Below are 57,058 nucleotides of genomic sequence, written 5' to 3' on the forward strand. Positions count from 1 at the left end.
GCGCCGGGGGGGGGGTTTTCTCCTACGTTTTGGTCTTGTTTTTTTCTCGGCCGGGGGGGGGGGGGGGGTGTTGGGGGCGGGGGGGGCGCGGGGGCCGCCGCGGCCGCCGTCGTGGTGCTCGCCGGCGCCGGTACGTGGACGGCCGTCGCCTCCGACGACGCGCCTCCGGTGCACCGGAGCGACCGGGTCATGACCATGGCCGACGGAACACGCATCGACACCTCGTACTTCACGGTCGCCGCCGCCGGCCGTCGCCCCGCCGTCCTGCTCGGGCACGGCTTCGGCGGCAGCAAGGACGACGTACGGCAGCAGGCCGAGGACCTCGCCCGCGACGGGTACGCGGTGCTGACCTGGTCCGCGCGCGGCTTCGGCCGCTCCACCGGAAAGATCGGGCTGAACGACCCGAAGCACGAGGCTGCCGACGTCTCCCGGCTCATCGACTGGCTGGCGAAGCGGCCCCAGGTCCGTCTCGACAAGCCGGGCGACCCGCGCGTGGGCGTGGCCGGCGGCTCCTACGGCGGCGCGATCTCCCTGCTCGCCGCCGGACACGACCGCCGCGTCGACGCCATCGCCCCGGCCATCACCTACTGGAACCTGGCCGACGCCCTGTTCCCGAACGGCGTGTTCAAGAAACTGTGGGCCGGCATCTTCTTCAACACCGGGGGCGGCTGCGCCAGGTTCGAGCCGGAGCTGTGCCGGATGTACGACCGGGTCGCCGAGTCCGGCACCCCGGACGCGGCCGCCCGGAGGCTGCTGGAGGAGCGCTCGCCGTCCGCGGTCGCCGACCGCATCAAGGTGCCCACCCTGCTGGTGCAGGGCCAGACCGACTCCCTGTTCACCCTCGCCCAGTCCGACGCCGCCGCGAAGGCCATCCGGGCGAACGGCGCCCCGGTCGACGTCGACTGGATCGCGGGCGGACACGACGGCGGCGACCTGGAGAGCGGCCGGGTGCAGGGGCGGGTGCAGACCTGGTTCGACCGCTACCTCAAGGGCGACACGTCCGCCGGCACAGGCCCGGCCTTCCGGATCACCCGCACGGGAGGCGTCGACTCCACCGACGGCGCCGCCCAGCTGCGCGGCGCGAGCGCCAAGAGCTATCCCGGCCTGCACGACCACCGGCGGGCCATCGCCCTGACCGGCCGCGAGCAGCACTTCGCGAACCCGGCCGGCGCCAGCCCGCCCGGCGTCTCCGCCCTGCCCGGCCTCGGCGGCACCGGCGGCCTCGCCCAGCTCTCCGCGCTCGGCGTCGGCGTCTCCCTCGACTTCCCCGGCCAGTACGCCAGGTTCGACTCGGCACCCGTGACCACCGACCTCAGGATCACCGGCTCGCCGACCGTGACGGCCCACGTAACCTCCACCAGCGAGGACGCCGTCCTGTTCGGCAAGGTCTACGACGTCGGCCCCGACGGCAGGCAGCAGGTGCTGCCCTCCCAGCTCGTCGCTCCCCTGCGGGTGACCGGCGCCAAGACCGGCAAGGACGTCACGATCTCCCTCCCGGCGATCGACCACGAGGTCCAGAAGGGCCACCGGCTGCGCCTGGTCCTCGCCTCCACCGACCTCGGTTACGCCTCACCGGCCGCCCCGGCAACGTACACCGTCGCCCTCCGGGGAGACCTGAGCGTGCCGACGGCCCCCGCCGTCACCACCGCGGCGGCCCCCCTGCCCGCCTGGGTGTGGTGGCTGCCCCTGGCCGGAGCCGCGGGCGCGCTCGCCCTGCTGTTCACCGGGCGCCGCCGTACGACCGCCCCCGCGCCCGACCCGGCACTCGCCGAAGTCCCGCTGCAGATAACGGACCTGAGCAAGCGGTACTCCAGGTCCGCCGACCGGTACGCGGTGCGCGAGCTGTCCTTCCGCGTGGAGAAGGGCCAGGTCCTCGGCCTGCTCGGGCCCAATGGCGCGGGCAAGACCACCAGCCTGCGCATGCTGATGGGCCTGATCAAGCCGGACGGCGGCGAGATCCGCGTCTTCGGCCACGCCATCCGGCCCGGGGCGCCCGTGCTGTCGCGGGTCGGCGCCTTCGTGGAGGGCGCGGGCTTTCTGCCGCACCTGTCCGGCCGGGAGAACCTGGAGCTGTACTGGCGGGCCACCGGCCGTCCGCCCGAGGACGCGCACCTGGACGAGGCCCTGGAGATCGCCGGCCTCGGCGACGCCCTCGCCCGGGCGGTGCGCACCTACTCCCAGGGCATGCGCCAGCGCCTCGCCATCGCCCAGGCCATGCTCGGCCTGCCGGACCTGCTCATCCTGGACGAGCCGACCAACGGCCTCGACCCGCCGCAGATCCGCGAGATGCGGGAGGTGATGATCCGCTACGCGGCCGCGGGCCGCACGGTGATCGTCTCCAGCCATCTCCTCGCCGAGGTCGAGCAGTCCTGCACCCACCTGGTGGTGATGGACCGCGGCCGCCTCGTCCAGGCGGGCCCGGTGGGCGAGATCGTGGGCTCCGGCGACACCCTGCTGGTCGGCACCGGCACGCCCGTGGAGGAGCCGGTCGTGGAGAAGGTGGCCGCGCTGCCCGGCGTCGCCTCCGCCGTGCGCACCGAGGACGGGCTGCTGGTCCGCCTCGAACCCGGCGGCTCGGCCGAGCGCCTCGTCGTGGAGCTGGTGCGCCTGGAGGTGCCCGTCGCCTCGGTCGGCCCGCACCGGCGCCTGGAAGACGCCTTCCTCACCCTGATCGGAGGTTCCGCATGAGCACGCTGGCCGAGCGCACCGAGACGGCCTCCGGCTACCGCGCGGCCCGCACCCTGCCCCTGCGCGTGGAACTGGTCCGCCAGCTCAAGCGGCGCCGCACGCTGATCATGGGCGGGATCCTGGCCGTCCTGCCGTTCGTGCTGCTCATCGCCTTCGCGATCGGCGGCGATCCGGCAGGGCGCAATGGCCAGGTCACGCTGATGGACACGGCCACCGCGTCCGGCGCCAACTTCGCCGCGGTCAACCTGTTCGTCTCGGCGGGCTTCCTGCTGGTGATCCCGGTCGCCCTGTTCTGCGGGGACACGGTCGCCTCCGAGGCGAGCTGGTCCTCGCTGCGCTATCTGCTGGCCGCGCCCGTGCCCCGGGCCCGGCTGCTGTGGTCCAAGCTCGCCGTGGGGCTCGGGCTGAGCCTCGCCGCGATGGTGCTGCTGCCCGTGGTCGCCCTCGCCGTCGGCACGGCCGCCTACGGCTGGGGGCCGCTGCAGATCCCCACCGGCGGCCAACTGGACTCCGGTACGGCCGCGCAGCGGCTCGTGATGGTCGTGGTGTACGTCTTCGTGTCCCAACTGGTCACCGCGGGACTGGCGTTCTGGCTGTCGACCAGGACGGACGCCCCGCTCGGCGCGGTCGGCGGCGCGGTCGGCCTGACCATCGTCGGCAACGTCCTGGACGCGGTCACCGCCCTCGGCCACTGGCGTGACTTCCTGCCCGCGCACTGGCAGTTCGCCTGGGCCGACGCCGTCCAGCCGCACCCCGAGTGGTCCGGCATGATCCAGGGCACCGCGATTTCCATAACGTACGCCCTGGTGCTGTTCGCCCTGGCCTTCCGGGGTTTCGCCCGCAAGGACGTGGTGTCCTAGGTCACCGGAGGATCACCCGCCGGTCTCGACGGGCCCCGGCCGTGGCCGGTTCGAGACGCATCCGCAACACCCTGGGGCGCACGTTCCGGCATCCCGCGCCGTCACAGTCGGCAGAGGTCGCAAGCCGACGTCAACCGACGCAGGGGGAACGCGAGATGGAGCGGAACCGGACACATCGATCACGGCGGATACGTGGCACGCTGCTCGCCCTCACGGCAGCGGGCAGCCTGCTGCTGACGGCCTGCGGGGCGGGCGGCACCGAGGACCACACCAACAGCGCCGACAAGCACGGCCTGCCCGCCCCCGCCCCCGGCCGGAACGACCGGGGCGACGACCGGGGCTTCGAGACGGCCCCGTCCGACGACCAGCTCTCCACCTTCGCCCTCGACGTCGACACCGCCTCCTACACCTACGCCCGCCGCACCCTCGCCGACGGCCGCACACCCGACCCGTCGACCGTCCGCCCCGAGGAGTTCGTCAACAGCTTCCGCCAGGACTACCGCCGCCCCGACGGCAACGGCTTCTCCGTCACCGTCGACGGCGCCCGCACCGCCAGGCCGGACTGGTCCCTGGTCCGCGTCGGCCTCGCCACCCGGGCCGCCGAACCCGCGCGCAAGCGCCCGCCGGCCGCGCTCACCTTCGTCGTCGACGTCTCCGGCTCCATGGACGAACCCGGCCGGCTCGACCTCGCCCGGCAGTCCCTGAACACCATGACGGACCGGCTGCGTGACGACGACTCGGTGGCCGTCGTCACCTTCAGCGAACACGCCGAGACCATCTTGCCGATGACCCGGCTCGGCGGTCACCGCGGCGAGGTCCACGACGCCATCGACGGCCTCGAGGCCCAGTCCTCCACCAACCTCGGCGCGGGCGTCGAGACCGGCTACGCCACCGCCGTCGAGGGCCTGCGCAAGGGCGCCACCAACCGGGTCGTCCTGGTCTCCGACGCCCTCGCCAACGACGGCGAGACCAGCCCCGACGCGATCCTGCGCCGCATCGACTCCGCCCGCCGCGAGCACGGCGTCACCCTCTTCGGCGTCGGCGTCGGCAGCAACTACGGCGACGCCCTCATGGAACGCCTCGCCGACAAGGGCGACGGCCACACCGCCTACGTCTCCGACACCGACGAGGCCCGCAAGGTGTTCTGCGAGCAACTCCCGCAGAACATCGAGCTGACCGCCCGCGACGCCAAGGCCCAGGTCGCCTTCGACCCGCACACCGTCGCCGAGTTCCGCCTCGTCGGCTACGACGACCGCAAGGTCGCCGACGACGACTTCCGCGACGACCGCGTGGACGGCGGCGAGGTCGGCCCCGGCCACACCGTGACCGCCCTGTACGCGGTGCGCACCAGGCCGGGTGCCGACGGCCACCTCGCCACCGCCACCGTCCGCTGGCTCGACCCCACCACCAGGGCCCCGCACGAGGAGACCGGCGCCCTGGAGACCGGCGCCCTCAAGGACTCCGTCTGGGAGGCGAGCCCCCGCTTCCAGGTCACGGCGGTCGCCGCCTACTTCGCCGACGCCCTGCGAGGCGGCGGCACCGACCACGGCCCCGCCCTCCCCGGCGCCCTGAGCCTCACCCGTCTCGCCGCCCGGGCGGCCACGCTGGCCGACGTCACCGAGGACCAGGACGTCCAGGCCCTCGCCGACGCGATCCGGGAGGCGCGCGACACGGACTCCGGGGACTGAGACACCGCACGTCCCATTGACCGTTCCTTACTTCGGAGTAAGTTGCCGTCCCGGCAGGCATGTCAGAGCCGGCACCGGGAGCCGTCATGGGCGTACGCAGGGATCTGAAGCGGGCACGGCAGCGCACCGACCTGGCGGCCCGTGGCTCGGTGGAGATCGTCAGGGACGCGACGGGCGCCGTGCGCGAGGTGCGGGCGGCGCCCCTGGCACCGCCGCTCGCCGCCGGCTCCCTGGCCGACCTCCCGTTCACGCACGCGGCCGAGACACCGGACGCGGTGCTGCTGCGCCGCCGTGCCGAGGGCGACTGGCGCCCGGTCACGGCGGCCGCCTTCGCCGCCGAAGTCACCGCCGTCGCAAAGGGGTTGATCGTCGCCGGACTCGAACCGGGTGGCCGGGTCGCCGTGATGTCCCGCACCCGCTACGAGTGGACCGCCTTGGACTTCGCGATCTGGGCGGCCGGCGGCCAGTCCGTGCCCGTCTACCCGACCTCCTCCGCCGAGCAGGTGGAGTGGATCGTCCGCGACTCCGACGCCCGGTACGTCGTCACCGAGACCGCCGAGAACACCGCCACGGTCACCACCGGCACCGCGGGCCACTCCCGGCCACCGCGCCTGTGGCAGCTGACGCCGACATCAGCCTCCCCCACGCTCGAACCTGGCTCGCGCGGGGGGACCCCCATCGCGGCGGGCGGCGCACTCGCCGACCTCACCGCCCTCGGCAGCGATCTGTCCGACGACGAGGTCGCCAAGCGGCGCGCCGCCCTGACCCCCGACACAATCGCCACCCTCTGCTACACCTCCGGCACCACAGGCCGGCCCAAGGGCTGTGTCCTCACCCACGCCAACCTGCACGCCGAGGCCGCCAACACCCTCGAACTGCTGCACCCGGTCTTCCAGGCCGTCACCGGCCGAACCGCCTCCACCCTGCTCTTCCTGCCGCTCGCCCACATCCTCGGCCGCACCCTGCAACTCGCCTGCTTGATGGGCCGGATCGAGACCGGCCACTTCCCGAGCGTCAAGCCCGACGAACTCCGGCCCGCGCTCAAGGAGTTCCGGCCCACCTTCCTGGTCGGGGTGCCGTACCTCTTCGAGAAGATCCACGACACCGGGCGCGCCACCGCCGAGAAGATCGGCCGCGGTGCCTCCTTCGACCGCGCCGAACGGATCGCCGTGCGCTTCGGCGAGGCCTACCTGAGGAAGTTCCTCGGCACCGGCAAGGGCCCGGGGCCCGGCCTGTACGCGGCCTGGGCCCTGTACGACCTGCTGGTCTACCGGCGCATCCGCAAGGAGCTGGGCGGCCGTATGCGGTACGCCATCAGCGGCGGCTCCCCGCTGGACCGCAACCTCAACCTGTTCTTCCACGCGGCCGGGATCGTCGTCTACGAGGGCTACGGCCTGACCGAGACCAGCGCGGCCGCGACCATCGTGCCCCCGCTCGGCCCCCGCCCCGGCACGGTCGGCCTGCCGATCCCCGGCGTGTCCGTGCGCATCGCCGACGACGGAGAAGTGCTGATCAAGGGCGGGGTGGTCTTCGGGTCGTACTGGAACAACCCGGCGGCCACCGACGCCGTCCTCGCCGACGACTGGTTCGCCACCGGCGACCTCGGCTCCCTGGACGAGGACGGCTACCTCACCATCACCGGCCGCAAGAAGGACATCCTCGTCACCTCCGGCGGCAAGAACGTCTCCCCGGCCGTGCTGGAGGACCGGCTGCGCAGCCGCTCACCGGTCGGCCAGTGCGTGGTCGTCGGGGACAACCGGCCCTTCGTGGCGGCCCTGATCGCCCTCGACCCCGAGGCGGTCGCCCACTGGCTGGCGGTGCGCAGGCTGCCCCCGGACACCCCGCTGTCCGAGCTGGTCCGTGACGAGCGGTTGCGGGCCGAGGTGCAGAAGGCGGTCGACTACGCCAACGAGGCCGTCTCACGCGCCGAGTCGATCCGTGCCTTCGCGCTCGTCGAGGGGGAGTTCACCGAGGACAACGGGCTGCTGACCCCGTCCCTGAAGGTGAAGCGGCACGCCGTGACGGCGGCCTACGCCGAGCGGATCGAGGAGCTGTACCGGAGGTGGCACACGCGAACGGCGGGTCACCGGAGGAACCGGTGACCCGCCGTTCGGGGAGTCTGCTCAGCTGTTGGAGTTGCCGTTCGCCGACAGGGCCGAGATGTCGTCCAGGACGTGCGAGAGCGGCTCGTCGCCCTTGGCCTGGGTCGAGTTCTCCGCGCACTGCTGGTTCTGCGGCGCGGACAGAACCGGGACGTCCTGGACGCCGACGTTCGCGATGAGCGCGGCCACCGACTGGACGTCGACCTTCGCCGGCAGGCCGACGCAGGGCTTGTTCACCGAGCTCTGGACCAGCGACAGCTGCGGGCTCTGGTTGCCGAGCGTGCCGGAGTTGCCGAACGAGGACTGGGCGTCGTTGCCGCTCAGGGCCGTGGTGCCGTGGTCGTTGCCGGTGGCAAGGGCCTGGGGAGCGGCCGCACCCGCGAGACCGGCGACGGAGGCGGCGACGGCCGCGGTTGCCCACAGCTTCTTCATGTTCGTTCCCTTTCGAAAGGCGGACTCCGGGGAGGAGCTGCGTGATCGTCAACGGCCCGGGCCGCGCCGGAGTTGCGGACTTTGCCTCGATCGGAGCAGCGCAGTCCGATGAGGTGATGAGCGCCCTGTCTTTGGTGCATCCGGGTGGGCCGGAACAGGCCGACGGGCCGCCGAGAAGTCGGCGGCCCGTCGGGGAGGGCCCGTGCGGGCCGGGGCGATCTCCGGATCAGCTGTTGCTGGTGCCGTTGGCGGACAGCGCGGAGATGTCGTCCAGGATGTGCGAGAGCGGCTCGTCACCCTTGGCCTGGGTGGAGTTCTCGACACACTGCTGGTTCTGCGGCGCGGACAGGACCGGGATGTCCTGAACGCCGACGTTGGCCAGCGCCAGGATGGACTGGGCGTTGACCTTGGCCGGCAGCCCGACGCAGGGCTTGTTGAACGAGCCCTGGATGAGCGCCAGCTGGGGGCTCAGGTCCCCGCTCGTGCTGGAGTTGCCGAACGACTGAACGGCGTCGTTGCCGCTGAGGGCGGTGGTGCCCGTGTCGTTGCCGGTGGCGAGGGCCGGCGACGCGGCGGTGGCGGAGAAGCCGACGACGGAGGCGGCGACCGCGGCGGAGGCCAGAACCTTCTTGATCACTTGCAATTCCCTTCTGGAGAAACCCCGTCCATCGGAGCGTCCTGGTCAACTGCCCATCAGACGATGGGTTGCTGTCCTTCACTCTGATGGCCTACACAGGGGCCGTGACGCATGCGCAAGGGGCGAACGGCAGGGGAATTCCACCGAATCCACGCAGCCGAACGGTCCGATCGGGTGATGCCCCGCAACCAATCGGTTCGGTCGTGGTTGATGCGGAGCAGGAAGGCGGGTCTTGGCGAGCAGCGAGGAAAGGAAAGCGAAATGCTGAAGAAGGCAATGGCCGCGGCGGCGGTCGCCGCGTCCGTGGTCGGCGTGTCGGCGGCGGTGGCCCCCCAGGCGCTTGCCATCGGCAACGACACGGGCACCACCGCCCTCAGCGGCAACAACGCCGTTCAGTCGTTCGGCAACTCCGCCACGGGTGGGAACATGAGCCCGCAGCTGTCGCTGGTCCAGAGCTCGCTCAACAAGCTGTGTGTCGGCCTGCCGGCGAAGGCCAATGCCCAGTCCATCCTCGCTGCTGTCAACGTCGGCGTGCAGGACATCCCGGTGTTGTCCGCGGCGCAGAACCAGCAGTGCGCCGAGAACTCGACGCAGGCCAAGGGTGACGAGCCGCTGTCGCACCTCGTGGACGACGTCTCCGTCCTGTCCGCCAACGGCACCGGCAACGGCTGACCCGGTCCGGTCCGAAGGCCGCTCGGGTGGCGTGCGGAGTTCCCCGCCGCTGCCCGGGCGGCTTTCGCCGTCTTTCGCGGACCTTCCCGAAGAAGCGTTCCGTCACGGTATACGCCAACGTGTCAATTTTCCGGAGGCGTTCGAGTGAATTCCAGGACGACGCGCGTTCCGTAGTTTCTTCGGCCGTCTATCCCTCGTTTTACAACCTGCCGGTCATGGTGCGAGCCGTTCAAGCTGTGCTCGCTCGGTTTCGGCCGTCATAGGGGCATGACCGCAGAGAAGGGAAAGTTCATGAAGAAGAGCGCTGCCGTCGTTGCCGGCGCCATCCTGGCCCTGGGCGGGGCGGCTCCCGCGTTCGCCGACGCCGGGGCCACCGGTGCGGCGAACAACAGCCCCGGCGTCCTCTCCGGCAACGTGGTGCAGGTCCCGGTCCACGTGCCGGTCAACGTCTGCGGGGACTCGGTCGACGTCATCGGCCTGCTGAACCCGGCGTTCGGCAACACCTGCGCCAACGGCTGACGCACGTAACGCAACGCACCAGCCCACCGGCTGTGTCCTGGCCGGCCTCGGACCGTCGATCCTTCGATCCTTCGTCCCGAGGCCGGCCTTCCCACTTCTTCGAGCAGGAAGACAACGAGATTGCGACAGACCCTCAGCAAGGGCATGGTCGTGGCCGCCGCCGCGACAGGCATGCTGTCCTTGTGCGGCAGCCACGCGTTCGCTGACACCGGCGCGCAGGGCGAAGCCCAGGGCTCGCCCGGCGTGCTGTCCGGCAACACTGTCCAGGTCCCGGTGGACGTCCCGGTCAACGTCTGCGGCAACTCCGTGGACGCGGCCGCCGCGCTGAACCCGGCGTTCGGCAACTCCTGTGCCACCACACACGGTTCGACGAGCGACGGCGGCGACCGGGCCCCGTCTTCGCGCAGCGGCGGCAGCCACACGACTCCGTCTGCGCAGGGCGGTGTCGGCCACACGATTCCGGCTCCGCGTGGCGGTGGCAGCCACACGATTCCGTCTCCGCGCGGCGGTGGCGACCAGTCCCCGGGGCAGCCGCCCAGCCTGCCGCACACCGGTGGTGACGCAGGGGCCATGCTGGCGACCTCGGCCGCCAGTGCCGCGCTGATCGCGGCCGGGATGCTCCTGTACCGACGCGGCCGGACGGCCTCCGGTCGGTAGCGCGCCAGGTGCCGGACCCCAGTGCCCGGCACCCCGCGTCCCGTGCCACACGCAAGCGCCGTCCGCAGTGGCGCCGTACCGCATCCTTCAGTGCCCCACCGCCTCCGGCACCTCGCCACGCCGTGCGGCCGGGAGCCGCCGGCCCGCCGGCCCCGCGCGCAGCCGGCGCCGTACCCCGCGCACCAGCGTGCCCGCCGTGAAGATCGCGCCGTGCACGAAGCGCATCGCCGGGCCGAAGCCCGAGGCCGTGACCAGACCGGCCAGGAACAGGCCGGGGTACGACGACTCGAAGTCCAGCCCCACCTCCGGGGCACCGTCGGACGTCGCCGCCGGCAGGGCGCGCAGTTCGGGGGAGAGCAGCCGCAGCCGGTCGCGGTGGGCCCGGTACCCGGTCGCCGTGATGACGTGCCCGGTCTCCGGCGTCCGCGTCCCGCCCCGCCGGGCCAGCGTCTCCAGGCGCAGCCCGCCCGGCCCCTCACGCGCCGCCGCCACCTCCTGGCCGAGCAGCACCTCCACCGGCTCTCCACCCGCTCCCGCACCCACCAGGCCCCGGCCGGGCCGGGCAGCAGGGCGGCGCGGTCGGATGCCGTGGGCGCGGGGGAGGAGCCGGGTGTGGCGGGGGCGGGAGAGGCGAGGGCGGCGGTGGCTCCGCCGACGGCCTTGTACGACCAGGCATGCGGCCGGAACACGGTCGGGATACGCCCGCGTACGGCGAGCCGGGCGGCGAGCCCCGCCTTCGCGCTGTGCGCGTGCACCAGTGTTCGGGCCGTACCTCGTCGATCGGCCCTGCGAGCGGCCGTACCTCACCGGCCATCCCCGGACCCGGCGGCCGGCCCGCCACTCGCGGACACCGGCGCCCAGGTCCCGCAGGCCCGCGGCGAGTTGGCCGGCGGGACAGCCGGCCGTGACCCGCAGACCGGCCGCGAGCTGGGCCCGTGCGAGGTTCGGTACGACCCGGGCCACCCCGCCGTCGACGGGTTGCGCGAGATGCAGGACCCGCGGCCGGAAGCCGGGTGCTGACTGGTGCATTGCGCGGGTTACCTCGCTCACGGGGGGCGCTCGGGGCATGCGGGTGGGTAAATGTTCTGGAATCGTGAAGGTTTCTTCTGGAGGAATCACTCCATTGGCGGCACAACTCCAAGGGGCCCCGTGCGTTGACACAGCGCCGGGCATCCCGCCCGGATGGTCGTGTCGATTCCAAGGAGCTCTTCTCCATGTCGCGTATCGCGAAGGGTCTGGTCCTGACCTCCGCCGCCATCGCGGCCGTCGCCGGCGGTGCCGGTGTGGCTGCCGCCGACTCCGGCGCGCTCGGTACCGCCGCCAACTCGCCGGGCGTGGCGTCGGGCAACGTCGTCCAGGTCCCGGTCCACGTGCCGGTCAACGTCTGCGGCGACACTGTCGACGTCATCGGTCTGCTGAACCCGGCGTTCGGCAACAGCTGCGCCAACGGCTGACGTCGGGACGCAGCCCTTCGGCCGGCCGCCTGCCCGCGCATCGTCCGCGGGCAGGCGGCCGGTTCAGGTCTCCCCCCGGATGGTTCACTCCGGGTAGGTGAGCGGTTGCGGAACGCCATGGCTGGTCCAACGGTGGGCTCAGGCCCCTGCCCCACCGAAAGGAACCCCCATGCGTGTGCTGCCCGCGCGGCGTCTCGCGTCCACCACCCTCTGCGCCGCCCTCCTGGTCGGCATCGCCGGCCCCGCCGCCGTAGCCGCCGACTCGGCCCGGGGGCGCACCCACGCCGGCTCCCACTCGGCGGTCCCCGGCGCCGATGCCCTGCTCGCCCAGGTCAGGTCCCTGCGCAACGTCGACCCCGTGCTCAACCCGGTCATCGACCTGCTCGAGCAGTCCCTCCAGAAGGGCCGGCTGACCCCCGACCAGGCCCGGAAGCTCGGCGACGCGGCCAAGGAGGCCATCGCCGAGGCCACCGCGGGAGCGCCGACCGCCCCGGCGACTCACACGACCCCGGCGACGCCCACCACTCCGGCCTCGCCGAGCATGGCCGCCGCCTCGGCCGCGCCCCTGCCGGCCGCGTTCGCCAAGAGTGACGTCAAGGTGCCCCAGGCCCGCGACCTCACCGACGACCTGCAGAACGCGATCGACGCGCTGCTCCAGGCCGTCACCTCCAACCTCGACGCGCTGCCGGCCACCGTCACCGGAGCCGTGAGCGACCTGGTCGACCTGGTCGACCTGATCACCTCGGCCCTCGACGGCCTGCCCCTGCCGCTGCCCAGCCTGCCGGCGGACCCGTCGCTGCCCACCGGGTGATCCGCGCGACTCCCGCTGCCTCGGCCGTCGTGTCCGTCGTAAACGTCGTAAACGTCGGACACGACGGCTGAGGGCTGTTCACCGGCGGGAAGGGGATCTCATATGTCTTCTCGGCGCGGGGTTTCCGGCTTGGAGGGCTCTCGTTAGGCACGGCGTCAGAACTCTCTGGGGTGACCTGAGTTGCCGAAGAAAGGAACAGGATGAAGTCCCTGAAGGCTGCCGCTGTCGTTGCCGGTTCCGTGGCCCTCGCCGGTGTCGCCGCGCCCGCGTTCGCCGCCCACAGCACCGCCGACCTCACGCCCACCAGCCTCAACGGCGCCGTGAACACGCTCTCCAAGGGCGGCCTCACCCTGAACGACGTCATGCCGCTGCAGCACCAGTCGGACGCGCTCAACACCGAGAACAAGGACTCCGTGCTCAACACCGTCAAGGGCGCCACCGGTGCCCTGAACCAGCACAACCCGCTGCTCGGCGGCCTGCCCCTGCAGGGCTGAGGTTCGAGGCTCCTTCCCTCGATCGTGTGGAGCGGCCCCGGGCGCTGGTCCGTAAGAGTGAGAAGCCGCCGGGCCGCGCCACATCCCGTCGATAAGGTCGCGCGGTGACCTCAACCTCAAGCGAAGCCCGCCCCTTCCGCGCCGCCGCCCTCGGCACGCTCGTCGTCCTTCCCTGGAGCGGCGAGGCACCCGACGGCAGCGACATGCCCTACCTGCTGGCCTACTCCCTCGGGGACGCCGAGGGCGGTCCGGCGGCCACCGCCGCCGCGGTCGAGCAGATGCTGGTAGGCAACGGCCTGCCGGTCGGCGGCGACCTGGTCGACGGCACCACCAAGCCCAGCCTGCCCGTCACCCTGCTCGTCGAGGCCGGCCAGGCCGTCCTCAACATGCCGCAGCTGGTCGCCCAGGCCGACGCGCCGCCGGAGTGGCTCGCCGCCGTCGCCAAGCGTGGTTACGCTCACCTCGTCTTCACCACCCGCGCCTGGCCCGAGGGCGAGCCCGGCAAGCCCGTCGAGCCCGCCGCGCTGGCCGCCTTCGCCGGTGCCGAGGAGACCCTGAAGGCCGCCGTGCACATCGTCCTGCCGGCCCGCAGCCTGCGCCGCTGATGCCGCGGACCCTGGTCGGCGGCAGGGGGTTCGGGCTGCTGCTGGTGATCACCGGGGCGGCCGGACTGCTCGCCTCCTGGGTCATCACCCTCGACAAGTTCAAGCTGCTGGAGAACCCGAACTTCGTCCCCGGGTGCAGTCTGAACCCGGTGGTGTCCTGCGGCAGCGTGATGAAGAGCGACCAGGCCTCGGCCTTCGGGTTCCCCAACCCGATGCTGGGCCTGGTGGCCTACGGCATCGTCGTCTGTGTCGGCGTGAGCCTGCTGGCCGACGCCAGGTTCCCCGGCTGGTACTGGCTGCTGTTCGAGGCCGGGTGCCTGTTCGGCGTGGGGTTCTGCACCTGGCTGCAGTTCCAGTCGCTGTACCGGATCAACGCGCTGTGCCTGTGGTGCGCTCTGGCGTGGGTCGCCACGATCGTCATGTTCTGGTACGCCACCTCGCTGGTCGTCAGAAACGGGTTCCTGCCCGCCCCCGGGTGGCTCAGGACCTTCTTCGCGGAATTCACCTGGCTGCTTCCGCTCCTGCACGTCGGTGTCGTCGGAATGCTCGTACTGACGCGATGGTGGGACTTCTGGACCAGCTGATGAGTGAACGGCTGATGAGTGAACGGCTGCTGAGTGAACAGCTGATGAGTGACGAGTCGACAATTGCTGTACTCGGGCGAAATGTGCGGTGATGGCGTTTTCCGGCTCGTTACGCGGTACGGACGTCGAACCCTCCGCATCCTGAAAGGCCCGTACCTGCCATGAAGTCGACCACCCGAGGAACCCTTGCCGCCGTCGTCGCAGGCGTCGCGGCCGCCGTGGGGGTCGCCGCCCCCGCCGCGGCGGTCGGTGCGGTCCCCGTCCCCGTGCCGCTGGAGGGCGTCTCCGACTCCCTGAACACGGAGATGCCCAAGGCCGGCCTGGAGGTACCGCTGCTGATGCCGGGCGCCCCCGAGGGGCCGCGGTACGTCACCGGCCGGCTCCTGCCCGAGCGGACGGTGCCCCAGCTGCCGGTGACCGGTGCCCTGCCCGGCGCGGACCTCAGAACACCCCTGCCGCACGTCCTCGGTGACGGCTTCGACCACCTCGGCGTGGGCGCCCCCGCCTCCGACCTGCGCACCCTCGGCCCCGGCCTGGCGCTGGACGCCCCCCTGACCCAGCCCAACCCGGACAACTTCGGCCTCCCGGACCTCAAGCTTCCCCAGGCCGGCGTCATCACCCCGGTCCTGCAGACCGTCCCCGGCGCCGACCTGGGCCTGGGCCAGACCGGCCCCGCTGATCACCACGGCACCAGTGCCTCACGGTGATCAGCGGAGGATCGCTCTTTCAACAAGGGGAGCCGCTCCGGCCGGTGTTATTGGGAGGCGTCGGGTGCGGCCGTCCCCCTAACCTCCGGTCATGACCACCGAGACCGGCACCGACACCGATACCGGCACCGACACGACCGAGCGGGCCCGGCAGCTGATCGGGCTGCTGGCCGAGGGGAGCCGGCTGCGCGCCCTCGCCGCCGTGGCACTGGGCGCGGACAGCCCCGAGCGGATCGCCGAGGTGGCCGGGCTGTCGGCGAAGGACACGGCGCTGGCGCTGCTGCGGCTGCGCGAACAGGGCGTGGTGACGGACGGCGCGCGGGGCGGACCGGCCGTCTCCTACGCCCTGTTCCGCCAGCTGGCCCGGCGGGAGCGCCCGACACCACGGGCCGGGGACGGGACGGACGCCGTCCTGGACACCTTCGTACGGGACGGGCGGCTGGTACGGCTGCCCGCCCAGTGGACCCGGAAGAAGCTGGTGCTGCGGCACATCGCCGAGCGGACCTTCGAGCCGGGCGTCGAGTACCCGGAACGCGTCGTGAACGAGCGCCTGCGGGCCTGGTGCGAGGACTCCGACGAGATCGACCATGTGACGCTCCGGCGCTACCTGGTGGACCTCCACCATCTGCACCGGAGCGACGCGATCTACCGGCGCCCGGAGACCGACTGACGGGGCGTCGGGCTGGTTGCCGTACCGGTCCGGCCCCCGTGTGACGAGGCCTCAGGGCAGTCGTCGTACCGGAGAACCCGCGAGGTAGGCCTGGACGTCCTCCACCGCCTGCCCGTAGTACGTCGCGTAGTTGGCCCGGGACACGTAGCCGAGGTGGGGCGTGGCGAGGAGACGGGGTGCGGTGCGCATCGGGTGGTCCGCGGGCAGTGGCTCGACGTCGAAGACGTCCACGCCGGCGCCCGCGATCCGGCCCTCGTGGAGCGTGGCCAGCAGGGCGTCCTGGTCCACGATCGCCGCACGGGAGGTGTTGACCAGGTAGGCGGTCGGCTTCATCAGGGCCAGCTCGGCGGCGCCGACGAGGCCCCTGGTGCGGTCGCCGAGGGCCAGGTGGACGGAGACGAAGTCGCTGGTGGCCAGCAGGTCCTCCTTGGAGGCGGCGAGTTCCACGCCCACCTCCTCGGCCCGCTCCTTGGTCAGGTTCTGGCTCCAGGCGCAGACCCGCATGCCGAAGGCGAGCCCGACCTGCGCCACCCGGCCGCCGATCTTCCCGAGTCCGAGCAGTCCGAGCCGGAGGCCGTGCAGGTCGGCGCCGACGGTGGACTGCCAGGGCCCGCCGGAGCGCAGCGCGCTGCTCTCCTCGACGATCCCGCGGGCCAGACCCAGCAGCAGCGCCCAGGTCAGCTCCACGGGAGGCGTCGACGCACTCGCCGTACCGCACACGGTGACGCCGTGCGCCTCGGCGGCGGCGTAGTCGATGACGCTGTTACGCATCCCCGAGGCGACGAGCAGCCTCAGCCGCGGGAGACGGGCGATCAGCGAACCGGGGAACGGGACGCGTTCGCGCAGGGTGACGACGATGTCGTAGTCGGCGAGGGCTGCGGCGAGGGCGTCCTCGCCGTCGAGGTGCTCGCGCAGTGCGACGACCTCCACCTGATCCTCGATCACCGACCAGTCGGCATACTCGGTGGCCACACCCTGGAAGTCGTCCAGTACCGCACAGCGAAGTCGCACGTCGTCTCTCCCTTCCCCGCGGCGACTGTACCGGCCGGCCGGGAGCGGGAGCCGGGCTCCGTATCCCAGCCAAACGGAACGTGAACTGCTTCTTTCTGTCTGGTGTACAACTCTTCACCCTCTTCTTACGTCGAACTGGTGAACAGCGGCGTTTGCCCCACCACACGCCTGCCATCCCGGAAGAGGAATCCTGCTCATGACGATCCGTCGGTTGTGTGGTGTCCTGCGTGTGCGCGGGGCCGCCGACCTGCTCCTCGTACTCCTGCTCGGTGCCGGCTTCGCCGCGCTGCCCGTCTTCGCGCTGCTGCCGTCCCTGTGGGGCTTCGCCGCGGCGTCTGCGGTGACGTATCTCGTGGACGAGGTGCTGCACTCCAGGGCTCCGGGCTTCGTGCGCAGGCTGGCGACGCTGCAGCTCACCCGCCCGCTGCGCTTCGCCGTCCGTACGGTGATGCTGCTCGCGCTGGCCAGCCGGATGGACGCGCCGGACGAGGTGCTGGTCGCCGCGCTCGCCGTCTTCAGCGCCCACTTCGCGATGATGATGCTGTACACGGCGGTGCATCACGCCGTCCGCCGGCGCCGGGTGCTGCCGCTGGTCGTGCGCAACCTCGACATGAGCGGGCTGCCCGTCCCGAAGCAGCCGCCCGCCGTCCTCTACCGGCGCTACCTGCGCAAGCTCCTCCACCTGGACCTGCCGGCCCACGCCGGCCTCCTCGCCGCGCTGGCCGCCGGGACCTGGGGCCCGGCGTCCGCCGGCTTCGCGCTGACCGTCGGTGTGACCGTGGTGGGCGTCCTCGCGCTGCTGGGCCAGTACCGCAGGGTCCGCCGCATGCCCGCCCGGGACGAGGTGTTCGCCGAGGTCAACCGCCAACTCGCCGGATACCGACCCGAGGTGGCGCTGTACTTCAGCTTCGCGTCCGTCTCCCGGGACTTCATGTACCAGGTCAACATGTGGATCGAGACGCTGGAGCAGCTCGACCTGCGCCCGGTCATCATCCTTCGGGAGCGGGCCTCGTTCCGCTATCTCAGCCGCACCTGGATCCCGGTGGTCTGCGTCCCCAAGGCCGACGACCTGGCCGAACTGGAGCTGTCCGGCGTCCGGGTCGTCCTCTACCCGGGCAACGCCGGCAAGAACGTGCACATGCTGCGGGTGGCCGAGGCCAAGCACGTCTTCATCGGTCACGGCGACAGCGACAAGCTCGCCAGCAGCAATCGGGTCAGCAAGGTGTACGACGAGATCTGGGTGGCCGGCCGCGCGGGCCGCGACCGCTACCAGCGCGTCCGGCACGCCATCAGCGACAGCGCCATCGTCGAGGTGGGCCGCCCGCAGCTCTCCCCGATCCGCCTGCACGCCGAGCACACGCCCGGCCCGCTCCCCGTCGTCCTCTACGCGCCCACCTGGGAGGGCTGGAGCGACGACGACTGCCACACCTCGCTGATCCCGATGGGCGTGCCCCTGATCGAGAGGCTCCTCGAGCAGAACGTCCGGGTCATCTACAAGCCGCACCCGCTCACCGGCAAGCGCTCCGCCGAGGCGGCCGCGGCCGACAAGGCGATCCGCGAGCTGCTGCGGACCGACAACGAGCAGCGCGGCGCCGCGGAGGCGGAAGCCGCGGTCGCCGCGGCGAAACCCCGGCTGCAGGAGATACAGGCCCGCCTCGACGAACTGGCCGGCCGGCTCGGCGGCGACGACGCCGAGCAGCTGCGCGAGGCCCGGGTACCCGACCGCGCGGGGGCGGCCGAGTGGCAGGAACTGCGCGCCGAGTGGCACCGGATCTTCTGGGAGAGCCGGGGTCCGGTCCGCCACAACGTGATCCTCAAACAACTGCCCGCCCTCTACGAGTGCTTCAACCAGGCGGACATCCTCATCAGCGACGTCTCCTCGGTCGTCGCCGACTTCGTGGCCAGCCTCAAGCCGTACGTCCTCACCAACGCCCGCGACCTGCCCGACGACGAGTTCCGGGCCGCCTACACCACCGCCGGCGGCGCCTACCTCCTCGACCGCGAGTGCACCCGCCTCCCGGAGATCCTGAACGCGGTCCGTGCGCCGTACACCGACCCGATGACCCTCGACCGCCGCACCCTCAAGGAGTACGTCCTCGGCCCGGACCACCCGACCTCCATGGAGCGCTTCAACGCGGCGGCGAACGCACTGGCGGCGAGGGCGGCGGCGGAACGCGCGGAAGGGGATGAGGGGGACGCGGAACTGGCGGCCTGACTGCCGTTCACCTTCGCCGGGCAGCAGCCGGTCCAGGCAGGTGTTCAGTGCGGTCTCCAGTGCGGTCTCCAGATCGGCCCGGGTGAAGGTCCCCGGGGCGCTGACCGCGTCGAACACAAGGCCGTCGGTGACGGCCAGCAGCAGCCGGGCCTCGACCTCCGGGTCGGGCCGCGGCCCCCGGCGCGGGCGGCACCGCGCCCAGCGCCTGCCGCAGTTCGGCATGGATCGCGGCCAGCGCCTCCCGCTGGACGGCCGCGAGCACGGGCGAGGTGGCGGCGCGGGCGGCGAAGGCGACGTACACGCGGCACTCCGCGAGCCGCGCCTCGTCGAGCGCTCGCGCCAGCAGCAGTTCGCGCAGGGCCGCCGCCAGCGCCGGACGCGGCCCGCTGCGCGCGTCGAGGCGGGCGGGCTACGTCCGCAACATCCACCGCTGCCCCGAGGTGCGGGTCCGCTTCCGCGAGGACCTGCGCTTCACCTGGCACCGCCGCCCAGGCCATCAACGCCCCGGCACCGTGCAGTTCGGCGCGCGATAGCCTGGCGATCATGGCGGACTGGGAGATGCGGCCGGCATCGTCGGCGGACCTCGAGATGATGGCCGATCTGCGGGCCGTGGTGATGCGGGCGGATCTGGAGCGGCTCGGGCGGTACGACGAGCATCGGGTGCGGCAGCGGCTGCGGGACAGGTTCGCGCCGGCGCACACCTGGGTGATCGAGGTGGGCGGCGCGTTCGCCGGCTGCGTCGCGCTGAACCCGGCCGCGGACGCCCACTGGCTGGAACACTTCTACCTGGCCCCGCACTTGCAGGGCAGCGGCATCGGCGGGGCCGTACTGCGTGAGCTGCTGGAGCGGTGCGACCGCGAGGGCACCCTGGTCCGTCTGCAAGTGCTGCAGGGCAGCCCGGCCCGGCGGCTGTACGAGCGGCACGGCTTCACCCTCGAGACCGAGGATCCGGTCGACGTGTTCATGCTCCGCAAGCCGGCCTCGGCCGCCCGCACCTGAGCAACTGGATCGGACAGGAGGCCAAACCGGTTCTGCCATCCGACGTGGCAGAAGGTGAGCACCGCTTCAGGAGTTCGGTCTGAGCGCGGCCCGGCGGCGTCAGCCGGTGGTTGGGCCGGACGTGTCGGGCCGCGCACGGGTGCCCGAGTCCGGCGCTGTTGATGTCACCCGTGGATGCCGGCCGGAGCCGGCGCCGTCCCCCGTGCACACGCGCCTGACGAAGTGGCTCAACAACGGGATACCGCCCGCCCAGGTCTGCGCCCGGTGTGTCGAGGGGCAGCTTCCCGAGGGCGAAGCTGCGGGGGATCTCCCCGAACTGCCGGACGCCGGTTGACCGTTCCGGCCGAAAACGTCGACACGTATTCGACACGGCCACCCGTGCAAACCTGGTGACAGCCGTACAGCCCCGGAGCCTTTCCTCGATCGTCGGAGGGGTTTGCGGGGCTTCGTCGTGTCAGACCTGTTCTCTTCCCCTGCTTGCGTCACGTGGCCGGAGGGCCGAAGACCATTCCTCGCGGTCTTCGGCCCTCCGGCGGGGTGCAGCGGCTGTGCTGACTACGACGACGGGTGGCAGAGGGCGTGGTCGGCCTCCGCGTCACGGCACAGCCTCCAAGGCGGGCTAGCGGTGGCCGAGGTAACGGTCGTGATCCCGGTGCTGGTCGCCGTACCAGCCGTGGTGCCAGCCCCGGTCCCGGTCCCGGTCCCGGTCGCGGTCCCGGTCCCGGTCGCGGTCCCGGTCGTGGTCCCAGCCCCTGTCGCGGTCGCGGTCCCAGCCCCGGTCCCCGTCCCAGCCCCGGTCCCGGTCGCCGAAGTGACCGTCGTGGTGGCGGCCGCTCCTGTGGCTGTGTGAGTAACTCCTCCCGTTGTCGCGGTCATGGTCGGCTCCGGCTGCCAGGGCTGGCATGGCGGCCGCGCCGATGAGGGCGCCCGAAGCCACACAGGTGGCGATCAGGCGGACCGTCGTACGAGAAACAGACATGAATCTGTCACCTCACGTTCGTGCATACCGACCCTGGTCAGGGCCGGGGCGTGCAATCCGGAATTCCCGGCTCGGCGCCGAGGTCCCACACTGTGGCCCTCCACGGCGACACCAGGTCCACGAAAGGATTCGCGTTACAAAAACCAGATATGTCCGTAACTCTCCCTTGTATGGGCCATCGATATTGGGGGAGGGGTCCGAGCGCCGGCCTGTCCCAGCTCCGAACCATGCTGCGAGCAGGAAAAAGAGCAGCTGACGGTCCGTTACGCGCTCGGCGGTCTCGTCGCCTCAACTCCTTCGAATGGCCCAATGGCTTCAGTAACGACGGGGGGCCTCTGTTCGGGGGACCCGCCGCGGTCGGTGGCGATCCGGTCGGTCGGTAGCAGGCTGCCGCCGTGATTCTCGGACCGGCGCCGCCGTGCTCCTGGCCGCGTACGCTCGCCGCATCGACGGGCAGCTGCCGGAATCAGAAACGGCGGCTCGAAGCCGCGGTGATCTCCCGGAGGCGGAGGCGGAGGCGGAGGTGCCGGGTGTCGGCTGATTCTCCTCCGGCCGAGAACTTCGACACGCATTCGACATGGCCACCCGCGAAAACCCGGTGACAGCCGGACAGCCCTGGAGCCTTCCCCTGATCCCCAGGGGCGCCCGGGGCTTTGTCGTACCTAGTGAAACGCGCTCTGGCCAGCAAAAAGCCCTCCCGGTGGGAGGGCGAGGACTCGAACCTGCGGCCAAGCGCTTAGAAGGCGCTGGGTGGGACGAGTAGCAGACCCCGGCTGACCTGCTTCTCTTTCCTTGCTCTGCGGCTCACAGACGGGCCTTCGACACGCATTCGACAGACAGCTTCGCCGGGTTGGTTGTCAGGCGACGGGGCATCCTTCCCGGTCAGTACGAGTGAGTATCGAACCCAGCGGAGCCGTGTCATCGGCCTCCCTGACAGTGCATGGGAGTGGGACCTCCTTCAGCCTCCCCTCATGCAGCATCCAGAGCCCGAAGCAGTCATCATCCTGGTCCCGAAGCAGGACCTGAACCGACTTCGGGAAGGGCCAGGGCATCTGCTCCAAGTGACGGAGAATCCCTGTCCAGTTGGGTCTCCAGAAGTCGATGGCCCATGCGTCCATGCCAGAGATGGGTTCAAAGCACTGGTGCCATTCACGACGCTCGTCGGGCTGGGTAAGAGGCTCCATCACCTCTCGGGCTCCGAAAGCGATGACTATGACTTCGCAATCTCTACTCATGCGCGCCATGTTCGGGCTCGCGTTCAGAAGGAGTCAACGGCCGACCGCGTACGAGTGGCCCTACCGGGTGGCAGGCTCACTGTCGATTGTCGGCTAGCGATTGATCGGAATCTCGTAGACGATCTCGCAGTGCGCGGCGGGCACCACGATGTCCGCTGTCTCCACGGGCCGCCCCTGGTCGCTGTAGTACGTCCGCCGGATGTGCGTGACGAGCGCGGCCTTCTGGACGCCCAGGAGCGACGCCTCTTCGTCGGTCGCCTGCCTCGGCTCCGGGTGCTCCACGGCGTGGCTGACGGTGACGCCGATCGCGGCCATGCGGTTCACGACACCTGCCCCGGCATGCGGCCCGCCCTCGGGGAGGACGACGAGCGTGCCGCCGGTGAGGTCGTACGGCTCCCAACTCGTCGACAGCTGCACCGGTCTGCCGTCGGCGAGGAACTCGTACGTCGTCCGGACGCACAGGTCGCCCTCGGCGATGCCGAGCCGCGCCGCGATGTCCGTTGGAGCCGGCACCTTGGCATCAGTCCGGCTGTCCCAATCCCCTTGCTTGCCCACGGCCTTCATGGGCTGCATTCCTCTCTTTCGGAGGTATCGCACTGAGTCGGAAAGAGACGGGCGTTCTTGATATGGCTTGCAGTTGGCGTGCTCATTGCGTTGATTTACTGGTCGCTGATCCAATGGCGCTTTGTGAAACGCCAGCCCGTGCAGAGTGATGGCGAGTAGTCGACCACCGCAGCACCCGCGGCCCCCAGCCGACCGGGCAGGCCGACGAACGGTTCGTCGCCGCGGTCGAAGAGGCTTTACGTCGTCAGCGGGGCCGCTCGAAGGGCACCGTCAAAGGGCTGATGCCGCTGGTCGCGCAGGTTCTATCCGACCGGTACGGCGACCGCGTGCCCATGCCCTCACAGGCCATCTTCTACCGCCTCGTCCACCAGCTCGCCCATCTCGCCGAACAACACCACCGCCCCCGCTGACCAGCCCAAACACACCTGAACGGCAATAGCGCACCCGAGCCTCTACACCCAGACGCTACGTTCAACAACCCACCCGCTACTCAACACACCACAGACAACCCCAGCTCACACCCCCACCAGCCTTCTCAACCAACCAACAACACCCCAGGTCAGACACCGCCCCCCGCACCAAATGACACAATCCCCGAATCGACACCTCGCCATCACCCGAATGGACGCATCCGAATGGCGGTACTACAGCGGGCGACTCTACGGTCGGTTCAGATCTCGGTTCCGAGACAGGTGGCTAGCTAGGGAGGTCAACCATGAACCGACTTCGCACCCTCGCCATCGCGGCCGCGCCCGCGGCATTGCTGATCGGCCTGGCGATTCCGGCTCCCGCCGCACCCGCGCCGAAGGCGCCGACGACGCCGAACGCCAGCTGCTACATGCCGCGGGCTGACCAAGTTCTCACTGCCCAGGAAGGCATCAAGCTCGGCAACGCCTGCAAGGCTAAGAAGTCTGACCCCTCGTGGCACTGGATGGGCAACTACGGCTCGGTCTACGACGTGGTCAACGTCGCGAACAGCAGGGGCGTCGGCGCCGGCGGGCTGGTAACGATACCGAATGCCAGCGGTGGCGGGCTGATCCCGACGTTCATGTACTACTGAACAGGCGGCCAAGAGCGTCCGCCGGTAGGTCATGAACGCGTCGGAGCGGCGGCACGGCGGGCAGTCTCCTGCTGATCATGGAGTTGCTTACGTTCTGTGATCCTGGGAGCAGACTCGTGCCCGTCGTGCCTGCGTCCACCATCGACCCGATCCGCGCCGAGTTCCTGGCCCTGTTGCCGGATCGTGAGGACGATCACCGGCTTGGGTGCCACAACCCGCCGATCCCAGACGCGATGATCCTGGAAGCGGTGTCGTAGGGGTCGGCTAGGTTGCGCGGATGACTGAGATGGATCCGCTCGTGCCGGCACTTACCGGTCTGCTCGTCGACGTCGTTTGGTGGCTGGAGAGTTGCGGGGACGAGGAAGTGGATCCCGACTCCGCGGTGAAGATGATGGAGAGCGTCGGCTGGGAGCTGCTGCGACAACCCTCGGACCAACGCGAACGACTCTTGCAGGTGCTCGCGGACTTGGCCGCAGCGGAGCAAGATCCTGCACGGCGCGAGGTCCTGGAGTCATTCCCCTTCGACATCGGCATGGTCGCGGAGCGAGAGAGCTGAGTGCGAGGCCGGCCAGGAGGCGCCAGTTCAGCCACAACTGACCGACGGCGGCCGTGACCCGCGGCTGTCTTGACGATCAATGTGCTGACCTGCTGCTGACCTGTCGGCAGTTGTCGGCGTTGGTCATTGTTGAGCGCCCTTCCACGACCCGAGGGCGGCCCGGGAGGGCGCTCGTGCGTTGGGTGGAGAAGATTGCCTTGTCGTGGGCGGATCGCAAGGGGTGCGGGCGACCAATCGTCGAATCCGCCGGGCTACCCATGCACGGAGAGTGCCCGTGCTGCTGGCGACCTACGCCCGGTGCGTCGAGGGGCAGCTGCCTGATCTGAAGCGGCGGCTTGAAGCTGCCGGAGATCTTCCTGAGCTGCCGGACGGCGGCTGACTCTCGCGGGCGAGAACTTCGACACGTATTCGACACGGCCACCCGCGAAAATCCGGTGACAGCCGGACAGCCCCGGAGCCTTCCCTTGATCGTCGGGGGAGTGCCCGGGGCTCTGTCGTGTCGCGCGAAACGTGCCCTGACCAGCAAAAAGCCCTCCCGATGGGAGGGCGAGGGGATGGCGCCCCCGGCAGGACTCGAACCTGCGGCCAAGCGCTTAGAAGGCGCCTGCTCTATCCACTGAGCTACGGGGGCCTGGTGCGGGACAAGGATAAAGCTCCCCGTTCCTTGACCCGGATGCTTCGCCTCCGTGGCTCGATGTGGAGGTTCGGTGAAGCGGTCCTGATAATCGCAGGCAGGTACGAATCGTGCACCGCTTTTGGCTCCTGACGCACAGGGTGTTGTGCACTCGTTATGCCTGGACTGCGCCTGTGTCCCAGTCATCCCTTACATCCGATGTGTTCCATCGGCGCGCTGAGATGTCCATATGCTTCAGAATTCCCCTAAAATTGGGCATTCTTCGCATGTGGTGACCTTGGACGTACGGCCTCAGCTGTTCGACACACTCTCCGCGCTGCGCGACCGTGTCGCCGCTGCACGCTTTCCGCTGCCCCTGGCCGGGGCGCCACGCGCGCGTGCGAACCGCGACGAACTCCTGGCGCAGCTCGACGACTACCTGCTGCCCCGGCTGCGGGAGCCCGAGGCGCCCCTGCTGGCCGTCGTCGGCGGTTCCACCGGGGCCGGCAAGTCGACCCTCGTGAACTCCCTTGTGGGGCGCCGGGTCAGCGAGGCGGGCGTGCTGCGGCCGACGACCCGCACACCGGTGCTGGTCTGTCATCCGGAGGACCATCACTGGTTCAGCAGCATGCGTGTCCTCCCCGACCTCACCCGCGTGTGGGTGCCGGAGCAGGAGGCGGGCGACGACCTCCTGATCTCCGGCGAGGACCCCGCGCGCGTGCTGCGCGTCGAGACCGCCGACACCCTCCCGCGCGGGCTCGCCCTGCTCGACGCCCCCGACATCGACTCCCTGATCGCCGACAACCGCGTCCTGGCAGCCCAGCTGATCTGCGCCGCCGACGTCTGGGTCATGGTCACCACGGCCGCGCGCTACGCCGACGCCGTCCCCTGGCACCTGCTGCGCACCGCCAAGGAGTACGACATCACCCTGGTGACCGTCCTCGACCGTGTGCCCCACCAGGTCGTCTCCGAGGTCTCCCGCCAGTACGGCGCCCTGCTCACCAAGGCCGGCCTCGGCGACGTACCCCGCTTCACCGTGCCCGAGCTGCCCGAGTCGGCCTGGGGCGGCGGCCTGCTCCCGGCCACCGCCGTGGCAGCCCTGCGGACCTGGCTCGTCCACCACGCCCAGGACTCCACGGCCCGCCAGCGCGTCGTGGCCCGTACGGCGCACGGCCTCCTCGACTCGCTGAAGTCGCGCCTGCCCGAGCTGGCCGGCGCCGCAGCCGCCCAGTACGCGGCCGCCCTCCGGCTCACCTCCGCCGTCGACGGCGCCTATGACAGCGAGCACGCGCGCGTGCGCGGCCGGCTGCAGTCCGGGGCCGTGCTCGCCGGGGACGCCCTCAAGCGCTGGCGTGCCTTCCCTCTCGACTGCACCCCCGGTGAGCTGCTGGACTCCCTCGTGGAGAGCCTGGCCGCGCTGCTGGTGTGCTCCGTCACCGCCGCCGACGAGCGCGTCGACGAGGCCTGGCGGCGCGAGCCCGCCGCCAGCGCCCCCGGGCTCGCCGGCCGGGACCTCTCCCTGGAGAAGGCCGAGCACCGCATCGGGCTCGCCGTACGGCGCTGGCGGCGCGAGTTGGAGGAGTACGCCGAGGACGAGGTACGGGAACTCGAGCGCAGCATCGCGCCCGACGCCGAGGTCGTCGCCGCTCTGGTCGCCACCGCGCTGCTGGGCGGGCGCCGGGCACGTAACGCGGGCGAGGGGCTCGCCGCGCGGATCAGCGCCCACGGCGCGCTGCGGCTGCGCGACCGGGCCGGACGCCTGCTGACCGAACACGTCGACCGCGTCATGCACGCCGAACGCGAGCGGCGCCTCGCCCCGCTCGACGCCCTGGGCGTCCAGGCCGAGCCCCAGGCCGAACTCATCGCCGCGCTGTCCGTACTGCAGAAGGAGAGGTGACCGGTGACCGCCGTCACTGACCACGACCACACGGACCACACGGACCACACGGACCACACGGACCACACGGATCGCATGGAGCACATGGAGCACGAGGAGGGGGTGTCCGGGGGAGTGGAGCCCGGTCTCGGAGGCAAGGGCGAGTTGCGCGACAGCCTCCCGCACGGCGACAGCCTTCCGATGGGCGACCGCCTTCCGTCGGGTCGCAGCTTTCCGCACGGTGAGCGCCTTCCGTCGGGCGACAGCCTCCCGCTGACGGACGGCGGTTCCGGGGAAGGCCTTCCGGGACAGGGCGGCCCGGCCCCGGAGGGGCGCGTTGCCGAGGCGGATGCCGGCACGGACGCCGAAGCCGAGAGCGTGACCGAGGCCGATGCCGGGGGCGAAGCCGGGGCCGCGGAACGGGACGCCGAGGCGGACCGCGGGCTGCACGCGCGCGTACCCGAGAAGCGCGCGGAGAGCGACCCGCCGGTGCGCGTACCGGAGAAGCGCAAGGAGAGTCAGCCCCCCGCGCGCGTACCCGAGCCGAACGGGGACGGGGAGGCGCACGCGCGCGTGAAGACCCCCGAAGCCGATGCCGGCAGTGGGCCACGCACCCGCGCCAAGGACCGCGGAACGCGCGACGCCGACCCTGGCCCCGCCTCCGACGCGGATCGCGACTGCGGTCCCGCCCCCGACTCCGCCCCCGACTCCGAATCCGGCGACGCCTGGGACGACGGGCTCATCGCCCGGCGCGTCACGGAGAGCACCGCTGCCGCCCTCGAGGCCGAGCGTGCCTCCGTCCTGGACAGCCCCTCGCGCGGCCCGGGCAGCGACACCCCCGCGCCCCTCGCCTACGACGGCCCGCTGCGCTCCCGTCTCGACGCCCTGCGCGAACTCGTCGGCCTCTCCCGCACCCGTCTGGACACCCGCACCCTCGCCGAGGCGGGCCGGGTCCTGGACGAGGCGACCGCCCGCCGCAAGCTCTCCGGGAAGCACACCGTCGTCGCCATCGCGGGTGCCACCGGCAGCGGAAAGTCGCAGCTTTTCAACGCGCTCGCCGGAGTGGCCATTTCGGAGACCGGCGTACGACGCCCGACCACCGCGGCCCCGATCGCGTGCAGTTGGAGCGACGGCGCGGCGAGTCTCATCGACCGGCTCGGCATCCCGGGCCGGCTGCGCAGGCGCCCCGTGCAGAGCGCGGAGGCCGAGGGTCAGCTGCGCGGGCTGGTCCTGATCGACCTGCCCGACCACGACTCCGCGGCCGTGGAGCACCGTACGCAGGTCGACCGGATCCTGAAGCTGGTCGACGCGGTCATCTGGGTCGTCGACCCCGAGAAGTACGCGGACGCCGTGCTGCACGAGCGCTATCTGCGGCCCATGGCCGGCCACGCGGAGGTCATGTTCATCGTCCTCAACCAGATCGACCGGCTGCCCGGGGAGGCCGCCGACCAGGTCCTGGACGATCTGCGCCGGCTGCTCGACGAGGACGGCGTAGCGCTCGGCGAGTACGGCGAACCGGGCGCCACCGTACTGGCGCTGTCCGCGCTCACCGGCGACGGCGTCGGTGAACTGCGCGAGGCGCTCGGCGAGTTCGTGACGGAGCGCGGCGCGGCGGCCCGCCGGGTCGCGGCCGACGTGGACGCCGCGGCGGAGGAGCTGAGGTCCCTCTACGCCACCGGGCGGCGCGTCGGCCTCAGCGAGGAGGCACGGGAGGAGTTCGCCGCCCGGCTCGCGGCCGCCGTGGGCGCCACCGCGGCCGGCGAGGCCGCCGAACGCGCCTGGCTGCGCAACGCCAACCGCGCCTGCGGCACGCCCTGGCTTCGGCTGTGGCGCTGGTACCAGGACCGTGGCGGACCCACGACGGGCCGGGTCCGGGTGCGCGCCCAGACGGACGAGGAGGCCACGGCCCGGCAGCGGGTCGAACACGCGGTCCGTACGGTCGCCGACCGGGCCTCGGCGGGTCTGCCGACGCCGTGGGCGGCGGCGGTGCGCGAGGCGGCCGTACGCGGCTCCCAGGGGTTGTCCGAGGCGCTGGACGAGCTGGCGGCGCGGGCCGGGATGCCGCCGGGACGGCCGCCGCGCCCGGGGTGGTGGCCGGTGGCCGTGCTGGTCCAGGCGGCCATGACCCTGCTGCAGGTCGTGGGCGGCCTGTGGCTGGTGGGCCAGATCGCCGGGTTCATGGCGCCCAACCTGGGGGTGCCGGTGCTGCTGATGATGTGCGGGATCGTCGGCGGGCCGCTCGTGGAGTGGGGCTGTCGGATGGCGGCCCGGGGGCCGGCGCGCCGGTACGGCATGGAGGCGGAACGGCGGCTGCGGGAGGCGGCATCGAGCTGCGGCCGGGCCCGGGTGCTCGATCCGGTGGCGGCGGAGCTGCTGCGGTACCAGGAGGTACGGGAGCAGTACGGTCGGGTGGTCCGGGCCGGGGTCGGGGTGGGGTGAGGCCGGCCGCGCGGCTGAGCCGGCCCGGGCCGGTGAGACCGGCCGGGGCCGAGCCGGCGGGGTGGGGTGAGGCCGGCCTGGGCCGAGCCGCCCGTGGCGGGTGAGGCCGCCGAGGGTGGGCGAGGCGAGGGTGGGCGAGGAGGCCGCCGACGGTGGGCGAGGGGCTGGGGAACACGTGGGCCACTCGTTCGGGTGACGGGATTTTCCACAGGCGGGTGGCCGTCCACAGCGCTCAGCGGGCTCGGCCCGACAGAGGCAGTCTGGTTCCACGGCGATCGCGCCGCACGTCCGACGAGTGGAGGGCGGGCGGCGCCGGCGATCGGCGTGGCGTGTGACGGCGTACGCGGATCGAGCGCGCCGGCACGGCAGACGCAGCCGTACGGGAGGGGCCCGTACGCGTGTCCGCCCGGTCGAAGAGCCGGGCGAGGGGAGGGGTTCGCGATGAACGAGACCGTGGTGTGTGTGGTGGGCAACGTGGCGACGCAGCCGCTGTACCGGGAGCTGGCGGCGGGCCCGTCGGCGCGGTTCCGGCTGGCGGTGACCTCGCGGTACTGGGACCGGGAGAAGAACGCCTGGACGGACGGGCACACCAACTTCTTCACGGTGTGGGCCAACCGTCAGCTCGCCGTGAACGTGGCGGCGTCGGTGGAGGTGGGGCAGCCCGTCGTCGTCCAGGGGCGGCTGAAGGTGCGCTCGGAGGTGCGCGAGGGGCAGCAGAGCTGGGCGTCGGCCGACATCGACGCGGTGGCCATCGGCCACGACCTGGCGCGGGGCACCGCGCTCTTCCGCCGTGCGGCCAGGCCGGAAGCCACGGTGGCGGTGCGTCCGGAGCCGCACTGGGAGACACCGCCCGTCGAAGCCCCGGCCGACGATCCGGCCCAACAGCGGCCGGAGCCGGCGGCGGTGACGTGACGTGAGCCGGGCCGCCGGCTCCGTCGACCATTCCATCGGCGCTGCCGGCGTCCTGGCCCGTGCCTTGACGGAGCTGCGACGTGTCGGCGCGTGGGCTGCGAACACCCCACCGAATCAGTGGATTTGTCGATAAGCGCAGCCCACCTCCCGTCCAGGCGATAACGATTCCGGATCGGATCGGCTGTCAGACGATCTGACCGGCCGGGCGAGGTCCACGTGATCCATAGGATGCCGGGCATGCCCCTCGGGGCCGCCGATTCTGCTGGTGGGACCGCACCCCCACGTCCAACGGGTCCTGCTCGAAGGGGAATTCTGTGCTAGTTGCGTTCTCTGGGTTTCCTCGATCCGCCCATGTGGCCCGCCTCGGCGCCGTGACGCTGGTGTCCGGCCTGGTGGCGGCGAGTGTGCTGGCCGGCTCCGGCGCGGCCGCGGCCGACGGGACACCGCAGACCCAGGGCGGCGCGACGGCCACGATCAACGGTCTGAAGACCTACGGCGAGGCCGTGATCCACGAGGACGGCGGCGACCAGCAGGTGGCCGCGGGCCTGTTCGAGATGTCCGTGGACGGCGGCGGCACCCTGCAGACGTACTGCGTCGACATCCACAACCCCACCCAGCGCGACGCCCGTTACCAGGAGACGCCCTGGAGCGGCACCTCGCTGGGCACCAACAAGGACGCCGGCCGGATCCGCTGGATCCTGCAGAACTCCTACCCCCAGGTCAACGACCTCGCCGCCCTCGCCCGGAAGGCCGGCGTGAGCGGACTGACCGAGCAGGACGCGGCGGCCGGCACCCAGGTGGCCATCTGGCGCTACTCGGACGGGGCGAAGGTCGACGCCGTCGACCCGCAGGCCGAGAAGCTCGCCGACTACCTGGAGAAGAGCGCCCGCGGCAGCGCCGAGCCGCAGGCCTCGCTGACCCTGGACCCGCCCGCGGTCTCCGGCCGCCCCGGTGACCTGCTCGGCCCGGTGACCGTGCACACCGACGCGGACAGCGTGACGGTGAGCCCGCCCGCGGCCGCGGTCACCAGCGGGGTGCGGATCATCGACAAGACCGGAAAGGTGATCACCTCGGCGAAGGACGGCAGCCAGTTGTACTTCGACATCCCCGAGGGCGCGGCGGACGGATCGGCCCAGCTGACCGTGCAGGCGTCGACCACCGTGCCGGTGGGCCGTGCCTTCGCCTCCGAGAGCCGCAGCCAGACCCAGATCCTGGCCGGCTCCAGCGAGTCCACGGTCTCCGCGACCGCGAGTGCCACCTGGGCGGACAAGGGCGCCGTACCAGCGGTGTCGGCCCGTAAGAACTGCGCCAAGGGCGGCGTGGACATCACCACGGCCAACAAGGGCGACCAGCCCTTCACCTTCGAGCTGATGGGAGCCGAGCACACCATCCCCGCGAGGGCCACCCGCACGGTGACGGTCCCGCTCCAGGAGGACCAGCCCTACGACTTCACGATCACCGGCCCGAACGGCTTCAGCCACCGCTTCACCGGCGTCCTCGACTGCAGGACCCAGGGCGCGCTGACCACCAAGACCACCCAGACCCTCAGCGAGCCCAGCCCCGCCACGGTCGGCGGCAGCACCACCCCGCCGGACACCGACCTCGCCGCCACGGGCGGCTCCGCGATCACCCCGGTGATCGCCGGAGTGGCCATCGGACTGGTGGTGATCGGGGGCGCGGCCCTGGTGATCCTGCGCCGCAAGGAGACGCCCACGGGCGAGTGACCGACACCGCGGCCTGCCGCGCCCACCCGGCGGCCTGCGGCAGGATTGAGCCGTGCCAACCAAGTCGGACAAGATCGAGCTGAGCGAACACGAACTTCGTGAGATCACGGGCTACGCGGCCGACTGCGCCCGCAGGGCGCTGTCGATCTTCGAAGAGAGTCTTCCCGCCGACACCCGCCCCCGCGACGCCATCGATGCGGCGGACGTGTTCGCCGGGGGCGGCCGGCGTACGGGGGCTCTGCGGCAGAGCGCCTGGGCGGCGTTCAGGGCGGCCCAGGAGGCCGATTCACCCGCCGCGGTCGACGCGGCCCGAGCGGCCTGCCATGCGGCCGGTGCCGCGTATCTGCATCCCTTGGCAGACGCTCATCAGGTGAAGCACATCCTCGGTGCGGCGGCGCACGCGGCGCGAGCGGAGGAGCTGGCATCCGGAGAGGGTCGGCGAGTCGCCGCGGGGACCCTTGAATGGGCGCGCCGTCACGCACCGGCGGCGGTCACCGAGGTGCTCGGCCGGCTGCCCGTCGCGCCTCCCGGAGGCGGGCGCGTGGGAGAGTTCATCCGCGACCTCGACGCCGCCCTTCGCGCCTGAGAAACCCCCAGGTCACAGCGCTCCGCCCGATCGGGCTTCCGCGCAAGGCCGGCCGGCCCCACAACGCGGGAGGGTGTTACAGGCCACCCCCGCACCAAAAGAAGCTGACACACAGGTAAAGTCCGACCACCTATTTGGAGAACATCCGTGCGCATCGGCTTCCAGTCCGCGGCCGTCTGACCGCGCCAGTCCGCGAGCCGGTGCTCAGGGATGTTGAGTTGCCTGGAGCCCGCGAAGTGTCATCGCCCTTGTCCGCTCGGTCGCGTACCGCAGCGGCACGCCTCCTCCTGCCCACGGTGCTCGCCCTGTCGTACGCCGGCCAGGCGGTTGGCGCCCTCCTCCCGAGTGTTCCCCTGCTCGTGGCCTCCACCGTTGCCGGGCTGGTTGCGGACGTGGCCATGCACCGGTGGCAGCGGGGCATGGCCAGTGCCCTCGGGAAGCTGCACGCGACGGTGTTCGTGCGCCAAGTCGTTCGGGATCTTCTGCTGGTGGCCGGCCTGATCCGCATCGAGGATCAGGACTACGAGACGAAGTACCTGGTGCTCGTCTGCGGTCTGCTGGTCTTCTACTCGCTCCACTTCGCCTGCCAGGCGCTCGCGATGCTCGTACGCCGGACCCGCACCCTGCCCGTGGTGACCCGGAACATCGACGCCTCGCCGCTGCGGCTGAGCCCCGCTCCTCCGGCGCTGCTGATGAACCGCGCCGGGCAGCGGCTCCTGATGTTCGGACTGCCCTCGACGGCCGGCCTGCTCACCACCGCGGCGGGCGTCTCGGCCTGGTCGGCTGCCGCGGGCATCGCCGTGTCCGCCGCCCTCGCCGTGGTGGCCGTCGGCATGCTGATGGTGCGGCTGCTGCCGGCCCGCAGGCCGGTGACGAGCGAGCAGGCGCTGGAGTGGTTCGAGGCCTGGCTCGCGGAGTACCAGCCGACAGTGGGCATGTACTTCTCCGGCGGCACCAGCTCGGCCTACCAGGCGAACATGTGGCTGGAGCCGCTGGCCCGGCTGGAGGGCCGTCCGCTCATCGTGCTGCGTGAGCGCTTCATGGTGCGGAAGATCGCGTCCACCGACATCCCGATCGTGTGTCTGCCCAAGGTCGCCGACCTGATGAGGCTGGAGCAGTCCACGCTGAAGATGCTGATCCACCCGTCGAACTCCGGCAAGACCTCGCAGGTGCTGCGGATCCCCACCATCAAGCACGCCTTCGTCAACCACGGCGAGAGCGACAAGCTCTCCAGCTGCAACCCGTACGCGAAGGCGTACGACGAGGTGTGGGTGGCCGGCCCCGCGGCGCGCGAGCGGTACGCACTGGCGAACGTGGGTGTCGACGACCGGGACGTCGTGGAGATCGGACGCCCGCAGCTGGACGCGATCGCGCCGTACGCCGGTGCGCCCACGGGCCCGTACACCACGGTTCTCTACGCCCCCACGTGGGAGGGCTGGGACGGCAACCCGGGCAACACCTCGATCATCGAGGCCGGCGAGAACATCGTCCGCGCCCTCCTGGCCGATCCGGGGGTCCGGCTCCTGTACAAGCCGCACCCGCTGACCGGTTCGGTCGTTCCCCAGGCGGGAGCCGCGAACGCCCGGATCCAGGAGATGATCCGCGCCGCGAACGCCGTCCGTGCCGCGGAGCACGCCAACGAGCGGCCGGCGCCCTCCGCGGCGGCGGAACTGGCCGACCGGACCGCCGAACTCGACCGGCTGACCACGTCCTCGTTCCGGGCGAGCGCGGACGACGCGGAGCGGATGCTGCTCCAGTCGGCCCCGGAGCCCGGCCGGGCCGCGGCCGTGGCCGCGGCGACCACCGCCTGGGAGGCCGCGTTCTGGGCCTCGTTCCCCGCGTGGGAGCACCAGATCGTCACCGGCGCGCGGCCGAACGTCTACGCCTGCTTCAACGAGGCCGACGTACTGGTCAGCGATGTCTCCAGCGTCATATCCGACTATCTGGAGAGCGAGAAGCCCTACGCCGTCGCCAACACCAGCGGCCTTCCCGAGCAGGACTTCCGCGCCACCTTCCCCACAGTCCGGGCAGGCGCCGTCCTCACCCCGGACGCGGCCGGCATACCGGCCCTGCTGGAGTCCGTGCGCCACCCCGAGAAGGACGCCTACGCCGAGGCCCGCACCGAGCTCAAGCTGCACCTGCTGGGCCCCTCCGACCCGCCGTCCGTCGTCCGCTTCAACGAGGCGGCCCGTGCGCTGTGCGCGGAGGCCGACGAGCACCGGGCGAGCATGGCGGTGCGCGCACTCCCGGTGATCCCGACGCAGCGAGACGCCGGCGCGACGCTGGACAGCGAGCACGCCAAGGGCTGAGTCCCCAGGGCGGCTACGCCGGACCATCCGGTCCGAGGGGCTGTCACACCCGGGTCTGCGGGCGTGGCGGCCCTTCGGCCGTTCCGGGAAACCCCAGGTCAGCGGAGCCCGCCCGTACTGGTTTCCATCCAGGGGTGGCGGTCAGGCAAGACGGGGTGTTACTTACCACGAGAGGGCATGAAAAGGCCCCTCACCAGCAGGTTTCCCGCCGATGAGGGGCCGTGTCAGGCAGCCTGGGCCGTCTGGGGGCCGTCGGTCGGGGGAGGAGACACTTCAGAGACCGACTATGGGTGGCTCGCCCGCGACGCTCCCTAAGCCGAGGTCGGCGCGCATCACGGCGCGCATCCTCTCCCATCTCTCCCAGAGCCGAACGAAGTCTGTCCGTATTTCGTCAAATGACCCATCCGGATCCGGATTCCCTTCTTCCAGGCACATGGTCCGCCGGTACACCTCAGACAGCGCGGTTGTCATCCCATCTAGCTCGACCAGAACTGCTGCCGACGCGACCATCTGGGCCTCAGCGAACACGGAGTGGTGGTCGCGTCGGGCCTCCTCGACCAACTCGCGTGCATCCGGCGTGACAGGTCCTTTGTGCACAGTCCACAGGAAGTTCATGAGATGGGTTCGGTAGCGTCGAAAGGACGCGTTTACTTGCATGTAGCCGTCGCGTCGACGGTTCAGCTCAGCTACTTGCTGCTCACGGTGCCACTGAGCTTCAGCCACCTGCTGCTGACGCTCAAACTGTTCCGATTGAACGCGAGCCAGGAGACGTTGCGACAGGACAGAGGCAACAAGCGTGCCTGTGACACCAACCACCGCAGCAGCTAACCCGATGAGCGCGCTTCCCATTTGACCCCCTGACTGGTTGACAGACTTACGTCAGCGGCATCGTGCCCGCAGTGCGGCGGTAGCGGATGATTTTTGCGCCTTGGTGTCATCGCCTCCCACTTACGGGTTCACCGAGTGAGGGCGCAAAATGGCCCCTCACCAGCGGTTTCCTGCCGATGAGGAGCCGCCTCAGGCTGCCTGGGTCGTCTGCGGACCGTCATGGGAATGACCGGCGGCCCGGTACATCGCGGAGATGGCTTTCCGGGTCCGTGTCTCGCTGGACGGCATGAGGTGCGTGTAGACCCGGAGCGTGAATCCGGGATCGCTGTGGCCGAGGTACTGGCTCAGAGCCTTGATGCTCTCCCCGGCGTCCAGGAGCACCGAGGCGTAGAAGTGGCCTAGGGCGTGCATGCCGTGTTCGCGTGCTGCCGCGTAGCGCTCGCCTTTCTCGGCGGCCGGGATGATGCCGGCGGATGCCAGAGCGGGCTTCCACGACTGGTCATTAAACCCCTGGCTCCAGATGGCCGCGCCGATGCCGCTCGTGAAGACAAGGCGGTGCGTCACCTTCGGGCCGGTCGGGGTCAGCCAGGGCAAGGTCACGTCGACGGGCGGGAAGCACTCCAGGTGCTCGCCGAGAGCGGCCGACACCTCCGGGTCGAGCGGGACGTCACGGAGCTTGCCGCGCTTCGGCGGGGCGAAGACGAGCGTGCCGCGAACCTTCTTCACCTACCGGCGGACGTACAGCCAGCCGAGGTCCCCGATGTTGTCGACGGCCGGTCCGAAGATCTCGCCCTGTCGCAGCCCGCATACGACGCCGAGGTCGGCCATGGCCCTGTAGCGCTCAGGGAGGCCACCCCGTATGCCGAAGACCTGCTCAGCAGTCCATGGATGGACGCGTGTCGGCGCGGGACGGGGCGCCTTGACCGATCCGGGCCCGGCAGGGATTTGAGGCCAGCAGACGGTCATCCACGCCCGCGTTCAGCACGGAGGACACCGCGTCGAAGATGAGGCGCCGGTACTGGGCCGACGCAACGGCGTCTTCCAGCTGACGGTTCCAGTCGCGGACGTGCTCGGGCTGGAACGACCCGATGGGGCGCGTGCCGAGGTACGGCAGGGCGTGAAGGCGCAGCCTGCCTTCCACAGCGGCACGGCTGGTGAGATCCGTTGTGAGGGCACCGAGCCAGTGGCTCAACTCCACCAGCGCGGCCCGGGCGCCGGCCGCGCACAGGGCCGTCAGCACCTCGTTAACGCTCCAGCTGTAGATCGTGATCTCCATGCCTGATGTGACTCAACGCTGCCGTCGGCGGATGAGCACTCGAGTTGGCGAGCTGTGCCTTCCGATTGGCAGGGCAGGGCCTGCAGGTGCTCTGCAGGCAGGACTTGCAGGGCCACATCGACGCTTGACCTCAACCAAACTTGAGCTTTTAGGTTCCTTCCAGAGCCGCAGGAGCCGACCAGCGGTGCCTTTTCAAGGAGGTTCGCCGTGACCGAACGCACAGACCGCATCGAGATCCCCGACCGCTACCGCTATGCCGTGATCCCGCACATCATGGTCGACGACGCCGCCGCGGCGATCGACTTCTACCAGCGGGCGTTCGGCGCCCGGGAGGACTTCAGGATCGACGCTCCGGGCGGCGGGATTCTGCACGCCGAGATCACCATCGGACGGTCGGCCCTGATGCTGGGCGACGCCAGCGTGGACGAGGCGGAGGCCGCCTCCTTCGCCGCGCCGACCTCGCTCGGCGGAGGCACGTCCGTCACACTGCATGTCTTCGTGCCGGACGTCGACAGCCTGGCGGAGCGCGCAGAAGCCGCTGGTGCTGAGATCCTCCAGCCGCCGAAGGACATGTTCCACGGTGACCGCACCGTCATCCTCAAGGACCCTTCAGGTCACATCTGGGTATTTCTGACCCACGTGGAAGACGTCTCGCAGGAGGAGCTTCGGCGCCGCCTGACCACCGCCGGGTGACTGGACCCGAGCACCCTGGTCAAGACGGCAGGTTCCAGGGGTGCGCGCGGTGATCCGGACCGAATGCCGAGCGCCGTACCTGACGGAACTCGCCGACTGAACAGCTCGGTCATGCCTGGGCTGCTTGCCACCGGTAATGGCTGGCCCGGGATCGGGCCTGGTGACGACGTCGGACTGGGTGACCGGCGACGAGGTGTACGGCGGCAACCCGAAGCTGAGGGCGGCTCTGGAGGAACGCGGCATGGGCTATGTGCTCGCCGTGGCCTGCTTGGCCGAGTGGCCACCAAAGCAGGGAAGTTCCGCGCCGACGCGAGGGGGAAGAGCGAAACAATCTCCGGATATCAGACCACGCGTCTGTCGACAAAGCCGTAGTGATCGAACACGCCGGCCATGTGTCGCTATCCGGGGGCGAGCTTAAGCAGCGGGGAAGGCCACTTCAGGCCTGTCCACCGTCGCTCCCAGGTATCCAGAAGGCCGCGCTCGTCACGCACATCCGGCGGACGTACTACAGCGACCAGGGGCGGCCCGTGGAGACGGCGGACATCGGGGTGCCCGCCGCGCACTGCGAGACCGTGTACGAGATCCCGATCAATCGCTAGCTAGGGCTTGTCCGGCCGATCATGTGCGGAGCCAGATGACCGCACGCTGGATACACGCAGCATTCCGCGCACGTCCTCATAGCGGTCCACGAACGCTCGGATCTCCCGCTCGGTGCCGCCGGTGAAGATCACCCATGGCCCGTCCACCACCACAGGGTCCCCCCACCACACCTCGACGTCGGGTTCGGAGGGCGGTGGTGGTGTCCAGTCGGGATCCAGCGCGGCAATGGCGGCGAACAGGCGATCATCGGCAAGACCGTTGAGCAACATGCCTTTGCCGCCAGGCCGGCGGAACACGATGCCCTCACCCCATACGAACCACGTATCGGCCTCGTCGTCCGACATCCCGTCCCGTTCCTCGTGTCGTTCTGCCTCTGTCCGCTCGTTCGAAGAGGTTGACATCATGCTGCCGCCGCAGCGTCCCTGGTCGTCTGGCTCCGCACATGATCGCCGGGGCAAGCCCTAGCCGACAGCCGACGGTGAACCTGCTGCCCGCCGGGGCTGCTCGTAAAAGGGGGCAGCCGTGCCCCGGGCGTGCCCGTCCAGCCCGCGAGCGGTGCCCCACTTCGGGCCGTCCCTGGGCCGTCCGAGGTCCCCCGAGGGCACTCAACGGCGCCCGACAGCGACAGACGAGCCGCAGCCACCAGCAGTGAAGCCGCAGGTCACAGCCCCCGCACCAAACGGGTTAACACCCAAGCCTGGCGTTCAGGCAAGATGGGGTGTATCTGCCCACTGCCAGATTTCAAGCTGCCGGACGGTTTCTCTTGGCTGAGTACATCTACACCATGCGCAAGGCGCGCAAAGCGCACGGCGACAAGGTGATCCTCGACGACGTCACCCTGAGCTTCCTGCCGGGGGCGAAGATCGGCGTCGTCGGGCCGAACGGCGCGGGCAAGTCGACCGTCCTGCAGATCATGGCGGGACTGCAGCAGCCGTCCAACGGTGACGCATTCCTGTCGCCCGGTTACAGCGTCGGCATCCTGCTCCAGGAGCCCCCGCTGAACGAGGAGAAGACCGTCCTGGAGAACGTCCAGGAGGGTGTCGCCGGGATCAAGGGCAAGCTCGACCGGTTCAACGAGATCGCCGAGCTGATGGCGACCGACTACTCGGACGCGCTGCTCGACGAGATGGGCAAGCTCCAGGAGGACCTCGACCACGCCAACGCCTGGGACCTCGACGCTCAGCTCGAACAGGCCATGGACGCGCTGGGCTGCCCGCCCGGCGACTGGCCCGTCACCAACCTCTCCGGTGGTGAGAAGAGGCGTGTGGCGCTGTGCAAGCTGCTGCTGGAGGCCCCCGACCTGCTGCTCCTCGACGAGCCCACCAACCACCTCGACGCCGAGTCGGTGAACTGGCTGGAGCAGCACCTGGCCAAGTACCCGGGCACCGTCGTCGCGATCACCCACGACCGGTACTTCCTGGACAACGTCGCCGAGTGGATCCTCGAGCTCGACCGCGGCCGCGCCTACCCGTACGAGGGCAACTACTCCACGTACCTGGAGACCAAGGCCACCCGTCTCAAGGTCGAGGGCCAGAAGGACGCCAAGCGGCAGAAGCGCCTCAAGGAAGAGCTGGAGTGGGTCCGCTCCAACGCCAAGGGGAGGCAGGCCAAGTCCAAGGCGCGTCTGGCCCGCTACGAGGAGATGGCCGCCGAGGCCGACAAGATGCGGAAGCTGGACTTCGAGGAGATCCAGATCCCGCCGGGGCCGCGGCTCGGCAACGTCGTCGTCGAGGTCGACAAGCTGAACAAGGCCTTCGGTGAGAAGGTCCTCGTCGACGGCCTCAGCTTCACCCTGCCGCGCAACGGCATCGTCGGTGTCATCGGCCCGAACGGCGCCGGCAAGACCACCCTGTTCAAGATGATCCAGGGCCTGGAGACTCCGGACTCCGGCGACATCAAGGTCGGCGAGACCGTCAAGATCTCGTACGTCGACCAGAGCCGCGAGAACATCGACCCCAAGAAGACGCTGTGGGAGGTCGTGTCCGACGGGCTCGACTACATCAACGTCGGCCAGGTCGAGATGCCCTCGCGCGCGTACGTCTCCGCGTTCGGCTTCAAGGGCCCGGACCAGCAGAAGCCGGCCGGCATCCTGTCCGGCGGTGAGCGCAACCGCCTCAACCTGGCGCTCACCCTGAAGCAGGGCGGCAACCTGCTGCTCCTCGACGAGCCCACCAACGACCTCGACGTCGAGACCCTCAGCAGCCTGGAGAACGCGCTGCTGGAGTTCCCCGGCTGCGCCGTGGTCGTCTCCCACGACCGGTGGTTCCTCGACCGCGTCGCCACGCACATCCTCGCCTACGAGGGTGAGTCGAGGTGGTTCTGGTTCGAAGGCAACTTCGAGTCGTACGAGAAGAACAAGATCGAGCGGCTCGGTGCGGACGCCGCGCGCCCGCACCGCGCCACCTACAAGAAGCTGACCCGGGGCTGATCGATCTTGCGTCACATCTACCGCTGTCCCTTGCGCTGGTCCGACATGGACGCGTACGGCCATGTCAACAACGCGGTCTTCATCCGCTATCTGGAGGAAGCCCGGATCAACTTCCTGTTCCGCCCGGACAAGGAGTTCAAGCAGGGGTCCGTGGTGGCGCGCCACGAGATCGACTACAAGCGGCAGCTCGTCCACCGGCACCACCCGGTGGACATCGAGCTGTGGATCACCGAGATCAAAGCCGCGTCCTTCACCATCACCTACGAGGTGAAGGACGAGGACGTGGTCTACGTACGGGCCTCGACGGTGGTCGTGCCGTTCGACTTCGAGGCCCAGCGGCCGCGCCGGATCACCCAGGAGGAGCGGGAGTTCCTCGAGGAGTACACGGACGCGGCCGACGAGGAGGCCGTCGCGGCATGACGGTGCTGCACCTGGCCGACGAGTCGGAGGCGGCGGACCTCGCCGCCTTCCTCTCCCGGCTGCTCCACTACGACCGTGGAGCCGCGGTGCGCCTGCAGGCGTCCGGGACCGCGCTCGCCGTGTTCGGCCGGCCGCCGTCCTTCGAGGTGCTGGCGGTCCGAGCGGTGCGGCTGGCGAAGCCGTACGAGAACGGTCTCGACGTCACGCTGGACGTGACCGTCTCCGCCGGTGAACTCCTGGAGTCCGTGGACGAGCGGGCCGCCACGGCCGCCGTCCCGGCCGCGGTCACCGGGCCGCCGTGGGCCGGTGTGCTCCCGCCGCGCGGCGGCTGGCAGCCCGAGCCGGGGCTGCCCGCACCGGACGAGCTGCGTACGACGGTGGCCGCGGCCGTCGCCGAATTCCGGTCCCGTACCGAGAAGTTGGCGCCGGAGCGGCGTACGCGTACGGAGCTGGACCGGATCGGACGGGACATCTGGTCCCGGGAGACAGGGGAGACCCGGCTGCCGGTGCGGGCCGTGCACGCGGCGCAGTCACTGGGCTTTCTGCGGCCGGGGGCCGGCGCGGCCGAGACCGGTCTGTTCTCCTCCGGGGCGTGGCTGAGGCTGCGCACGCCGTACGGATCCGTCGCGGTGCGGCGCGCCGGGCTCGGCAGCCTCGGCGTCAGCGTGCGCTGACCGACCTCCTGCTTCTCCGCTACTTCTCCTCGCTGTCGTCGGGCCACACTCCGATGTGGTCCGGCTCCAGTTCCAGCGCCACCCGGTCGCGCATGTTCAGGGCCCTCGTGTACTCGGCGGGCAGCTGGAGGCGGCCCGCGCGGTCGAGCATGGCGTACTCGCGGGCGACCACGGTCTCGTGGCCCGTCGTGGCGTCCACCTCGCTGCGGCGCAGCACCTCGGTGGAGGTGCGGCCGTCGCGGATGGCGACCGTGCGGCGGACCTCGCCGGCCACCGCCTGGTCGTGGGTGACGATGACGATGGTGGTGCCGAGGGTCTCGTTCGCGGCGCGGAACGCGTCGAAGATCTGCGCGCCGGTCTGGGAGTCGAGCTCGCCGGTGGGTTCGTCGGCGAGGAGGACCGCGGGGGCGTTCGAGAGGGCCACGGCGATCGCGGTGCGCTGCTGCTGGCCGCCGGACATCTCGTGCGGGTGGCGGTCGCGGCAGTCGGCCACCTGAAGCAACTCCAGGAGTTCCAGGGCGCGTTCGGTGCGGACGCGGCGGTGGGTGCGGGTGCCGGACAGCTGGAGGGGGAGGGCGACGTTCTGGGCCGCGGTGAGGTAGGGGAGCAGGTTGCGGGAGGTCTGCTGCCAGACGAAGCCGACGACCTCGCGGCGGTAGGCGAGGCGGTCCTTCGCGGTCATGGTGAGCAGGTCGCGGCCGGCGACGCGGGCGGCGCCCGCGGTGGGGGTGTCCAGGCCGGCGAGGATGTTCATGAGGGTGGACTTGCCGCTGCCCGAGGCGCCGACCAGGGCCATCAGCTCGCCCTCGCGGACGAGGAGGTCGAGGCCCTGGAGGGCCTGCACCTCCACGCCGTCCGCGGAGAAGATGCGGACGAGGCGGTCGCAGGTGATCAGGGCGTCGTGGCCGTAGGCGGGGCGGTTGCGGGTCTCGGCGACCTGGTTGGCGAGGTCGGTGAGGGTGGGATCGGCTGTCATGGGGTCTCCTGAATGGTTGCCCTGAACGCTCATCGGCTCTCCCCCGCCCGCAACTCCCGCACCGACCCCCGTCTCCCCGTCCACCACGCCTGGGCCCCCGCAACCCCCACCGTCAGCACGACCACCGTGATCGCCGGTGCCGTCAGTGACCAGGGGTCCGGGTGCAGGGTGGCCGCGTTCACGCCGGGCTGGGCGGAGGTCAGGGCGACGGTGGTGAGGTCGATGCCGGGGGAGAGGAGATGGATGGCGGTCCAGCCGGTCAGGGTGCCGCCGGCCGCGGCGAGGAGGGCCTGGGGGAGGGACTCCAGGACGAGGAGGCGGCGGCCCTGGGCGCGGGTGAGGCCCATCGTGCGCAGGCGGGCGAGGAGCGCGGCCCGTTCGGGTGCCGCCCGCAGCAGCGCGAGGAGCAGGGCGAGGACGGCGAAGCCGGCGCCCGCGGCCACCGCCGCCGTGTAGACGTGCCCGGCGCCGGTCTGCAGGGGCGAGTCGGCGTACCGGGACCGCACCTCGGCCAGGGTCTGCACCGTGACCGAGGCGGGGGCCGCGCGGCGCAGCGCGTCCGCGTTCAGGCGGGCGCCGGTCAGCAGCAGTGTCGTGGGGCGGACGGCCGCGTCCGGGAGCCCGGCGCGGTTCACGATCAGGAAGTCGGCGCCGGGCACGGCCGGGGTGCGGTCGAGGACGGTGGTGATCCGGACGGTGACGGCGCTGCCGTCCTCCAGCCGTACCAGGAAGGGGCGTCGGGTGCCGTACGCGCGGGCGATGGCGGGGGAGGCGAGGGCGGGGAGCGTCTTCGCGTTCTTCAACTCGCCTGCCGGGAAGGTCCCGAGGCCGGTGTCGGCCGCCAACCGGCCGTACGCGGCGGGGTCCACCCCGACCAGCGGTACCGTGTCCTCCCCGTCCAGTGGCTTCGCCTCGTACGTGATGCTCGCCGCCGCCACCCCGCGCACCCCGGGCAGCGCGCGTACCCGGGCGGCCAGGTCCGCCGGGAGCGGGGTGGTCGCGTCCATGCGGGCGTCGGCCCCGACGGTGAGCAGGGCCGCGCGGTCCCGGGCCTCGGCCACGCCGGCCAGGACCGAGCCGCCGAAGGCCGCCGTGGTCAGCGCGGTCAGCAGGGCCAGCAGGGGCAGTACCGCAAAGGCCTGGGCACGTCCCGCGCGGGCCAGGGACAGATGGCCCACCGCCCCGCGCAGCCGCCCCGCCGGGCGGCCCAGGCAGCGCAGCAGCAGGGGATGGAGGCGAAGCAGCAGCAGGGCCGCGATGACGCCGGTCAGCACCGGGGCCAGGGAAACCAGTTGACCGGCCGACGTCCCGCTGCGGCGCAGGGTCGCCACTGCCCCGGCCGCCAGGGCCAGCAGGGTCAGCTCGGCCACCGTGCGGCGCCGGGAGGGCCGTACCGCCGTCACGTCCTCCCGCGCGGCCGTCACCCGTACCGCGCGGTGGGCGAGCGCGGTGCGCAGCGGGAGAGCGGCGCAGGCGGTGAGCGTGACGGCCAGGGCGGCGGCCACGGCGGGACCGGTACGGGCGCCGGGGAAGAGGAGGAGCGCGGCGGCCAGGCCGGCCGCGCCCGCGGGTACGGCGACCACGGCGGTCTCGGCCAGCAGCCGGCCGGTGAGGCCGGGCAGTGAGGCGCCCCGGGCGCGGAGCAGCGCGAGTTCGGTGCGACGGCGGTCGGCGGCCAGCCCGCCCGCCATGAGCAGGACGACGACGGCGACCGCGGCGGTGCCGACGGCGGCCACCGCGACCAGCGGGGAGATGCCCGAGCGCAGCCTGGAGAAGGAGGTGAGGGCGTCGTCGAGGCCGGTGGTGACGTCCAGGGCCGGACCGGTGGAGGCGCGGGCGTGCCGGAGGCCGGGGCCGGACTCCAGTGAGGCGACTGCGGACTTCAGACGATCGAGGTCGTGGGCGCGCAGGCCGTCGAGGCGAGGAGCGAAGTACCAGTAGCGGAAGGGGCTGGGGCTCGCGCCGGTGGCCGCGAGGACCGGAGCCGCCTCCTGGGGGAGCAGGAGCGCGCCGAGCCAGTAGTTCTGCGGCGGGCCCGGGTCCGGCACCCGGGCCAGCTCGGGCGTGCGCAGCAGGGGAACCGTCGACCAGTAGGCACCGGCCGGGTCGTGCGGGACTAGGATGCCGGTGATCCGGACGGCGAGCGGGCCACGGACGACGCCCGGCACATGGATGACCGAACCCACCTTGATGTGCAGGCTTTTGGCGGTGGCGGCGGTGACGGCGGCCTCCACCTCAAGCGAAGCCGCGTCCACCGGGCCCGAGGCGCGCGGCAGCCGGCCCTCGCGGACGCTCGCGTGCCCGGACAGGCCGCTCTGGGCGATGAGCGAGACCTTGGCAGGCACGCCGCTCGGCCGCGGGATCCACGGATCGAACACCGCTGTGGGCTTGTCGGTCGCGACCCCGTACGCCGACTGGGCGCGGTCGACGGACAGGAAGTCACCGACGGTGGTCAGCAGCCGCCGGTAGTGCCGCTTCAGGACGGTGGGGCGGAGCACGCTGTCCGGGGCCTCGTCGGACATGTCATACCGCGTCGCCGTCGCCCGCACGGTGGTGCGCTCGGGACGGGCCTGGTGGACGGAGTGCCGCAGGCCCGCGTCCTCGTACCGGTCGACCGCCCGCGGAAAGGCCCCCGCCAGACAGGCGGTCACCACGACCAGCAGCGCCAGCGCGAGCGCGGCACCGGGCGCGACCCGCAGCCGGGTGCGCACCCAGGGAGCGACCACGGCGGGCACGGAACTCACGTCACTCACCCCTCTGTTCGCGCAGCGCCCGCGCCGGATCCGCCCGGCGCAGGGCCGCCACCACCGAGACCGCGAGCGGAGCAACCGCGACGGCCGCCAGCAGCAACGCCACGCGGCCGGGCGGGAGTTGGACCAGCAGTCCGGGCACGGGGCGGGTGGCGTCGCCGGTCAGGACGATCAACGGGAGCACCCCACGGGCCAGTACGGTGCCGAGGGCGACGCCCACCGTCAGGGCCAGGCCCACCAGGACGGCCTGCTCGGCGGCGACCGTGCGGGTCAGCCGACGGCGTGGGGCGCCGAGGGCGCGCAGCACGGCGAAGTCCGCCTCGCGCGCCCGCAGCGACCCGGCGGCGCCCACCGCGAAGCCGACCGCGGCGAGGGCCGCCGCCACCACGGCCGCCGCGGCGAACGCGGCCGTCGGCCCGGCACCGAAGGGGTCGTCACGCAGCTCGGCGGCGATCTCGTCCCGGACCACCACCTGCCCCGGGTCGAGGACGTCCGGCAACGCCCGCACCGCGGCGGCGACCTGGGCCGCGTGGCCCGGAGCGGTGCGCAGCCACCACTCGGTGGGCGTGAGGCTCTCCCCGTACCGCGCCTGCAACGCCCGGTTCGCGGCCCGCAGATCGACCAGTACGGCGCCGCCGTCATGGCTGCCCGAGGCGCCGGTCGTGGGCAGCGTGCGCACCGCCCGGACGATCCGCACCGGGATGCTCTGGTCGCCGACCTGTACGTCCACGCGCTGCCCGGTGCGGGCGCCCGCCGAGTCCAGGAACCGGTCGGTGGCGACGGCCGTCACCTCGGGCGGTGCGGGACGCACCACCTGCAGCTGGACGGACAGGGTCGCGACGGTCAAGCTGTCCGCGTCCGGGAGGTATCCGGTGCGGTAGGAGACGGCCAGCGGCCGGGTGGAGACGATCCGGGGCCGGGTGGGGCTGGTGGCGGGGGTCGTGACGGCCGCGCCGCCGGTGTGCACGGCCGTGGTCCAGGACGCGGGCAGCGCCAGCGGGCGCCGGGACCCGTCGCTCCCTTCGGCGGTCAGATCGCGGAACGTGAGCCGGTGTTGTTCGGCCCGCGCGGCCGGCTGGGGCATGTCCAGCTGGAGCGCGGTGAGGATCGCCGGACCGGGGGCGGAGCCGAGGTCGAGGGCGAGGGTGTGCGGGCGGCCGTCGGCGGGGAGCCGGCCGAACGGCACCTGGTACGGCACCCCGGACCGGTCCTCGAGCCCGACCGTGACGTCGGCGGTCGTCCCGGGTCCGGCCGAGCTGTGCAGGCTCGCCGTCAGCCGCAGCCGCGCGGTGTGCGCCGGCACCCGGGTCCCGGCCGGGGAGTCCTTCGGCGTCAGCGCGGCCAGCAGCGGCTTCACCGGTACGGCAGCCAGGTCCGGGCGCATCAGCAGCGCGTCGCCCGCGTGCGCGGTGTCCATGGCCAGCACGGTCGCCGTACGGTCGCCGGACAGCGGCTCCTCGGCGCGTGCGGCGGGGACGGCCGCGCGTACGTGCGGCAGTGCCGCGTACACGTCCGTACGGCCGAGTTCCCCGTCCCCCGCGGACAGCACCCGCACCGGCACTCCGGCACGGAAGTCGGCCTGGTCCTCCTGCGAGCGGTCCCAGGAGGACGCCTGCCCGATGGCCAGCATGCCGAGCGCGACGGCCAGCACGAGCAGCAGCACCGGGCCCGCGGCGCGTGCGGTACGGCGGCTGAACTGCCAGCCGGCCAGCGCCATCGGCAGCCCCCGCCCGGCCGCCGCCCACCGCTCGGCGAGCCGCGCCACGGGCGGCAGCAGCCGCAGCGTCAGCACGGTCCCGGCGAGCAGCGCCAGCGCCGGCGCGGCGACCAGCAGGGGATCCACCCTGAGCGCCCCCGACCGGTCGGCGGCGACACTCCCCGAGTCCTGCTGTGCCAACTGCCAGTAGGCCACCGCGGCCACGGCGAGCAGGCCCAGGTCGCCCCCGGCGCGGAGCGGGGTCGGGAGCAGACCGGCGCCGGTGCGGCGGGCGCGCGGGCGGGAGCCGCCGGGGGAGACTCCCGAACGGCCCTTCCCGAAGCGGGAGATGAGCGGTCGTCGTGCCCGGCCCGGCTCCGCCCGCCGTCCGCGCCGCTCCGTCTCTGCCCCCGTCAGCGCCGGTGGTGTCACCGTCAGCGCGCAGCCCAGGGCCACGGCGGTCGCCACCAGCCAGACGCCGGGGCTGCCGCCGGGCGGAAGATCCAGCCGCAGGCCGAGGTGGGACAGCGGGCCGTGAGTGGTCAGCAGGGTGGTGAGCGGTCCGGCGAGCAGGGGCGCGCCGACGGCCGCCGGGAGGGCGAGCAGCAGCGACTCGGCCGCGGCGAGGGCCGCGATCCGGGCACGGGAGGCGCCCCGCGCCCTGAGCAGCCTTGTCTCGGCCGCCCGTTCGGCGCCGAGCAGCCGGGCCACCAGCAGCAGCGCGTACCCGGCGAGCAGCACCAGCTGGAGCGCGACGATCAGCAGGGTCGAGCGGGAGACCAGCAGCGAGCGGTCGGCCCGGTCCAGGACGTCCGGCAGCGAGGTCGTCGACGCGGTCACCCCGCTCAGGGCGTGGGACGTGCGCAGCGCCGTGCTCCCGGTCCGCGCCGCGTCCCGCAGCGCCCCGATCCGCCCGGTCGTCACCGAGCCGAAGTCGGCCGACGCCAGCCAGGCCGTCGGCCCGGTGCTCACCCGTCCGTCGGCGAGTACCGAGGGGTCGGCGAGCAGCGGCCCGTACGTCGTGAAGCCGGACTCCTTCACACCGCGCCCGAGCAGGTCGTCCAGCTGCCAGTACGGCGCGTTCGCCGACACGGGCCGGTACAGCCCGCTGACGCGTACCCGGACCGTCCCCTCGCCCAGCCGGTCGGCCAGGGTGAGGTGGTCGCCGGGCTTCAGGCCGAGCGGCCGGGCGGCCGCCTGGGGGAGTGCCACCTCGATCTCGCCGCCCGTCCGGCCGGGAAGCCGGCCGGCGACCGGCCGCACCTGCGTGCGGTCCGGCGCGGCGAAGAAGGTCAGATCCGGGTTGCCCGACCGCTCGGCGGGCGGCTGCAGCGAGCGGGGCAGAGCGTACGGGCCCGAGCGGCGCAGCGTCCGCACGGTCACCGGTAACCCGTCGAAGGTCCGGCGCGCGCCCTGTCGTACGGCGGTGTCGGCGGCTGCACGCCCGTCCGCCGGTACCTCGGCCTTCACGGTCAGCGAGGTGGCGGCCGCGTTGCGCGGGTCGTTCAGCACATGGCGCAGCGCCGCGTCCCCGATCGCGCCCGAGTACGCCGTGAGCGTCGCCAGCACCGCGGTGGTGAGCAGCACCGTGAGCAGGGTGGAGCCGAGCAGCAGGCGATGCGCCCGCGCGCGTGCAAAGACGAACCCCGTCACCCTGCCCCCGTGTCGTCCGGACTTCCAGACCTTTGGGCGATGCTGGCAGAGGTGACGGCTCGCGGGTAAGCGCTTCTCGATCGGTCTATACCGGATCGTGACCGGATTCCGGAGCCGGACGACCGGATTCCGGCGTTCAGCGGGTCATTCGGGGGTGTTCACCATCGACTGGGCCGCGTACGTCAGGTAGTTCCACAGCGTCGTCTCGTGCTCCTCGGAGAGCCCGAGCTCGTCGACGGCCACCCGCATGTGCCTCAGCCAGGCGTCGTGCGCGGCCCGGTCCACGGTGAACGGGGCGTGCCGCATCCGCAGCCGGGGGTGACCGCGGTTGTCGCTGTAGGTGGTGGGGCCGCCCCAGTACTGCATCAGGAACAGGGCCAGCCGCTCCTCGGCCGGGCCCAGGTCCTCCTCCGGGTACATCGGCCTGAGGAGCGGGTCCTCGGCGACTCCCTCGTAGAAACGGTGGACGAGCCGGCGGAAGGTCTCCTCCCCGCCGACCTGCTCGTAGAAGGTCTGCTCCTGAAGCGTGCCGCGCCGAATCTCTTTCACCCGTCCATGGTCTCAGACGGGGTGACCCAGGACTCAAGCCTTGGGACCGGTCCTGCGCCGGCAGCCCTGCTGTGGGCACGGGCGGCCCTACTGTGGACATATGGGCGCCTACGACACCGAGATCGACGTGCTCGCCGCCGTGGCGCGGGCCGCGCTGGTGCGGGAGATCGACGCCGAGGGGGTCTGGGACGAGGACCGGGTGTGGCGGCAGGCGTTCTCGGAGGTGCCCCGGCACCTGTTCGTGCCGTACTACTACGTCGGCGTCAGGGACGGCTACGAGCGCCGCTGGCGGGAGAGTCCGGACCCCGAGGACCGCAGACGCTGGGTGTTCGGTGCCTACGCCGACACCCCGCTGGCCACCCGGCTGCGCGACGGCGAGCTGCTCTCCTCCAGCAGCCAGCCCTCGCTCATGGCGAGGATGCTGGTCGACCTGCGGGTCGAGGACGGCAACCGGGTCCTGGAGGTGGGCGCCGGGACGGGGTACAACGCGGCACTGCTCGCGCACCGGCTCGGCGACGACGGCCTCGTCACCACCGTCGATCTGGAGCCGGAGATCACCGAGTCGGCCCGGCAGCACCTGGCCGCGGCCGGGTACCACCCGGTGGCCGTCACCGGCGACGGCGCGCGCGGGGTGCCCGAACGAGCCCCGTTCGACCGGATCATCGCCACCTGCACGCTGTCCACGGTGCCGCGCGCCTGGCTCGACCAGTGCAGCCCTGGCGCCCGCATCCTGACCCCGTTCGCGACCGGGCTGCTCGTCCTCGCCGTCTCCGACGCCGGGCACGCCGAGGGCCGTTTCCTGTCCGAGGCCGCCTACTTCGTGCCGCTGCGGGGCGCGGGCCGGGCGGACCCCGGTGCGATGTCCCTGCACGGGCTGCCGCGCCCGGCCCGCGAGCACGAGCTGTTCTGCTTTCTGCTCGCCCTGACCCGCGGCTCCTTCGACCCGCAGGAGGCCCACGCCCTGTGGGAGCGCGAGGGCAGACCGGACCGCGCACGGTACGGCGTCACGGTCAGCGGCGAGCGCGTGTGGGCGTGGCTGGACGACCCGGAGGGGCCGTACACCTGGCCCCTCCCTTAGCCGTCCGGCTCAGTCTCGGTTCAGCCCCGGCGGACGGTGATCGTCGTCCAGGCGCCCACGTGCACCCGGTCGCCGTCCTGCAGCGGCACCGGCACGAACGGCTGGATCGGTTCGTCCGAGCCGTTGACCGTGGTGCCGTTCGTCGAGTTCTGGTCGACGACCGCCCAAGTGCCGTCCGGCTGCTGGACCAGCACCGCGTGCTGGTGCGAGACGCCCGGGTCCTCCGGCGGCACCGACAGGTCGATGTCGGGGGTGTCGCCGGTGGAGTGCCGACGACGGCCGATGGTGACCTGGTTGCCGCTGAGCGTGCGCTGCTGCTCGGGCGAGTACGCGGGCAGGTTCAGGCCCGCGGCCTCGGGGCCGGAGCGGTGCATCATCGCCATGAAGTAGTCGCGGTCCGGGCCGATGGTGGCGATCCACGTCGTGGGACCCTGCGGCGCCGGCGGGAAGCCGGGTCCGGGCGGAGCCTGGGTGGCGCCGGGCGGCGGGTAGCCGTAGCCGCCGCCCTGTCCGCCGCCGGGGCCACCGGTACCGCCGGGGCCACCGGGGCTCCCGGCCGACGGCGGGGGGATCACCCAGTCGTCGTCACCGCCGCCGAAGGCCGGACCGCCGGCCGGGGGCCGACCGGTCTCCCGCGGGAACGCGGGCGGCGCGGGCGGCCCGGACTGCTGGAAGGCCTGCGGCGCACCACCGGCCGTGCCGCCGGGACCGGCGGGCGGGGTCGGCCCGGGCGGCGGCGGAACCGGACGCGACGGGTCGCCGCCGAAGCCGGAGGGGCCACCGGGGCCACCAGGACCGGAGGGCTCACGGCCGAAGGGCGGCGGGCCGGAGGGGCCGCCGGGGCCACCCTGGCCCTGACCGCCACCGAAGCCGGAGGGGCCGCCGGGGCCACCCTGGCCCTGACCGCCACCGAAGCCGGAGGGGCCGGGGCCACCCTGGCCCTGACCGCCGCCGAAGCCGGAGGGGCCGCCGGGGCCACCCTGACCCTGTCCCGGGCCAGAGCCGAAGCCGGACGGGCCACCGGGACCACCCGGGCCCCCCTGGCCCTGACCGCCGCCGAAGCCCGAAGGACCGCCGGGGCCGCCAGGACCGCCCTGACCCTGACCGCCGCCGAAGCCCGACGGGGGGCCGGACGGACGCTGGTCGCCGCCGAAGCCGCCCGGGCCGCCCGCGGTGGGCGGTGGGCCGGACGGGCCGCGCTCGCCGGCGAACGGCGTCGGGCCCGAGGGTTCGCTGCCGAACGACGGGATCGGCTCGGCGGGCCGGTTCACCTGCGAGGGCCGAGAGCCCTGGTACTCGTACGAGTCACCGCCGCCGTACGTCGCGCTCGGCGGCTGGAAGCGCGGCTGGGCCGGGCGCGGCGCTGCCGGCGTGTAGGAGGTGGCCGTGTTGGTCAGGAAGTTCCACCGGCACTCCTCGCAGAAGGGTGCGCCGCCCTCGCGGGGCGTACGGCACTGCGGGCACAGCTCCGGCTCGGGCGCACCGGACCCCTGCAGGCGGCCGCCGGCCTGGGTGCCCTGCGGGGGCGGGAAGCCGTAGCCGCCGGCGGCCGGGGGCGGCGGCGGGGGCGGAGGTACGGCACCGGCCATGCGGTGACCGCAGACCTCGCACCAGTCGTCGGAACCCGACTGGTGTCCGTTCGGGCAGGTCGGCATGTCGGCGCTTCCCCCTCTCCTTCAGGTCCTACTCGGTACTGCCGGGTCACTACTTCTTTACACGAACAGTCTTTGTGGACCGTGTCTCGAGAGTCATCTCGTCGGCCTCCTCGACCTTCGTCTTCAGTCGCACAGTACCTGTCGCGGCATCGACCACGTCCACCACCTTCGCAAGCAGTTTCGCAGTATCGGCGTTCCCGGAGGCACTCGCGAGCTGAACAGCGCGGCCCAGTTTGGCCGTTGCTCCATCGAAATCGCCCGCTTTGCGAAGATCGAGCCCCTGCTGGATGGCTTGTGCCAGTTCGGCCTGCCCGGTGTAGTGGGCGACTTGGGGGTTGATCGAGGTCGAGGCCGTCATGTCGTCGGTCCACACGGCCCGTACGAGCCCCTGGGCGCCGAGGTTCTGTGCCGTTCCGTCCGCTTGTGGGATGACCAGCGAGACCCGGGCGGCGAGCATCTCCTGGCCGAGACCGGCCGCCGGGACCTCGACGCACAGGTGGTAGTCGCGGGACTCGTCGCCCCAGGACCCGGTGGGGTAGTCCCCGGCCCGGGGTCCGGCCTCCGTGCGCCGGCCGGTCAACTCCTCCACCGTGGGCGCGACTTGCTTGACGAACCTGATGGTCGTACCCACCGGGGTCCACACCCGCAGGGCGACGTCGGCGACCTCCTTGCCCATCGCCGTCTCCATCATCCGCGTGAAGTCGGCGGCCAGTCCGGCCGGGTCGGCGACGATGTCGGCGGTGCCGAGCAGCGCGGAGGCGATGCCTGTGACTTCTTTCACTTCCCAGTCGGTGCCCACGCCGCGCGCGTCACAGGTGAACCGCCCGGCACACTCGTCCAGCGCGGCCCGGAGGTCCTCCGGCGACTCGTGCTCGTTGCGTCCGTCGGTGAGCAGGATGCCGTGCCGGATGGCCACGTCCGCCGAGGACAGCAGCCGGTCGGCCAGCCGCAGCCAGGTGCCGATGGCCGTACCGCCGCCCGCGCTGAGCCGGCGCAGCGCCTGCTTGGCCTCCTCGCGGGTACGGGCGTCGGCGACCGCGAGCCGCCCGGAGCCCGGGTAGACCTCCTTGGCGACGTGCGTGCCGCCGATCACCGCGAAGTGCGTGCCGTCGCGCAGGGTGTCGATCGCGGCGGCCGTGGCGTCCCGGGCGTTGCGCATCTTTGTCGGCGGGTAGTCCATGGAGCCCGAGCAGTCGACCATGATCGCCACAGCGGCCGAGGGCCCGCGACCCGGTGCGAACACGGGTGCGGCGACCGCGGTCCCGGTGGTGCCGCCCCCTGTCGCCGTCACCGTGACGATGGCGTTGACCTCACGGCCGCCCTCGGGCAGGTACTCGTTCTGGTAGACGTCGACCGAGAACTGTGGCGCGTGGGACTTCGCGAAATTGGCCATGTTGGTTCAGATCCCCCTTGGACACCCCGCTGAAGCGGAGCAAATGCGTGTGGACGGACCGGTCCCCTCCGGTCCGCCGAGGCTTGCCCGTTCTGTACGGCCTCAGGCCGATCCTGCCCCCTGCGGCGGCGTCGGGAACGGCACGACGGCCACTGTTACGTTGTCGTGGCCCCCGCCGTCCAGGGCGTGGCCGACCAGAACGCGGGCGCTGTGCAGCGGCCGCTCGGCCGCGTCGGCCGGTACGGCCTCGGACATCTCCTCGGCCGTCTCCGCGTAGTTCCACAGGCCGTCGGTGCACACCACCACGACACCGGGCCGGTCCGGCTTGAAGGAGGCGGTGTGCGGCTCCAGTTCGTAGGCGTCCGCGCCGAGCCAGCCGGTGATCGCGTGGGCGCGCTCGTCGGCGTACGCCTCCGCCTCGTTCATCAGGCCGGCCGCGACCATCTGCGCCGCCCAGGAGTCGTCCTCGGTCAACCGGGCCGCGGGCGCGCCGCGGTCCGCCGGCACCCAGTAGGCGCGGCTGTCGCCGACCCAGCCGACCACCAGCAGCCCCGAGGTGACGATCGCGCCGACGATGGTGCATGCCGGGGCGTTCTGGTGCGGGGCGTGTTCGCGGTCCGCGGCGGGCTCCTCGGCCAGCGCGTTGACGGCCTGGGCGGCGGCCACGATCGCCTCGTGCATCGCCTGCTGCGGGTGGGTGCCGCGCGGCAGGGCGGCCAGCAGGATGTCACCGGCCGCCTGCGCGGCGGCCGCGGAGGCGTCGTCCGGGCGGGTCGCCGAGGACACGCCGTCGCAGACGATCGCCAGGGCGGCGGGGGAGCCGTCCGGCAGCGCGGTGTGGCCGACGGTGAAGGCGTCCTCGTTGCGGTGGTGGCGCAGACCGCGGTCGCTGACCGCGGCGACCGGGCCCGACTCCCGCTCCATGTGGTCGCGTTCGCGGGGCTGGGCGTGCCCGCAGTTCTCGCAGTAGCCGTCGCTGTCCACCCGGCCCGCCCGGCAGGCCACACAGACCGGCTGGGGCTCCTCCGGCACGGCGGCGGCCGCCGCACGCGGGTCCGGCGCCTGCAGCGGGTACTCGTCGGGCTCCGGGGGCCGGTCGAAGCGGACACCGGGGGCGTCCGGCTCCTGGGCGTGCAGGGGCTTGCCGCCCGAGTCGGTGCCGGGCAGATCGGCCGGCAGATGCACCTCGCCCTGGGCGCTGCCGGAGCCGGCCGGCTCGGTGGCGGGCCAGCCCACGCCGTCCCCGGGCGCGGGGGAGCCGGTCATGGTGAGCGTCGGATGGTCCTGCGGCGGTACGGGCACGACGGAGAGGTCGTATCCGCACGCGCCGCAGAACAGGTCACCCGACTCGAGCGGCTCCGCGCAGCTCGGGCACTTCGACCGTGCGGCCTGCTGGGGCATCTGCGACATCAACTACACCCACGTCCGGGGGCGGTAACGGTTGGCCCGTTCCACCAGTTCGATCCTCTCCTCGCCGCCGGGCGCCAGCCGGGCCAGCGTGCGGTACGCGCGCTCCAGTCCGAAGCGGAGGCCCCGCTCGTCCAGACCGCTGCCGAGCAACACCCGTCCGCCGGCGGTGGGTCGGTCGGTGCCCTGCCCTGTGGAGAGTATCCAGTCCAGCGCGCTGCCGAGCACTTCGGCCGCCAACTGCTCGCGCCGGGCCGGGTCCAGGCCGTACGCGTCCAGCGCCTCGACCTGGCCGGCGGCGGCCGTCAGGTCGTCCAGGAACGGTACGTCCGCGGGGCTCGCCGTGCGCTGTCTGAGCCGCGCCCGGACCGCGGCGACCCGGGCGGCCGTGTAGTGGATGGAGGACTCCGGCACCGACTCCAGGGTCCGCACGGCACCGTGCCGGTCCCCGGCCGCGAGCTGCACCCGGGCCAGCCCGAAGGCCGCGCTGACGAAGCTCGGGTCGGTCGCCCACACCAGGCCGTAGTACTCGGCCGCGTTGTCCAGCTGGCCGAGCACCTCCGCGCACAGGCCGAGCGCCAGCTTGGGCGCGGCCTCGCCGGGGAAGGCGTCGTAGATCGCGTCGAAGGAGAGCGCCGCGCCCTCGAAGTCGCCGGTGACCAGGGCGGCCACGCCCCGGTACCACACCACCCGCCAGTCGTCGGGCCGTTCCTCGTCCAGCTTGGCCAGCGCCATCAGCGCGGCCTGGTGGTCGCCGCTCTCCAGCCTGGCCCGGATCTGCCGCAGCCGGGTCTCGACGGTCTGCGCGGGCGCCGCGTCCAGCGCGCTGATCAGCTCGGCCGGCGCGGACGCCATCAGGCCGGCCAGGAAACCGGCGTTGGGGTCGCCCGGGTCGACCAGCGGGACGGGCAGGGCGAGGGCGGCGGCGGGGGTGTCGACCGGCTTGACGATCGACGCCGGGGGCAGCGCGGGGGCGGGCCGGGTGCCGTGCACCTGCCGCGCCCCGAGCCGGGACACGTCCCCGTCCAGCTTGGGGAACAACTCGCTGTCCGTGACCTTCACTTCGGGCCCGAGCAGCGTCGACAGCGCGGGCCGGGCCTGCCCGGTCTGCAGCGAGACGACCTCGCGCAGGACCCCGGTCAGCTGCTCCGCCATCTCCTGCGCGGAGGCGAACCGGCGGGCCGGGTCGGGGTCGGTGGCGCGGACCAGGAGCCGGTAGAAGGACTCGTACCGGCGGAAGACCTCGATGTTGTCCGGGTCGGGCAGGGAGTCCACGAAGACGTTCGTGTAGCCCTGGAAGTCGAAGGTGAGCACCTCGAGGGTACGGCCCACCGTGTACAGGTCGCTCGCCACCGACGGGCCGACCTCGGCGACCTCGGGCGCCTGGTAGCCCACCGTGCCGTAGATCGCCGACTCGTCGTCGTCCATGCGGCGCACCGCGCCCATGTCGATCAGCTTGAGCTGGTCCTCGGTCTGGATGGCGTTGTCGACCTTGAAGTCGCAGTACAGCAGGTTGCGGCTGTGCAGATGGCCGAGCGCCTCAAGGGCCTCGATGCCGTAGGCGCACGCCTGCTCCACCGGCAGCGGATCGCGCCGGCCGTCCGGTGTGCGGCGGGCGTTGGCGATCTCCTTCAGCGACTTGCCGCCGACGTACTCCATGACGATGTAGCCGTCGAGGGAGCCGGTGCGCTGGTCGAGGTGCTCCACGAAGTTGTAGATCCGCACGATGTTGGCGTGCTCGATCTCCGCGAGGAACCGCCGCTCGGAGATCGCGGCCGCCATCGCGTCCTGGTCGCCGGTGTCCAGCAGACCCTTGAGCACCACCCACCGGTCGGACACGGCCCGGTCCACGGCGAGGTAGATCCAGCCCAGGCCGCCGTGCGCGAGGCAGCCCGCGACCTCGTACTGGCCGTGCACGATGTCCCCGGCCCGCAGCTTGGGCACGAACGAGTACGGGTGCCCGCACTTGGTGCAGAACCCTTCCGTGCGCCCCGGCCGGTCACCGCGCGCCCGGCCCACGGGAGCACCGCAGTCGGAGCGCGAGCAGAACCGCTTCCGCTCGGGCACCTCCGGGTTCTCCAGCACCATCGCGCGCGGGTCGGGCCGCGGCACCTGCGGCACCGAGACGAGACCGGCGCCCAGCCGCCCCCGCGAGGAGGCGCCGGAGGAGGAGCCGGAGCTGCGCACGGACACCGAGCGGCCGGTGGACCTGCCCGACAGGGAGCGCGAGAGCCGCCCGGACACCGAGCGCCGCGACCTGGACGACTGCGACGACGTACGCGAGCTGCGCGAACTGCCGCCGCTCGCCGAGCCCTTGCCGCCAC

At 72.0% G+C, this 57,058-nt stretch carries 50 protein-coding genes, 1 tRNA gene and 4 pseudogenes (1 of these 55 cut by a window edge); 34 read left to right on the top strand and 21 right to left on the bottom strand.

The features are described from left to right. Positions 1–111 precede the first annotated feature (111 nt). The 4 genes from ACWC5O_RS16285 to ACWC5O_RS16300 all read left to right on the top strand — a co-directional run bounded on the left by ACWC5O_RS16285 (position 112) and on the right by ACWC5O_RS16300 (position 7,338). Positions 112–2,688 carry a CocE/NonD family hydrolase gene (locus ACWC5O_RS16285; protein ID WP_450781008.1) on the top strand — a complete coding sequence of 859 codons (2,577 nt, stop codon included), beginning with the start codon at positions 112–114 and terminating at the stop codon, positions 2,686–2,688. After that, positions 2,685–3,548 (top strand): ABC transporter permease, encoded by an 864-nt coding sequence (locus ACWC5O_RS16290; protein ID WP_450580563.1) that lies wholly within the window; start codon positions 2,685–2,687, stop codon positions 3,546–3,548. Before ACWC5O_RS16285 ends, ACWC5O_RS16290 begins: the two co-directional genes overlap by 4 nt. Before the next feature lie 155 nt (positions 3,549–3,703). After that, on the top strand, positions 3,704–5,236 hold the full coding sequence (locus tag ACWC5O_RS16295) for a YfbK domain-containing protein (protein ID WP_450580564.1): 1,533 nt from the start codon (positions 3,704–3,706) through the stop codon (positions 5,234–5,236). 86 nt (positions 5,237–5,322) lie between these two features. After that, positions 5,323–7,338, top strand: a complete 2,016-nt coding sequence (locus tag ACWC5O_RS16300) for an AMP-dependent synthetase/ligase (protein ID WP_450580565.1) — start codon at positions 5,323–5,325, stop codon at positions 7,336–7,338. A gap of 21 nt (positions 7,339–7,359) precedes the next feature. Here the strand turns inward: ACWC5O_RS16300 and ACWC5O_RS16305 are convergent, their stop codons facing one another. Together ACWC5O_RS16305 and ACWC5O_RS16310 are read right to left on the bottom strand one after the other, a co-directional pair. Beyond that, on the bottom strand, positions 7,360–7,770 hold the full coding sequence (locus ACWC5O_RS16305; RefSeq protein ID WP_450580566.1) for a rodlin: 411 nt from the start codon (positions 7,768–7,770) through the stop codon (positions 7,360–7,362). A 226-nt stretch (positions 7,771–7,996) separates the two neighbouring features. Then, on the bottom strand, positions 7,997–8,407 hold the full coding sequence (locus ACWC5O_RS16310; protein WP_450580567.1) for a rodlin: 411 nt from the start codon (positions 8,405–8,407) through the stop codon (positions 7,997–7,999). Positions 8,408–8,668: 261 nt separating this feature from the next. Here ACWC5O_RS16310 and ACWC5O_RS16315 point away from each other — a divergent pair, with 261 nt between their 5' ends. The 3 genes from ACWC5O_RS16315 (at position 8,669) to ACWC5O_RS16325 (ending at position 10,255) form a co-directional block, all read left to right on the top strand. Then, positions 8,669–9,079, top strand: coding sequence for a rodlin (locus ACWC5O_RS16315; protein ID WP_450580568.1), 411 nt, complete (start codon positions 8,669–8,671; stop codon positions 9,077–9,079). 291 nt (positions 9,080–9,370) lie between these two features. Continuing rightward, entirely contained in the window at positions 9,371–9,598 is a 228-nt protein-coding gene (locus ACWC5O_RS16320) for a chaplin (protein WP_450580746.1), read from the top strand. A gap of 120 nt (positions 9,599–9,718) precedes the next feature. Beyond that, complete coding sequence (locus ACWC5O_RS16325) at positions 9,719–10,255, top strand: chaplin (RefSeq protein ID WP_450580569.1); 537 nt, start codon at positions 9,719–9,721, stop codon at positions 10,253–10,255. An 87-nt stretch (positions 10,256–10,342) separates the two neighbouring features. On the opposite strand, the gene ACWC5O_RS16330 is transcribed toward ACWC5O_RS16325, so the two are convergent. Both ACWC5O_RS16330 and ACWC5O_RS16335 read right to left on the bottom strand, forming a co-directional pair. Continuing rightward, complete coding sequence (locus tag ACWC5O_RS16330) at positions 10,343–10,771, bottom strand: hypothetical protein (protein ID WP_450580570.1); 429 nt, start codon at positions 10,769–10,771, stop codon at positions 10,343–10,345. A 113-nt stretch (positions 10,772–10,884) separates the two neighbouring features. Continuing rightward, positions 10,885–11,284: pseudogene (locus ACWC5O_RS16335) on the bottom strand (glycosyltransferase family 4 protein); the annotation flags it as partial. A 185-nt stretch (positions 11,285–11,469) separates the two neighbouring features. Here ACWC5O_RS16335 and ACWC5O_RS16340 point away from each other — a divergent pair. From ACWC5O_RS16340 to ACWC5O_RS16370, 7 genes are all read left to right on the top strand, one after another. Next, positions 11,470–11,709, top strand: coding sequence for a chaplin (locus ACWC5O_RS16340; RefSeq protein ID WP_450580571.1), 240 nt, complete (start codon positions 11,470–11,472; stop codon positions 11,707–11,709). A 169-nt stretch (positions 11,710–11,878) separates the two neighbouring features. Further along, a complete protein-coding gene (locus tag ACWC5O_RS16345) occupies positions 11,879–12,520 on the top strand; it encodes a hypothetical protein (protein ID WP_450580572.1) in 642 nt (213 codons plus the stop codon). A 200-nt stretch (positions 12,521–12,720) separates the two neighbouring features. Continuing rightward, on the top strand, positions 12,721–13,014 hold the full coding sequence (locus ACWC5O_RS16350; protein ID WP_450580573.1) for a hypothetical protein: 294 nt from the start codon (positions 12,721–12,723) through the stop codon (positions 13,012–13,014). 104 nt (positions 13,015–13,118) lie between these two features. After that, the gene (locus ACWC5O_RS16355) at positions 13,119–13,619 is read left to right on the top strand and encodes a DUF5949 family protein (protein WP_450580574.1); all 501 of its coding nucleotides are present in this window, start codon (positions 13,119–13,121) and stop codon (positions 13,617–13,619) included. Beyond that, positions 13,619–14,203 carry a vitamin K epoxide reductase family protein gene (locus tag ACWC5O_RS16360; protein ID WP_450580575.1) on the top strand — a complete coding sequence of 195 codons (585 nt, stop codon included), beginning with the start codon at positions 13,619–13,621 and terminating at the stop codon, positions 14,201–14,203. The genes ACWC5O_RS16355 and ACWC5O_RS16360 overlap by 1 nt, the downstream gene beginning before the upstream one ends. 161 nt (positions 14,204–14,364) lie before the next feature. After that, positions 14,365–14,910 carry a hypothetical protein gene (locus tag ACWC5O_RS16365; protein ID WP_450580576.1) on the top strand — a complete coding sequence of 182 codons (546 nt, stop codon included), beginning with the start codon at positions 14,365–14,367 and terminating at the stop codon, positions 14,908–14,910. Between the two features lie 91 nt (positions 14,911–15,001). After that, positions 15,002–15,580, top strand: coding sequence for a DUF2087 domain-containing protein (locus tag ACWC5O_RS16370; RefSeq protein WP_450580577.1), 579 nt, complete (start codon positions 15,002–15,004; stop codon positions 15,578–15,580). Positions 15,581–15,631: 51 nt separating this feature from the next. Here ACWC5O_RS16370 and ACWC5O_RS16375 read toward each other — a convergent pair whose 3' ends face one another. Continuing rightward, positions 15,632–16,591 carry a D-2-hydroxyacid dehydrogenase family protein gene (locus ACWC5O_RS16375; protein WP_450580578.1) on the bottom strand — a complete coding sequence of 320 codons (960 nt, stop codon included), beginning with the start codon at positions 16,589–16,591 and terminating at the stop codon, positions 15,632–15,634. Positions 16,592–16,787: 196 nt separating this feature from the next. On the opposite strand from ACWC5O_RS16375, the gene ACWC5O_RS16380 reads away from it, so the two are divergent. Continuing rightward, positions 16,788–18,806: a hypothetical protein gene (locus ACWC5O_RS16380; protein WP_450580579.1), complete on the top strand. Its 2,019-nt coding sequence runs from the start codon at positions 16,788–16,790 to the stop codon at positions 18,804–18,806. A 7-nt stretch (positions 18,807–18,813) separates the two neighbouring features. Here the strand turns inward: ACWC5O_RS16380 and ACWC5O_RS16385 are convergent, their stop codons facing one another. Further along, positions 18,814–19,176: a TetR family transcriptional regulator C-terminal domain-containing protein gene (locus tag ACWC5O_RS16385; protein WP_450580747.1), complete on the bottom strand. Its 363-nt coding sequence runs from the start codon at positions 19,174–19,176 to the stop codon at positions 18,814–18,816. On the opposite strand from ACWC5O_RS16385, the gene ACWC5O_RS16390 reads away from it, so the two are divergent. Beyond that, positions 19,076–19,339 carry a hypothetical protein gene (locus tag ACWC5O_RS16390; RefSeq protein ID WP_450580580.1) on the top strand — a complete coding sequence of 88 codons (264 nt, stop codon included), beginning with the start codon at positions 19,076–19,078 and terminating at the stop codon, positions 19,337–19,339. The two genes, ACWC5O_RS16385 and ACWC5O_RS16390, sit on opposite strands and share 101 nt — an antisense overlap. A 10-nt stretch (positions 19,340–19,349) precedes the next feature. Continuing rightward, complete coding sequence (locus ACWC5O_RS16395; RefSeq protein WP_450580581.1) at positions 19,350–19,805, top strand: N-acetyltransferase family protein; 456 nt, start codon at positions 19,350–19,352, stop codon at positions 19,803–19,805. A 619-nt stretch (positions 19,806–20,424) separates the two neighbouring features. Here ACWC5O_RS16395 and ACWC5O_RS16400 read toward each other — a convergent pair. Together ACWC5O_RS16400 and ACWC5O_RS16405 are read right to left on the bottom strand one after the other, a co-directional pair. After that, positions 20,425–20,784 (bottom strand): hypothetical protein, encoded by a 360-nt coding sequence (locus ACWC5O_RS16400; protein ID WP_450580582.1) that lies wholly within the window; start codon positions 20,782–20,784, stop codon positions 20,425–20,427. A 1,328-nt stretch (positions 20,785–22,112) separates the two neighbouring features. Further along, a pseudogene (locus ACWC5O_RS16405) lies at positions 22,113–22,583 on the bottom strand (UTRA domain-containing protein); the annotation flags it as partial. Positions 22,584–22,864: 281 nt separating this feature from the next. Between ACWC5O_RS16405 and ACWC5O_RS16410 the strand changes: the two are divergent. The 4 genes and pseudogenes from ACWC5O_RS16410 to ACWC5O_RS16425 all read left to right on the top strand — a co-directional run bounded on the left by ACWC5O_RS16410 (position 22,865) and on the right by ACWC5O_RS16425 (position 24,199). Continuing rightward, positions 22,865–22,993, top strand: coding sequence for a hypothetical protein (locus ACWC5O_RS16410; RefSeq protein WP_450580583.1), 129 nt, complete (start codon positions 22,865–22,867; stop codon positions 22,991–22,993). Positions 22,994–23,298: 305 nt separating this feature from the next. Then, a complete protein-coding gene (locus ACWC5O_RS16415; protein ID WP_450580584.1) occupies positions 23,299–23,643 on the top strand; it encodes a hypothetical protein in 345 nt (114 codons plus the stop codon). A gap of 116 nt (positions 23,644–23,759) precedes the next feature. After that, positions 23,760–23,888, top strand: a pseudogene (locus ACWC5O_RS16420) (IS5/IS1182 family transposase); the annotation flags it as partial. 32 nt (positions 23,889–23,920) lie between these two features. After that, complete coding sequence (locus ACWC5O_RS16425) at positions 23,921–24,199, top strand: hypothetical protein (RefSeq protein ID WP_450580585.1); 279 nt, start codon at positions 23,921–23,923, stop codon at positions 24,197–24,199. Between the two features lie 555 nt (positions 24,200–24,754). Here the strand turns inward: ACWC5O_RS16425 and ACWC5O_RS16430 are convergent. After that, positions 24,755–24,830: transfer RNA gene (locus ACWC5O_RS16430), tRNA-Arg, on the bottom strand. Between the two features lie 271 nt (positions 24,831–25,101). Between ACWC5O_RS16430 and ACWC5O_RS16435 the strand changes: the two genes are divergently transcribed. From ACWC5O_RS16435 to ACWC5O_RS16460, 6 genes are all read left to right on the top strand, one after another. Then, the gene (locus ACWC5O_RS16435) at positions 25,102–26,709 is read left to right on the top strand and encodes a dynamin family protein (RefSeq protein WP_450580586.1); all 1,608 of its coding nucleotides are present in this window, start codon (positions 25,102–25,104) and stop codon (positions 26,707–26,709) included. A 552-nt stretch (positions 26,710–27,261) separates the two neighbouring features. Then, complete coding sequence (locus ACWC5O_RS16440) at positions 27,262–29,127, top strand: YfjP family GTPase (RefSeq protein WP_450580748.1); 1,866 nt, start codon at positions 27,262–27,264, stop codon at positions 29,125–29,127. Between the two features lie 441 nt (positions 29,128–29,568). Beyond that, a complete protein-coding gene (locus tag ACWC5O_RS16445; RefSeq protein ID WP_450580587.1) occupies positions 29,569–30,039 on the top strand; it encodes a single-stranded DNA-binding protein in 471 nt (156 codons plus the stop codon). A 371-nt stretch (positions 30,040–30,410) separates the two neighbouring features. Next, complete coding sequence (locus tag ACWC5O_RS16450; RefSeq protein ID WP_450580588.1) at positions 30,411–31,763, top strand: Cys-Gln thioester bond-forming surface protein; 1,353 nt, start codon at positions 30,411–30,413, stop codon at positions 31,761–31,763. A gap of 52 nt (positions 31,764–31,815) precedes the next feature. Further along, on the top strand, positions 31,816–32,349 hold the full coding sequence (locus ACWC5O_RS16455) for a putative immunity protein (protein WP_450580589.1): 534 nt from the start codon (positions 31,816–31,818) through the stop codon (positions 32,347–32,349). Between the two features lie 248 nt (positions 32,350–32,597). After that, a complete protein-coding gene (locus tag ACWC5O_RS16460) occupies positions 32,598–34,658 on the top strand; it encodes a hypothetical protein (RefSeq protein ID WP_450580590.1) in 2,061 nt (686 codons plus the stop codon). Between the two features lie 273 nt (positions 34,659–34,931). On the opposite strand, the gene ACWC5O_RS16465 is transcribed toward ACWC5O_RS16460, so the two are convergent. The 3 genes from ACWC5O_RS16465 to ACWC5O_RS16475 form a co-directional block, all read right to left on the bottom strand. Next, positions 34,932–35,273: a hypothetical protein gene (locus tag ACWC5O_RS16465; protein WP_450580591.1), complete on the bottom strand. Its 342-nt coding sequence runs from the start codon at positions 35,271–35,273 to the stop codon at positions 34,932–34,934. A gap of 402 nt (positions 35,274–35,675) precedes the next feature. Further along, positions 35,676–36,212, bottom strand: a complete 537-nt coding sequence (locus tag ACWC5O_RS16470; protein ID WP_450580592.1) for a tyrosine-type recombinase/integrase — start codon at positions 36,210–36,212, stop codon at positions 35,676–35,678. A gap of 148 nt (positions 36,213–36,360) precedes the next feature. Further along, positions 36,361–36,762: a hypothetical protein gene (locus ACWC5O_RS16475; protein WP_450580593.1), complete on the bottom strand. Its 402-nt coding sequence runs from the start codon at positions 36,760–36,762 to the stop codon at positions 36,361–36,363. A gap of 207 nt (positions 36,763–36,969) precedes the next feature. On the opposite strand from ACWC5O_RS16475, the gene ACWC5O_RS16480 reads away from it, so the two are divergent. Together ACWC5O_RS16480 and ACWC5O_RS16485 are read left to right on the top strand one after the other, a co-directional pair. Next, positions 36,970–37,455 carry a VOC family protein gene (locus tag ACWC5O_RS16480; protein WP_450580594.1) on the top strand — a complete coding sequence of 162 codons (486 nt, stop codon included), beginning with the start codon at positions 36,970–36,972 and terminating at the stop codon, positions 37,453–37,455. 452 nt (positions 37,456–37,907) lie between these two features. After that, a pseudogene (locus tag ACWC5O_RS16485) lies at positions 37,908–38,054 on the top strand (GntR family transcriptional regulator); the annotation flags it as partial. Here the strand turns inward: ACWC5O_RS16485 and ACWC5O_RS16490 are convergent. Further along, positions 38,055–38,399, bottom strand: coding sequence for a hypothetical protein (locus tag ACWC5O_RS16490; protein ID WP_450580595.1), 345 nt, complete (start codon positions 38,397–38,399; stop codon positions 38,055–38,057). Positions 38,400–38,818: 419 nt separating this feature from the next. Here ACWC5O_RS16490 and ettA point away from each other — a divergent pair, with 419 nt between their 5' ends. Genes ettA through ACWC5O_RS16505 form a run of 3 tightly spaced genes read left to right on the top strand, consistent with a single transcriptional unit; the run spans position 38,819 to position 41,577 of the window. Beyond that, the gene (gene ettA, locus ACWC5O_RS16495; protein ID WP_450580596.1) at positions 38,819–40,483 is read left to right on the top strand and encodes an energy-dependent translational throttle protein EttA; all 1,665 of its coding nucleotides are present in this window, start codon (positions 38,819–38,821) and stop codon (positions 40,481–40,483) included. A gap of 6 nt (positions 40,484–40,489) precedes the next feature. After that, positions 40,490–40,903, top strand: a complete 414-nt coding sequence (locus tag ACWC5O_RS16500) for an acyl-CoA thioesterase (protein ID WP_403948138.1) — start codon at positions 40,490–40,492, stop codon at positions 40,901–40,903. Then, positions 40,900–41,577 carry a hypothetical protein gene (locus tag ACWC5O_RS16505; protein WP_450580597.1) on the top strand — a complete coding sequence of 226 codons (678 nt, stop codon included), beginning with the start codon at positions 40,900–40,902 and terminating at the stop codon, positions 41,575–41,577. The genes ACWC5O_RS16500 and ACWC5O_RS16505 overlap by 4 nt, the downstream gene beginning before the upstream one ends. Positions 41,578–41,596: 19 nt before the next feature. On the opposite strand, the gene ACWC5O_RS16510 is transcribed toward ACWC5O_RS16505, so the two are convergent. From ACWC5O_RS16510 to ACWC5O_RS16525, 4 genes are all read right to left on the bottom strand, one after another. Next, the gene (locus ACWC5O_RS16510; RefSeq protein ID WP_450580598.1) at positions 41,597–42,553 is read right to left on the bottom strand and encodes an ABC transporter ATP-binding protein; all 957 of its coding nucleotides are present in this window, start codon (positions 42,551–42,553) and stop codon (positions 41,597–41,599) included. Between the two features lie 29 nt (positions 42,554–42,582). Beyond that, positions 42,583–45,288 carry an FtsX-like permease family protein gene (locus ACWC5O_RS16515; RefSeq protein WP_450580749.1) on the bottom strand — a complete coding sequence of 902 codons (2,706 nt, stop codon included), beginning with the start codon at positions 45,286–45,288 and terminating at the stop codon, positions 42,583–42,585. Between the two features lie 10 nt (positions 45,289–45,298). Next, positions 45,299–48,652, bottom strand: a complete 3,354-nt coding sequence (locus ACWC5O_RS16520; RefSeq protein ID WP_450580599.1) for an FtsX-like permease family protein — start codon at positions 48,650–48,652, stop codon at positions 45,299–45,301. Positions 48,653–48,796: 144 nt separating this feature from the next. Beyond that, complete coding sequence (locus ACWC5O_RS16525; RefSeq protein WP_450580600.1) at positions 48,797–49,201, bottom strand: globin; 405 nt, start codon at positions 49,199–49,201, stop codon at positions 48,797–48,799. Between the two features lie 100 nt (positions 49,202–49,301). On the opposite strand from ACWC5O_RS16525, the gene ACWC5O_RS16530 reads away from it, so the two are divergent. Beyond that, positions 49,302–50,279 (top strand): methyltransferase domain-containing protein, encoded by a 978-nt coding sequence (locus ACWC5O_RS16530; protein ID WP_450580601.1) that lies wholly within the window; start codon positions 49,302–49,304, stop codon positions 50,277–50,279. Between the two features lie 20 nt (positions 50,280–50,299). Here the strand turns inward: ACWC5O_RS16530 and ACWC5O_RS16535 are convergent, their stop codons facing one another. The 4 genes from ACWC5O_RS16535 to ACWC5O_RS16550 all read right to left on the bottom strand — a co-directional run bounded on the left by ACWC5O_RS16535 (position 50,300) and on the right by ACWC5O_RS16550 (position 56,927). Further along, entirely contained in the window at positions 50,300–51,934 is a 1,635-nt protein-coding gene (locus ACWC5O_RS16535) for an FHA domain-containing protein (protein ID WP_450781010.1), read from the bottom strand. A 49-nt stretch (positions 51,935–51,983) separates the two neighbouring features. Next, a complete protein-coding gene (locus ACWC5O_RS16540) occupies positions 51,984–53,327 on the bottom strand; it encodes a vWA domain-containing protein (RefSeq protein WP_450580603.1) in 1,344 nt (447 codons plus the stop codon). Between the two features lie 102 nt (positions 53,328–53,429). Next, the gene (locus ACWC5O_RS16545; RefSeq protein ID WP_450580604.1) at positions 53,430–54,740 is read right to left on the bottom strand and encodes a PP2C family serine/threonine-protein phosphatase; all 1,311 of its coding nucleotides are present in this window, start codon (positions 54,738–54,740) and stop codon (positions 53,430–53,432) included. Beyond that, positions 54,741–56,927 carry a tetratricopeptide repeat protein gene (locus tag ACWC5O_RS16550; RefSeq protein ID WP_450580605.1) on the bottom strand — a complete coding sequence of 729 codons (2,187 nt, stop codon included), beginning with the start codon at positions 56,925–56,927 and terminating at the stop codon, positions 54,741–54,743. A 10-nt stretch (positions 56,928–56,937) separates the two neighbouring features. Between ACWC5O_RS16550 and ACWC5O_RS16555 the strand changes: the two genes are divergently transcribed. Further along, on the top strand, positions 56,938–57,058 hold the 5' portion of the coding sequence (locus ACWC5O_RS16555; protein WP_450580606.1) for a hypothetical protein. Its footprint extends 146 nt past the window's final position; the window shows 121 of its 267 coding nt (coding positions 1–121); it begins with the start codon at positions 56,938–56,940; its stop codon lies beyond the right edge, outside the window.

The sequence above is a fragment of the Streptomyces sp. NPDC001450 genome (assembly GCF_053597295.1).

Bases quoted from the DNA above. Each gene is read 5' to 3' on its own strand.
- ACWC5O_RS16475 (WP_450580593.1), bottom strand. From the start codon at position 36,762: ATGGAGATCACGATCTACAGCTGGAGCGTTAACGAGGTGCTGACGGCC.
- ACWC5O_RS16380 (WP_450580579.1), top strand. From the start codon at position 16,788: ATGACGATCCGTCGGTTGTGTGGTGTCCTGCGTGTGCGCGGGGCCGCC.
- ACWC5O_RS16540 (WP_450580603.1), bottom strand. From the start codon at position 53,327: ATGGCCAATTTCGCGAAGTCCCACGCGCCACAGTTCTCGGTCGACGTC.
- ACWC5O_RS16535 (WP_450781010.1), bottom strand. From the start codon at position 51,934: ATGCCGACCTGCCCGAACGGACACCAGTCGGGTTCCGACGACTGGTGC.
- ACWC5O_RS16315 (WP_450580568.1), top strand. From the start codon at position 8,669: ATGCTGAAGAAGGCAATGGCCGCGGCGGCGGTCGCCGCGTCCGTGGTC.
- ACWC5O_RS16320 (WP_450580746.1), top strand. From the start codon at position 9,371: ATGAAGAAGAGCGCTGCCGTCGTTGCCGGCGCCATCCTGGCCCTGGGC.
- ACWC5O_RS16530 (WP_450580601.1), top strand. From the start codon at position 49,302: ATGGGCGCCTACGACACCGAGATCGACGTGCTCGCCGCCGTGGCGCGG.
- ACWC5O_RS16365 (WP_450580576.1), top strand. From the start codon at position 14,365: ATGAAGTCGACCACCCGAGGAACCCTTGCCGCCGTCGTCGCAGGCGTC.
- ACWC5O_RS16370 (WP_450580577.1), top strand. From the start codon at position 15,002: ATGACCACCGAGACCGGCACCGACACCGATACCGGCACCGACACGACC.
- ACWC5O_RS16290 (WP_450580563.1), top strand. From the start codon at position 2,685: ATGAGCACGCTGGCCGAGCGCACCGAGACGGCCTCCGGCTACCGCGCG.
- ACWC5O_RS16350 (WP_450580573.1), top strand. From the start codon at position 12,721: ATGAAGTCCCTGAAGGCTGCCGCTGTCGTTGCCGGTTCCGTGGCCCTC.
- ACWC5O_RS16345 (WP_450580572.1), top strand. From the start codon at position 11,879: ATGCGTGTGCTGCCCGCGCGGCGTCTCGCGTCCACCACCCTCTGCGCC.
- ACWC5O_RS16415 (WP_450580584.1), top strand. From the start codon at position 23,299: ATGAACCGACTTCGCACCCTCGCCATCGCGGCCGCGCCCGCGGCATTG.
- ACWC5O_RS16490 (WP_450580595.1), bottom strand. From the start codon at position 38,399: ATGTCGGACGACGAGGCCGATACGTGGTTCGTATGGGGTGAGGGCATC.
- ACWC5O_RS16465 (WP_450580591.1), bottom strand. From the start codon at position 35,273: ATGAACTTCCTGTGGACTGTGCACAAAGGACCTGTCACGCCGGATGCA.
- ACWC5O_RS16425 (WP_450580585.1), top strand. From the start codon at position 23,921: ATGACTGAGATGGATCCGCTCGTGCCGGCACTTACCGGTCTGCTCGTC.
- ACWC5O_RS16300 (WP_450580565.1), top strand. From the start codon at position 5,323: ATGGGCGTACGCAGGGATCTGAAGCGGGCACGGCAGCGCACCGACCTG.
- ACWC5O_RS16400 (WP_450580582.1), bottom strand. From the start codon at position 20,784: ATGTCTGTTTCTCGTACGACGGTCCGCCTGATCGCCACCTGTGTGGCT.
- ACWC5O_RS16305 (WP_450580566.1), bottom strand. From the start codon at position 7,770: ATGAAGAAGCTGTGGGCAACCGCGGCCGTCGCCGCCTCCGTCGCCGGT.
- ACWC5O_RS16395 (WP_450580581.1), top strand. From the start codon at position 19,350: ATGGCGGACTGGGAGATGCGGCCGGCATCGTCGGCGGACCTCGAGATG.
- ACWC5O_RS16445 (WP_450580587.1), top strand. From the start codon at position 29,569: ATGAACGAGACCGTGGTGTGTGTGGTGGGCAACGTGGCGACGCAGCCG.
- ACWC5O_RS16510 (WP_450580598.1), bottom strand. From the start codon at position 42,553: ATGACAGCCGATCCCACCCTCACCGACCTCGCCAACCAGGTCGCCGAG.
- ACWC5O_RS16410 (WP_450580583.1), top strand. From the start codon at position 22,865: ATGCCGCTGGTCGCGCAGGTTCTATCCGACCGGTACGGCGACCGCGTG.
- ACWC5O_RS16360 (WP_450580575.1), top strand. From the start codon at position 13,619: ATGCCGCGGACCCTGGTCGGCGGCAGGGGGTTCGGGCTGCTGCTGGTG.
- ACWC5O_RS16295 (WP_450580564.1), top strand. From the start codon at position 3,704: ATGGAGCGGAACCGGACACATCGATCACGGCGGATACGTGGCACGCTG.
- ACWC5O_RS16340 (WP_450580571.1), top strand. From the start codon at position 11,470: ATGTCGCGTATCGCGAAGGGTCTGGTCCTGACCTCCGCCGCCATCGCG.
- ACWC5O_RS16505 (WP_450580597.1), top strand. From the start codon at position 40,900: ATGACGGTGCTGCACCTGGCCGACGAGTCGGAGGCGGCGGACCTCGCC.